Annotated in this window: 49 protein-coding genes, 1 tRNA gene, 2 rRNA genes and 2 pseudogenes (1 of these 54 cut by a window edge); 31 read left to right on the plus strand and 23 right to left on the minus strand. The window is 61.6% G+C overall.

Translation table 11 applies throughout. The annotated features are described in order from the left end of the window. The first annotated feature begins 469 nt into the window (after positions 1-469). From RTCK_RS09830 to RTCK_RS09865, 8 genes and pseudogenes are all read left to right on the plus strand, one after another. Positions 470-3,457, plus strand: a 23S ribosomal RNA gene (locus RTCK_RS09830). Positions 3,458-3,842: 385 nt separating this feature from the next. Continuing rightward, positions 3,843-3,957 (plus strand): 5S ribosomal RNA (rrf, locus tag RTCK_RS09835). A gap of 113 nt (positions 3,958-4,070) precedes the next feature. Beyond that, a tRNA-Met gene (locus RTCK_RS09840) sits at positions 4,071-4,147 on the plus strand. Positions 4,148-4,330: 183 nt separating this feature from the next. Beyond that, a pseudogene (locus tag RTCK_RS09845) lies at positions 4,331-5,362 on the plus strand (sugar ABC transporter ATP-binding protein); the annotation flags it as partial. 10 nt (positions 5,363-5,372) lie between these two features. Further along, positions 5,373-6,362, plus strand: a complete 990-nt coding sequence (locus RTCK_RS09850) for an ABC transporter permease (protein WP_142592683.1) — start codon at positions 5,373-5,375, stop codon at positions 6,360-6,362. Further along, positions 6,359-7,369, plus strand: coding sequence for an ABC transporter permease (locus RTCK_RS09855; RefSeq protein WP_142592684.1), 1,011 nt, complete (start codon positions 6,359-6,361; stop codon positions 7,367-7,369). The genes RTCK_RS09850 and RTCK_RS09855 overlap by 4 nt, the downstream gene beginning before the upstream one ends. After that, a complete protein-coding gene (gene rhaM, locus RTCK_RS09860) occupies positions 7,366-7,686 on the plus strand; it encodes an L-rhamnose mutarotase (RefSeq protein ID WP_142519469.1) in 321 nt (106 codons plus the stop codon). The genes RTCK_RS09855 and rhaM overlap by 4 nt, the downstream gene beginning before the upstream one ends. Beyond that, positions 7,683-9,239, plus strand: a complete 1,557-nt coding sequence (locus tag RTCK_RS09865; RefSeq protein ID WP_142592685.1) for an FGGY-family carbohydrate kinase — start codon at positions 7,683-7,685, stop codon at positions 9,237-9,239. Before rhaM ends, RTCK_RS09865 begins: the two co-directional genes overlap by 4 nt. A 46-nt stretch (positions 9,240-9,285) precedes the next feature. Here RTCK_RS09865 and RTCK_RS20880 read toward each other — a convergent pair. The 9 genes and pseudogenes from RTCK_RS20880 to RTCK_RS09905 all read right to left on the minus strand — a co-directional run. Beyond that, a pseudogene (locus RTCK_RS20880) lies at positions 9,286-10,530 on the minus strand (aldehyde dehydrogenase family protein); the annotation flags it as partial. Next, positions 10,527-11,246 carry an SDR family NAD(P)-dependent oxidoreductase gene (locus RTCK_RS09870; RefSeq protein ID WP_268963128.1) on the minus strand — a complete coding sequence of 240 codons (720 nt, stop codon included), beginning with the start codon at positions 11,244-11,246 and terminating at the stop codon, positions 10,527-10,529. The gene RTCK_RS09870 and the pseudogene RTCK_RS20880, both read right to left, overlap by 4 nt. Positions 11,247-11,391: 145 nt before the next feature. Continuing rightward, the gene (locus RTCK_RS09875; protein ID WP_142592688.1) at positions 11,392-12,384 is read right to left on the minus strand and encodes an FAD:protein FMN transferase; all 993 of its coding nucleotides are present in this window, start codon (positions 12,382-12,384) and stop codon (positions 11,392-11,394) included. Continuing rightward, the gene (locus RTCK_RS09880; protein WP_142592689.1) at positions 12,377-12,940 is read right to left on the minus strand and encodes a nitrous oxide reductase accessory protein NosL; all 564 of its coding nucleotides are present in this window, start codon (positions 12,938-12,940) and stop codon (positions 12,377-12,379) included. The genes RTCK_RS09875 and RTCK_RS09880 overlap by 8 nt, the downstream gene beginning before the upstream one ends. Further along, positions 12,937-13,764 (minus strand): ABC transporter permease, encoded by an 828-nt coding sequence (locus RTCK_RS09885; RefSeq protein ID WP_142519475.1) that lies wholly within the window; start codon positions 13,762-13,764, stop codon positions 12,937-12,939. The genes RTCK_RS09880 and RTCK_RS09885 overlap by 4 nt, the downstream gene beginning before the upstream one ends. Then, positions 13,761-14,672: an ABC transporter ATP-binding protein gene (locus RTCK_RS09890; RefSeq protein WP_142592690.1), complete on the minus strand. Its 912-nt coding sequence runs from the start codon at positions 14,670-14,672 to the stop codon at positions 13,761-13,763. The genes RTCK_RS09885 and RTCK_RS09890 overlap by 4 nt, the downstream gene beginning before the upstream one ends. Beyond that, entirely contained in the window at positions 14,669-16,048 is a 1,380-nt protein-coding gene (locus RTCK_RS09895) for a nitrous oxide reductase family maturation protein NosD (protein ID WP_142592691.1), read from the minus strand. The genes RTCK_RS09890 and RTCK_RS09895 overlap by 4 nt, the downstream gene beginning before the upstream one ends. After that, positions 16,045-17,964 (minus strand): TAT-dependent nitrous-oxide reductase, encoded by a 1,920-nt coding sequence (gene nosZ / locus RTCK_RS09900; protein ID WP_142519478.1) that lies wholly within the window; start codon positions 17,962-17,964, stop codon positions 16,045-16,047. Before nosZ ends, RTCK_RS09895 begins: the two co-directional genes overlap by 4 nt. A gap of 21 nt (positions 17,965-17,985) precedes the next feature. Then, positions 17,986-20,274, minus strand: coding sequence for a NosR/NirI family protein (locus tag RTCK_RS09905; RefSeq protein ID WP_142592692.1), 2,289 nt, complete (start codon positions 20,272-20,274; stop codon positions 17,986-17,988). Positions 20,275-20,420: 146 nt separating this feature from the next. Between RTCK_RS09905 and RTCK_RS09910 the strand changes: the two genes are divergently transcribed. The 4 genes from RTCK_RS09910 to RTCK_RS21210 all read left to right on the plus strand — a co-directional run bounded on the left by RTCK_RS09910 (position 20,421) and on the right by RTCK_RS21210 (position 23,401). Beyond that, a complete protein-coding gene (locus tag RTCK_RS09910; protein ID WP_142592693.1) occupies positions 20,421-21,269 on the plus strand; it encodes a ferritin-like domain-containing protein in 849 nt (282 codons plus the stop codon). 257 nt (positions 21,270-21,526) lie between these two features. Then, positions 21,527-22,504, plus strand: a complete 978-nt coding sequence (locus RTCK_RS09915; protein WP_142592694.1) for a calcium/sodium antiporter — start codon at positions 21,527-21,529, stop codon at positions 22,502-22,504. Positions 22,505-22,535: 31 nt separating this feature from the next. Further along, entirely contained in the window at positions 22,536-23,315 is a 780-nt protein-coding gene (locus tag RTCK_RS09920; protein ID WP_142592695.1) for a universal stress protein, read from the plus strand. Further along, on the plus strand, positions 23,285-23,401 hold the full coding sequence (locus tag RTCK_RS21210; protein WP_408004537.1) for a universal stress protein: 117 nt from the start codon (positions 23,285-23,287) through the stop codon (positions 23,399-23,401). Before RTCK_RS09920 ends, RTCK_RS21210 begins: the two co-directional genes overlap by 31 nt. On the opposite strand, the gene mnhG is transcribed toward RTCK_RS21210, so the two are convergent. The 6 genes from mnhG to RTCK_RS09955 are packed head-to-tail and all read right to left on the minus strand — an operon-like array spanning position 23,394 to position 29,412. Further along, on the minus strand, positions 23,394-23,774 hold the full coding sequence (mnhG, locus tag RTCK_RS09930) for a monovalent cation/H(+) antiporter subunit G (RefSeq protein WP_142519483.1): 381 nt from the start codon (positions 23,772-23,774) through the stop codon (positions 23,394-23,396). The two genes, RTCK_RS21210 and mnhG, sit on opposite strands and share 8 nt — an antisense overlap. After that, complete coding sequence (locus RTCK_RS09935) at positions 23,771-24,052, minus strand: K+/H+ antiporter subunit F (protein ID WP_142519484.1); 282 nt, start codon at positions 24,050-24,052, stop codon at positions 23,771-23,773. The genes mnhG and RTCK_RS09935 overlap by 4 nt, the downstream gene beginning before the upstream one ends. Next, positions 24,049-24,525 (minus strand): Na+/H+ antiporter subunit E, encoded by a 477-nt coding sequence (locus tag RTCK_RS09940; protein WP_142519485.1) that lies wholly within the window; start codon positions 24,523-24,525, stop codon positions 24,049-24,051. Before RTCK_RS09940 ends, RTCK_RS09935 begins: the two co-directional genes overlap by 4 nt. Positions 24,526-24,527: 2 nt before the next feature. After that, complete coding sequence (locus RTCK_RS09945; protein ID WP_185927982.1) at positions 24,528-26,156, minus strand: monovalent cation/H+ antiporter subunit D; 1,629 nt, start codon at positions 26,154-26,156, stop codon at positions 24,528-24,530. Then, positions 26,153-26,491, minus strand: coding sequence for a Na+/H+ antiporter subunit C (locus tag RTCK_RS09950; protein WP_142519486.1), 339 nt, complete (start codon positions 26,489-26,491; stop codon positions 26,153-26,155). The genes RTCK_RS09945 and RTCK_RS09950 overlap by 4 nt, the downstream gene beginning before the upstream one ends. Next, positions 26,491-29,412 (minus strand): monovalent cation/H+ antiporter subunit A, encoded by a 2,922-nt coding sequence (locus RTCK_RS09955; protein WP_328803960.1) that lies wholly within the window; start codon positions 29,410-29,412, stop codon positions 26,491-26,493. Before RTCK_RS09955 ends, RTCK_RS09950 begins: the two co-directional genes overlap by 1 nt. Positions 29,413-29,551: 139 nt before the next feature. Here RTCK_RS09955 and RTCK_RS09960 point away from each other — a divergent pair, with 139 nt between their 5' ends. The 5 genes from RTCK_RS09960 to RTCK_RS09980 all read left to right on the plus strand — a co-directional run bounded on the left by RTCK_RS09960 (position 29,552) and on the right by RTCK_RS09980 (position 33,951). After that, entirely contained in the window at positions 29,552-29,815 is a 264-nt protein-coding gene (locus tag RTCK_RS09960) for a helix-turn-helix transcriptional regulator (RefSeq protein ID WP_142519488.1), read from the plus strand. 313 nt (positions 29,816-30,128) lie between these two features. Next, the gene (gene gdhA, locus RTCK_RS09965; protein ID WP_142519489.1) at positions 30,129-31,490 is read left to right on the plus strand and encodes an NADP-specific glutamate dehydrogenase; all 1,362 of its coding nucleotides are present in this window, start codon (positions 30,129-30,131) and stop codon (positions 31,488-31,490) included. Between the two features lie 382 nt (positions 31,491-31,872). Then, positions 31,873-32,310 carry a nucleoside diphosphate kinase regulator gene (gene rnk, locus RTCK_RS09970; RefSeq protein ID WP_142519490.1) on the plus strand — a complete coding sequence of 146 codons (438 nt, stop codon included), beginning with the start codon at positions 31,873-31,875 and terminating at the stop codon, positions 32,308-32,310. 143 nt (positions 32,311-32,453) lie between these two features. Beyond that, a complete protein-coding gene (locus RTCK_RS09975; protein ID WP_142592697.1) occupies positions 32,454-32,975 on the plus strand; it encodes a GreA/GreB family elongation factor in 522 nt (173 codons plus the stop codon). 160 nt (positions 32,976-33,135) lie between these two features. Beyond that, complete coding sequence (locus RTCK_RS09980; RefSeq protein ID WP_142592698.1) at positions 33,136-33,951, plus strand: DMT family transporter; 816 nt, start codon at positions 33,136-33,138, stop codon at positions 33,949-33,951. A 121-nt stretch (positions 33,952-34,072) separates the two neighbouring features. Here the strand turns inward: RTCK_RS09980 and RTCK_RS09985 are convergent, their stop codons facing one another. Then, positions 34,073-34,963, minus strand: coding sequence for a helix-turn-helix domain-containing protein (locus tag RTCK_RS09985; RefSeq protein ID WP_142592699.1), 891 nt, complete (start codon positions 34,961-34,963; stop codon positions 34,073-34,075). A gap of 167 nt (positions 34,964-35,130) precedes the next feature. On the opposite strand from RTCK_RS09985, the gene RTCK_RS09990 reads away from it, so the two are divergent. From RTCK_RS09990 to RTCK_RS10025, 8 genes are all read left to right on the plus strand, one after another. Beyond that, positions 35,131-36,363 carry an amino acid ABC transporter substrate-binding protein gene (locus RTCK_RS09990; RefSeq protein ID WP_142592700.1) on the plus strand — a complete coding sequence of 411 codons (1,233 nt, stop codon included), beginning with the start codon at positions 35,131-35,133 and terminating at the stop codon, positions 36,361-36,363. A gap of 107 nt (positions 36,364-36,470) precedes the next feature. After that, positions 36,471-37,343: a branched-chain amino acid ABC transporter permease gene (locus RTCK_RS09995; RefSeq protein ID WP_142592701.1), complete on the plus strand. Its 873-nt coding sequence runs from the start codon at positions 36,471-36,473 to the stop codon at positions 37,341-37,343. Next, positions 37,340-38,293, plus strand: a complete 954-nt coding sequence (locus RTCK_RS10000) for a branched-chain amino acid ABC transporter permease (RefSeq protein WP_142519496.1) — start codon at positions 37,340-37,342, stop codon at positions 38,291-38,293. The genes RTCK_RS09995 and RTCK_RS10000 overlap by 4 nt, the downstream gene beginning before the upstream one ends. Further along, complete coding sequence (locus RTCK_RS10005; RefSeq protein ID WP_142592702.1) at positions 38,286-39,014, plus strand: ABC transporter ATP-binding protein; 729 nt, start codon at positions 38,286-38,288, stop codon at positions 39,012-39,014. Before RTCK_RS10000 ends, RTCK_RS10005 begins: the two co-directional genes overlap by 8 nt. Continuing rightward, positions 39,007-39,720: an ABC transporter ATP-binding protein gene (locus RTCK_RS10010; RefSeq protein WP_142592703.1), complete on the plus strand. Its 714-nt coding sequence runs from the start codon at positions 39,007-39,009 to the stop codon at positions 39,718-39,720. The genes RTCK_RS10005 and RTCK_RS10010 overlap by 8 nt, the downstream gene beginning before the upstream one ends. 33 nt (positions 39,721-39,753) lie before the next feature. Continuing rightward, positions 39,754-41,205: an aldehyde dehydrogenase gene (locus RTCK_RS10015; RefSeq protein ID WP_142592704.1), complete on the plus strand. Its 1,452-nt coding sequence runs from the start codon at positions 39,754-39,756 to the stop codon at positions 41,203-41,205. A gap of 78 nt (positions 41,206-41,283) precedes the next feature. Then, complete coding sequence (locus RTCK_RS10020) at positions 41,284-42,042, plus strand: SDR family NAD(P)-dependent oxidoreductase (protein WP_142592705.1); 759 nt, start codon at positions 41,284-41,286, stop codon at positions 42,040-42,042. Between the two features lie 29 nt (positions 42,043-42,071). Beyond that, complete coding sequence (locus tag RTCK_RS10025) at positions 42,072-42,605, plus strand: 2,4'-dihydroxyacetophenone dioxygenase family protein (RefSeq protein ID WP_142519501.1); 534 nt, start codon at positions 42,072-42,074, stop codon at positions 42,603-42,605. Between the two features lie 107 nt (positions 42,606-42,712). Here RTCK_RS10025 and RTCK_RS10030 read toward each other — a convergent pair whose 3' ends face one another. Continuing rightward, the gene (locus RTCK_RS10030) at positions 42,713-43,366 is read right to left on the minus strand and encodes a TerC family protein (protein WP_142519502.1); all 654 of its coding nucleotides are present in this window, start codon (positions 43,364-43,366) and stop codon (positions 42,713-42,715) included. Between the two features lie 385 nt (positions 43,367-43,751). On the opposite strand from RTCK_RS10030, the gene RTCK_RS10035 reads away from it, so the two are divergent. After that, positions 43,752-45,395 carry a GMC oxidoreductase gene (locus RTCK_RS10035; protein ID WP_142592706.1) on the plus strand — a complete coding sequence of 548 codons (1,644 nt, stop codon included), beginning with the start codon at positions 43,752-43,754 and terminating at the stop codon, positions 45,393-45,395. On the opposite strand, the gene RTCK_RS10040 is transcribed toward RTCK_RS10035, so the two are convergent. The 4 genes from RTCK_RS10040 to RTCK_RS10055 form a co-directional block, all read right to left on the minus strand. Beyond that, positions 45,376-46,389, minus strand: coding sequence for an acyltransferase family protein (locus RTCK_RS10040; RefSeq protein ID WP_142592707.1), 1,014 nt, complete (start codon positions 46,387-46,389; stop codon positions 45,376-45,378). The two genes, RTCK_RS10035 and RTCK_RS10040, sit on opposite strands and share 20 nt — an antisense overlap. A gap of 52 nt (positions 46,390-46,441) precedes the next feature. Continuing rightward, positions 46,442-47,704 (minus strand): O-antigen ligase family protein, encoded by a 1,263-nt coding sequence (locus RTCK_RS10045; protein WP_142592708.1) that lies wholly within the window; start codon positions 47,702-47,704, stop codon positions 46,442-46,444. A gap of 7 nt (positions 47,705-47,711) precedes the next feature. After that, a complete protein-coding gene (locus tag RTCK_RS10050) occupies positions 47,712-48,965 on the minus strand; it encodes a polysaccharide biosynthesis/export family protein (protein ID WP_142592709.1) in 1,254 nt (417 codons plus the stop codon). An 88-nt stretch (positions 48,966-49,053) separates the two neighbouring features. Continuing rightward, positions 49,054-49,734 carry a sugar transferase gene (locus tag RTCK_RS10055; RefSeq protein WP_142592710.1) on the minus strand — a complete coding sequence of 227 codons (681 nt, stop codon included), beginning with the start codon at positions 49,732-49,734 and terminating at the stop codon, positions 49,054-49,056. 694 nt (positions 49,735-50,428) lie between these two features. On the opposite strand from RTCK_RS10055, the gene RTCK_RS10060 reads away from it, so the two are divergent. Next, positions 50,429-50,716, plus strand: a complete 288-nt coding sequence (locus RTCK_RS10060; RefSeq protein ID WP_142592711.1) for an exopolysaccharide production repressor protein — start codon at positions 50,429-50,431, stop codon at positions 50,714-50,716. Positions 50,717-50,783: 67 nt separating this feature from the next. Next, positions 50,784-51,785, plus strand: coding sequence for a glycosyltransferase family 2 protein (locus RTCK_RS10065; protein ID WP_142592712.1), 1,002 nt, complete (start codon positions 50,784-50,786; stop codon positions 51,783-51,785). Here the strand turns inward: RTCK_RS10065 and RTCK_RS10070 are convergent. Next, positions 51,776-52,714, minus strand: a complete 939-nt coding sequence (locus RTCK_RS10070; protein ID WP_142592713.1) for a polysaccharide pyruvyl transferase family protein — start codon at positions 52,712-52,714, stop codon at positions 51,776-51,778. The two genes, RTCK_RS10065 and RTCK_RS10070, sit on opposite strands and share 10 nt — an antisense overlap. 30 nt (positions 52,715-52,744) lie before the next feature. Then, positions 52,745-53,713, minus strand: a complete 969-nt coding sequence (locus RTCK_RS10075) for a glycosyltransferase family A protein (RefSeq protein WP_142519511.1) — start codon at positions 53,711-53,713, stop codon at positions 52,745-52,747. Positions 53,714-53,829: 116 nt separating this feature from the next. On the opposite strand from RTCK_RS10075, the gene RTCK_RS10080 reads away from it, so the two are divergent. From RTCK_RS10080 to exoK, 3 genes are all read left to right on the plus strand, one after another. Beyond that, complete coding sequence (locus RTCK_RS10080) at positions 53,830-55,308, plus strand: oligosaccharide flippase family protein (RefSeq protein ID WP_142592714.1); 1,479 nt, start codon at positions 53,830-53,832, stop codon at positions 55,306-55,308. 342 nt (positions 55,309-55,650) lie between these two features. Next, complete coding sequence (locus RTCK_RS10085; protein ID WP_408004523.1) at positions 55,651-56,802, plus strand: acyltransferase family protein; 1,152 nt, start codon at positions 55,651-55,653, stop codon at positions 56,800-56,802. 3 nt (positions 56,803-56,805) lie between these two features. Beyond that, positions 56,806-56,918: the 5' end (the start) of an endo-1,3-1,4-beta-glycanase ExoK gene (exoK, locus tag RTCK_RS10090; RefSeq protein WP_142592715.1), read on the plus strand. The gene runs 682 nt beyond the window's last position; 113 of the gene's 795 nt are visible here — the first part of the coding sequence; its start codon is at positions 56,806-56,808; the stop codon falls past the right edge of the window.

The raw sequence follows: 56,918 nt of genomic DNA on the forward strand, positions 1-56,918 counted from the left end.
GAGCACGAATTGTCTTCTGAAGAAATAAAGGTTTGCGCGGACCGTTTGGTCTTGTGCCTGTTTTGCAAATATCGTGAAGAGAAGATTGATCTGGAGGCTTCCAGGTGTGGGTTTTGCCCATGTCCGAGGCCGGTTCCGATGATGTCGTTGATGGCCTAGCCGGCCGGATACGAAGGAGGGGCCGGATGAGGTAGGAAGCTTGTCACTCTGGTCAAGTCGTTGTTGGCATCCTCGTGGTGTCTCTGGCGATTTGATTGATGGCCGTTGCCTGACCGCGCGGTCCCGGATTTGATCTCGAGAAGCTGGTCTTAAGATCCGGCACAAGCGAGCTGCTCGGCGTAGCTCCAATAAAGTGACCGGATCGAACACGTCGATGGCATTGTTGAGTTGGCTGGGTTGTAAAGGTAGCCCGGTCTGTTGCCCGTTCTGACGAACGGTCGACTAGATGATGAGCATTGGCAATGAGAACGATTAAGTGTCGTAAGGGCATTTGGTGGATGCCTTGGCATGCACAGGCGAAGAAGGACGTGATACGCTGCGATAAGCCGTGGGGAGCTGCGAATGAGCTTTGATCCATGGATCTCCGAATGGGGCAACCCACCTTAGACATCTAGAAAATCATTTTTGTTCTCGCTCACGGATGAGCGGGCCTTTGGCCCGATCCTCCGCGAGGGCGCCGCACGAGCGGCGACGGACTATCGTCCTGTACGGGTGCCTTTCTCCAGGTTGAGTTTGGCAGCAATACAGACCGATAGATCGTCGGCAATCATTTGCCGCGCCGTCCGCAGCGCAGCATCCGGAGGATGCGTCAGCGTGAGGACAGAACGAAAATGGTTTCTAGATGTCGCGATAAGGTATCTTATCCTGAATACATAGGGATAAGAAGCGAACGCAGGGAACTGAAACATCTAAGTACCTGCAGGAAAGGACATCAACCGAGACTCCGCAAGTAGTGGCGAGCGAACGCGGACCAGGCCAGTGGCAATCAGGAATAAAGCCGAACGAGTTGGAAAGCTCGACCGCAGTGGGTGACAGTCCCGTAGGCGTAGAACACTGATTGTCCTTGAGTAGGGCGGGACACGTGAAATCCTGTCTGAACATGGGGAGACCACTCTCCAAGCCTAAGTACTCGTGCATGACCGATAGCGAACAAGTACCGTGAGGGAAAGGTGAAAAGCACCCCGACAAGGGGAGTGAAATAGAACCTGAAACCGGATGCCTACAAACAGTCGGAGCCTGAAAGGGTGACGGCGTACCTTTTGTATAATGGGTCAACGACTTAGTGTAACATGCAAGCTTAAGCCGGTAGGTGTAGGCGCAGCGAAAGCGAGTCTGAACAGGGCGTTCAGTATGTTGCATTAGACCCGAAACCGAGTGATCTAGCCATGAGCAGGCTGAAGGTTGGGTAACACCAACTGGAGGGCCGAACCCGCATCTGTTGCAATAGATTGGGATGACTTGTGGCTAGGGGTGAAAGGCCAATCAAACTCGGAAATAGCTGGTTCTCCGCGAAATCTATTTAGGTAGAGCGTCGACCGAATACCCCCGGGGGTAGAGCACTGGATGGGCTATGGGGACTCACCGTCTTACTGATCCTAACCAAACTCCGAATACCGGGGAGTACTAGTCGGCAGACACACGGCGGGTGCTAACGTCCGTCGTGAAGAGGGCAACAACCCTGACCTCCAGCTAAGGTCCCCAAGTCATGGCTAAGTGGGAAAGGATGTGAGGATCCCAAAACAACCAGGATGTTGGCTTAGAAGCAGCCATCATTTAAAGAAAGCGTAACAGCTCACTGGTCTAAATAAGGGTCTTTGCGCCGAAAATGTAACGGGGCTAAAGCCATGCACCGAAGCTGAGGATTTGCAGTTTACTGCAAGTGGTAGCGGAGCGTTCCGTAAGCCTGTGAAGGAGGACCCGTGAGGGCCTCTGGAGGTATCGGAAGTGCGAATGTTGACATGAGTAACGACAAAGAGGGTGAGAGACCCTCTCGCCGAAAGACCAAGGGTTCCTGCTTAAAGTTAATCTGAGCAGGGTTAGCCGGCCCCTAAGACGAGGCAGACATGCGTAGTCGATGGGAACCACGTTAATATTCGTGGGCCTGGTGGTAGTGACGGATCTCGTGTGTTGTTCAACCTTATTGGATTGGATGGGCGGCGAAGAGGTTCCAGGAAATAGCTCCATCATTATAGACCGTACCCGAAACCGACACAGGTGGTCAGGTAGAGTATACCAAGGCGCTTGAGAGAACTATGTTGAAGGAACTCGGCAAATTGCACGCGTAACTTCGGAAGAAGCGTGACCCCTTTTTGGGCAACCAGGAAGGGGTGGCACAGACCAGGGGGTAGCGACTGTTTATCAAAAACACAGGGCTCTGCGAAGTCGAAAGACGACGTATAGGGTCTGACGCCTGCCCGGTGCTGGAAGGTTAAGAGGAGAGGTGCAAGCTTTGAATCGAAGCCCCAGTAAACGGCGGCCGTAACTATAACGGTCCTAAGGTAGCGAAATTCCTTGTCGGGTAAGTTCCGACCTGCACGAATGGCGTAACGACTTCCCCGCTGTCTCCAACATAGACTCAGTGAAATTGAATTCCCCGTGAAGATGCGGGGTTCCTGCGGTCAGACGGAAAGACCCCGTGCACCTTTACTATAGCTTTACACTGGCATTCGTGTCGGCATGTGTAGGATAGGTGGTAGGCTTTGAAGCCGGGACGCCAGTCTCGGTGGAGCCATCCTTGAAATACCACCCTTATCGTCATGGATGTCTAACCGCGGTCCGTCATCCGGATCCGGGACCGTGTATGGTGGGTAGTTTGACTGGGGCGGTCGCCTCCGAAAGAGTAACGGAGGCGCGCGATGGTGGGCTCAGACCGGTCGGAAATCGGTCGTCGAGTGCAATGGCATAAGCCCGCCTGACTGCGAGACTGACAAGTCGAGCAGAGACGAAAGTCGGTCATAGTGATCCGGTGGTCCCGCGTGGAAGGGCCATCGCTCAACGGATAAAAGGTACGCCGGGGATAACAGGCTGATGACCCCCAAGAGTCCATATCGACGGGGTTGTTTGGCACCTCGATGTCGGCTCATCGCATCCTGGGGCTGGAGCAGGTCCCAAGGGTTTGGCTGTTCGCCAATTAAAGCGGTACGTGAGCTGGGTTCAGAACGTCGTGAGACAGTTCGGTCCCTATCTGCCGTGGGTGTAGGAATATTGACAGGATCTGTCCCTAGTACGAGAGGACCGGGATGGACATATCTCTGGTGGACCTGTTGTCCTGCCAAGGGCATAGCAGGGTAGCTATATATGGAAGGGATAACCGCTGAAGGCATCTAAGCGGGAAACCCACCTGAAAACGAGTATTCCCTATCAGGGCCGTGGAAGACGACCACGTTGATAGGAGGCGTGTGGACGTGCAGCAATGCATGAAGCTTAGCCTTACTAATCGCCCGATCGACTTGATCGTTCTCATTGAAAATGCTCATCAAGCAAAGCTTGATGATGCATCGACCTTTTGTCCTCACGCTGTCGCATCCTGCGGATGCTACGCTGCGGACAGCGCGCCGGACGCCCGGCGGCTCGGCTCTGCCGGCTGCTGGTGGCTCGCAAAAAGGTTCAAAGACGTGTTCAAAAAGACCATTGCCAACTGTTGGCTCCTTGCTCGACTTTAAGCAGGCAGCCATACAGGCCAAAGGCCGTCGCCAATCGTTTGGCGGGCCGTCCGCAGGGCAGCAGCCGGCAGGCTGCGAACAGCCCGTTAGGACAAAACAACCGGCGATGTTCCGAAAAATCCAGCTTCTCAACTTGTTCCGACAGTCGCCTGTCGGAACATCAACATTGCCCTTAGCCGACCTGGTGGTCATGGCGGGGCGGCCGCACCCGTTCCCATTCCGAACACGGCCGTGAAACGCCCCAGCGCCAATGGTACTTCGTCTCAAGACGCGGGAGAGTAGGTCGCTGCCAGGTCTGCTAAAGGCAATCAAAACAATCTTCTCAAACTCACGAAAACAAATACCCAGTCCAGGACGAAACGTCCGTCAAAAGCATAACCCGGGCAAGAAAGCCCGTATCCTTGGTGACGCGGGGTGGAGCAGCCCGGTAGCTCGTCAGGCTCATAACCTGAAGGCCGCAGGTTCAAATCCTGCCCCCGCAACCAAATCCCTCTCCCCTGCATCATGTCGCTGGCGCGAAGACTTCATCTTCGCTGGCGAGGTAGCTCGTCGTCCTGCGGACCATAACCTGAAGGCAGGTTCAAATCCTGCCCCCGCAACCAACAAAACTGATAAATCTCCCCACTCTCCATACTTCCTAGAAAGCTCCTCCACATACGCGTCGAGGAGCTTTTGCGCTCTCCGTGGAAGCCCGTATCGTCATCATGGACGAGCCCACCGCCGCCTTGTCCCGCAAGGAGATCGACGACCTCTTTCGGATTGTCGAACGGTTGAAGCGGCAGGGCAAGGCGGTCCTGTTCATCAGCCACAAGTTCGATGAACTCTACGAGATCGCGGAGAATTTCGTCGTCTTCCGCGACGGCAAGGCGGTGGGGCATGGCCGCCTGAGGGAGACGCCGCAGGCCGAGATCGTCCGGCTGATGGTCGGACGCGACATCAAGGACGTCTTCCCCAAGGCCAAGGTGGATATCGGCCCCCTCGTTCTTTCCGTCGAGGGCTACTGCCACCCGACGGAGTTCCGCGACATCTCGTTCGAGCTCCGAAGGGGGGAAATCCTCGGCGTCTATGGCCTGATCGGCGCCGGGCGGTCGGAACTCTGCCAGTCGCTGTTCGGGGTTACACACCCTTCTGCCGGTCGCCTCGTTCTGGAGGGCCAGCCGGTTTCCTTCCGCTCGCCGAAGGACGCCATTGCGGCCGGCATCGTCTACGTGCCGGAGGAGCGGGGGCGGCATGGATTGGCTCTTCCGATGCCGATCTTCCAGAACATGTCGCTGCCTTCACTTCGGAAAACCTCCCGCGCCGGCTTCCTGCAGGCGGCGAACGAACTGGCGCTTGCCCGAACCTATGCCGAGCGGCTGGACCTGCGGGCCGCGGCACTTTCCGTTCCCGTTGGTACCCTGTCGGGCGGCAACCAGCAGAAGGTCGTCATCGGAAAATGGCTGGCGACGCAGCCCAAGGTCATCATTCTGGACGAACCGACCAAGGGGATCGACATCGGTTCCAAGGCGGCGGTCCACGGCTTCATCAGCGAACTCGCCTCCCAGGGCCTCTCCATCATCATGGTCTCGTCCGAACTTCCCGAAGTCCTCGGCATGTCGGACCGGATCATGGTGATGCACGAGGGGCTGCAGGCGGGAATCTTCGACCGGAACGAGGCGACCGCGGAGATCCTGGTTCGCGCCGCGACCGGAAACGCCTGAGGATCATTGGATGAGACAGCTCCTCAAAAATCGCGAACTCCTGCTCTCGGGCATCATCATCCTGATGATCGCCGGTTTCTCGACCCGCGCCGCAGGCTTTGCGGCACCGGCCAATCTCGCCAACATCTTCAACGATACGTCCATTCTCATCATCCTGGCGCTCGCCCAGATGACCGTGATCCTCACCAAGGCGATCGATCTTTCGGTCGCGGCCAATCTCGCCTTCACCGGTATGGCGGTGGCGATGACGAACGCCGCCTATCCCGATCTGCCGCTGGGCGTGCTTGTCGTAATGGCGATCGCGATCGGCGCCTTTCTCGGCAGCATCAACGGCTTCCTTGTCTGGATCCTGCAGATTCCGCCGATCGTGGTGACGCTCGGGGCACTGACGATCTATCGCGGCATGGCCTTCGTGCTGTCGGGCGGCGGCTGGGTGAACGCTCACCAGATGACGCCGACCTTCCTGAACGTTCCGCGGACGCCCCTGCTTGGCCTGCCTGTCCTTTCCTGGGTGGCAATCGCCGTCGTGCTGATGATGTGGTTCGTGCTGACCCGCACACCCTTCGGTCGCTCCGCTTTTGCCTCCGGCGGCAATCCGACGGCGGCGGTCTATGCGGGAATCGACATCGGAAGGACCCGCTTTCTCGCCTTCGTGCTCTCCGGGGCGCTTGCGGGACTATGCAGCTACCTCTGGGTCTCCCGTTATGCGGTCGCCTATGTCGATATCGCCAATGGCTTCGAGCTCGACAGCGTCGCGGCCTGTGTCATCGGCGGCATCTCGATTGCCGGCGGCATCGGTTCGGTGGCCGGCGCGGTGCTCGGCGCCCTATTCCTCGGCGTGATCAAGAACGCACTGCCGGTCATCGGCATTTCGCCCTTCGCGCAGATGGCGATTTCCGGGGTGGTCATCGTCCTTGCCGTGGTCTTCAACGCTCGCGCAGAGCGCAAGAAAGGCCGCATCATCCTGCGCAACCGCGCAGCCATGGAGGCGAACGCATGAGAAACTCCGAGGAGACGGTGCAGCGACGCACCATTCCGGACCGGCTGGGAACATCCTTCTCCCGAATCCTCACCAGTTGGGAGGTGCTGCTGCTGGGCGTGGCGGCCGCTATCTTCCTCGCCAACTCCTTTGCCTCCCCTTACTTCCTGAATGCCTGGAACCTCTCCGACGCCACGTTCAATTTCACGGAAAAGGCGATGATTGCCTTCGCCATGGCGATGCTGATCATTGCCGGTGAAATCGATCTGTCGGTCGCAGCCATCATAGCGCTCGCCTCAACGGCCATGGGGGCGGCGGCCGCCGCCGGCCTGGATACGGCAGGACTGGTAGCGATCGGTATCGGGACGGGGCTTGCCTGCGGTGCCTTCAACGGACTGCTCGTCGCCATGCTGCGCCTGCCGTCCATCGTCGTCACCATCGGCACCATGAGCCTGTTCCGCGGGATTTCCTACATCGTCCTGGGAGACAAGGCCTATGGCGGGTATCCGGAAAGCTTTGCCTATTTTGGACAGGGCTATATCTTCTGGGTCTTCTCCTTCGAATTCGGACTTTTTCTGCTGTTCGCCGCGGTCTTTGCCGTGCTCCTGCATGCCACGAATTTCGGGCGGCAGGTCTTCGTGATCGGCAACAACGAGTTTGCTGCCCGGTTCTCGGGCGTGCCTGTGGAGCGGGTGAAGTTCATTCTCTTTCTTCTCACCGGCCTGATGAGCGGTATTGCCGCCGTATGCCTCACCTCGCGACTCGGTTCGACACGGCCCTCGATCGCGCAGGGCTGGGAACTGGAGATCGTCACCATGGTGGTCCTCGGGGGCGGGTCGATCCTCGGCGGTGCCGGAACGATCGCAGGCGTCGTGATCGCGGCCTTCGTGATGGGGCTTGTGACGTTCGGCCTCGGGCTCCTGAACGTGCCCGGTATCGTGATGTCGATCTTTGTCGGCCTGCTTCTCATCGTGACGATCGCCCTGCCCATCCTGGCACGCCGGATCCGGCAGGCGGCGCGCTCATGACCACCGAGAGATATGCGTTCAAGATGAAGCTCAATCCCGGCATGGAGGCCGAATACCGGCGCCGGCACGACGAGATCTGGCCGGAACTGACGGCCCTGCTGCACCAGGCAGGTGTCAGTGACTATTCCATCCACCTCGATCGGGACACCGGCATTCTGTTCGGTGTCCTGACGAGGACATCCGATCACCAAATGGCCGAACTGCCGCAGCATCCGGTGATGAAGCGCTGGTGGGCTCACATGGCTGATATCATGGAGACGAATCCGGACAATTCTCCTGTTTCCAAAGACCTCGTCACGGTCTTCCACCTGCCATGAACGAGGTGCGCCGGGTTGCCGTCCTGGATATCGGCAAGACCAATGCCAAGGTCCTGGTGCTGGATTGCGCTACCGGTGCGGAGATAGCGGAACGGCGGCTGGCCAACCGGACCTTGTCCGGACCTCCATATCCGCACTATGACGTTGAGGCGCTGTGGCGCTTTGTTCTTGAAGCTCTGAAAGCCTTTGCAGCCGATCCGGGCTATGATGCCATCACCATCACGGCCCATGGCGCTGCCGCCGCTCTGCTGGACGAAGCCGGCGAACTGGCCCTGCCGGTGCTGGATTACGAGCATGCTTATCCCGCGTCGATCGTGCAGGCCTATGCTCTCCTGCGACCTCGGTTCGAGGAGACCTTGTCGCCTGCGCTGCCGGGCGGTCTGAACCTCGGGGCACAGTTGCATTATCAGAAGGCGGCGTTTCCTGCCGAATTCGGACGCGTGCGCACCGTCCTTACCTATCCTCAGTATTGGGCCTTCCTGCTGACTGGCGTTCCCGCCACCGAGGTTACCTCTCTCGGCTGCCACACGGATCTTTGGCGGCCGACGGAAGGAGAGTTTTCAAGCCTGGTCGATCGGCTGGGCGTGCGGGACCTGCTGGCGCCGGTGCGCTCCGCCTTCGATCGGCTGGGGCCTGTGCGGCCCGCTCTGGCGCAGGAGATTGGCCTCGGCCGCACGGTCGAGGTATTTTGCGGCATTCACGATTCCAATGCTTCCCTTCTGCCGCATCTCAGCGGGCCAGATCAGCCTTTCGCCGTCGTTTCGACCGGAACATGGGTAGTCAGCTTCGCCGTCGGTGGTGAGTTCAAGCATCTCGATCCGAGGCGGGATACGCTGGCGAACGTGGACGCCTATGGCCGCGCCGTACCCTCTTCCCGGTTCATGGGAGGCCGTGAATACGAGATGCTGGCGGCGGAACTGGGGCCCTGCGACGCGGATGCGGCTCTCGCGGCGATACCAACGATCCTGCGTAGAGGACTGATGCTCCGGCCGAGCATCGTGGAGGGCTCGGGGCCTTTTCCCAGTTGCAAGACGCAGTGGAGCGGAGATGCCGGTGCAAGCAAGGATGAACGCTGGGCAGCGGCCTGCCTCTATCTCGCAATGATGACGGATGTCTGTCTCGGGTTGATCGGAGCCCAAGGTCCGGTTCTTGTCGAAGGCCCGTTTGCCTCCAATCGTGCCTATCTGCAGGCCTTGCAGGGCGTGCTCGGCCGGTCGGTATTGGCCCTGCGAGGCTCAACGGGGACAAGCCAGGGTGCCGGATGCCTGGCAGGAGTTCGCCTGGAATCCGAAGCCCGTGCGGTGGCGCCCGATATGTCTCTGGAGGGCATCGGTTCTTACCGCGAATGCTGGCTGCGGCATCTTGAAGGCGCAGGAGTAACGCTGCCCGGCTTCCGCCGGGACGGTTGCCGCCGCTCGCGGGCAGGGCCTATCGCGAGACAAACCGCAGCATCGTCTCTATCAGCCATTGCCGAGGCGCCCACGGCGCATGCAGCAGGCCCGTTGCCGCCAGCCGACGCTGGAGCATCACGGGGCGCTTCTTGGAGAAGGTGACGAAGCCGTCGAAGCCGTGATAGTGGCCCATGCCGCTGGCTCCGACGCCCCCGAAGGGCAGGTGGTGCTGCCCCAGATGGTAGAGGCAATCGTTGATGGTCACGCCGCCGGAACGCGTAGAGTTCAACACATGGCTTTGCCGATGACGATCATCATCGAAATAATAGAGCGCGAGCGGCTGCGGCCGCTCGTTGACGTAGCCGATCGCATCGTCGAGCGTCTGATATGTCCTCACTGGCAGAAGCGGGCCGAAAATCTCCTCCTGCATGATCGTCATCGCGTCCGTCACGCCGAAGATCAGTGTCGGCGGCACCAACCTTGCATGGGTCGTCCCTTCAGCCAGTTCCACGATCCGCGCTCCCTTGTCGCGAGCATCGGCGATGAGGGCTTGCAGCCGCGCGTAATGCCTGTCGTTGATGATGTGCGTATAGTCCGGGTTCTCGGGCAGTCCGGGATATAGTGCGTCGACCGTGCGACGGGCCTGCGCCTCGAACTCGGCCTCCGATCCGGCGGGCAGCAGCACATAATCAGGAGCCACGCAGGTCTGGCCGGCATTGCACAGCTTGGCCGTCATGATCCGGCTGACGGCCCGGGCCAGGGGATAGCTGTCATGGACGATTGCCGGTGATTTCCCGCCCAATTCGAGCGTTACCGGGGTAAGGTTTTCCGCCGCCGCCCGCATGACCTCGTGGCCGATCCGGGTTGATCCGGTGAAGAACAGGTGATCCAGGGGCAGAGTGGAGAAGGCGCGGCCGACATCCGCATCACCGGTGACGCACCGCACATGCTCCGCTGAGAAAGCTTCCCGCACGATGTGGCCGATAATTGCTGCCGTACGGGGCGCCAGTTCCGATGGCTTGATCATGACGTGGTTGCCGGCGGCGATGGCATCGATGGCGGGGCCCATGGTGAGGAGGATGGGATAGTTCCAGGCGCCGATCACGCCGACCACGCCCAAGGGCTGGTATTGATAGAAGGCGCGGCTCGGCAACAGGAACCAGGTGCTGCGCACGCGCCGACGTCGCATCCAGCGGCGCAGGTGCCGCCGGGCATGGCGAATCTGGTCGTGCAGCAGAAAGAGTTCCAGCAGCAAGGTCTCGGCATGCGGACGGCGGCCGAAATCTTCGTCCACCGCTTTGGCCAGCGCCTCCTGGTGCACCCGCAACGCCGCTGCCAGACGTTTCAGGGCATCCGATCGAGCCAGATAATCGGGCGCGCCCGTGGCGAACGCCGTTTTCATAGCGGCCAGTTCGGCCTGCAGTTCCAATGCCGCGGCGGGTCCGGAATTCATCGGCGGCCCCGGAAGTCGTCCATCGAGCGATAGATCCCGAACCAGTTGCCGACGACCCGGTCGAACCAGCGCGCTGGAAGTATGCCGCGCATCAGCGGCACAAAATTCACCAGCCACGGCAGGCGGAGGTATATCCAATCCTTTTCGATCGCGGCGAGGATCTGCTCGACCACCTTGTCAGGCTTGAGGATCGGGAGAACCCGTGATCGCACGCCTTCGAACATGCCGGTGTCGATGTAGTAGGGCATGATCGTGGTGACCTTCACCCCGGTATTGGCCTCCTCCATTTCTAGACGCAGAGAATCCGACCATCCGGCCATGGCCCATTTGCTGGCACAGTAGACGGACATCTTCGGATTGGAGACCAGGGCCGCGGCGGAAGCGATATTGACGATGTGACCGCCGCCGCGTGCGATCATTCCAGGGAGCAGCCGATGGGCCACATCCATGGGCGCCAGGGCGTTCAATCCCATGGACCCGGCAATGTCCTGGAAATTGTGGTCGGTAGATCGTTTCCCGACGACAATGCCGGCATTGTTGATCAGCAGATCCACTTCGATCCCGCGGGCCTCCATGTCATCGACCGCGGCCCGATACGGTCCGGGCCCGCCAGATCCACCGGAATTCTGGTTATCTCTTCCCGCGAATATTACACATGGTGCGTCCCCGCGGTGAGCCCGCAAGCTGTCACTTGGAAGGCGAGCTTTTGCTCTCATTTGTGAGCGTTGCGCGGTTTCCGACCCTTGTCAATGGGGACTATGCCCGGCGGCGATGCGGAGGGCGTGGTTCATGGTCCAGCGTGCAGCGTTCGTCAGATGCGGGAGCATCAGGCTTGCACGCGGCTCCCTGGGGCGGAGCCGTTCATCCGAAACGAAGATGCTGCCCCGAGACCGTCACCAGATCCACCGATAGACCGGGCTGCCGTGCGACCGCCGTTCTGATTTCCTCCGGACTCATCAGGGTCATGGCGGTCGAATAGGCGTCGGCGCGGGTCGCTTCGGTTGCGATCACCGTCAAGCGCCGGTATCGCGGCTCGACCCTTCCGTGCATGGGGTGGAGGATATGGCCGAAGCGACCGGCAGCATCGAAACGGAAGCCCATCAGGCTGGAGGTCGCAACCGCCTTGTCGACGATCGGGATGACCGTATCGATGTCGTCGCTTTGGGTTTCCGCCAGCCCGATACTCCAGGGGGACCCATCGGCCCGGTTGCCGATCGCCCGGGTCTCGCCCATGTCGACGAGGCTGCTTGTAACGCCGGCGTCCCGGAGCAGGGCAACGATCCGGTCGGTTATGTACCCTTGGGCGATTCCGTTCAACGTCAAGGCCATGCCGGATCTTGCGAAGGCGATCCGGTCGCGGTTGGCGTGCACGTTCCGAAGCCCAACCAGCCTTGCCGCCTTTTCGGCCTCCGCTTCCGGGGGGCCGGACGGATCAGCCCCGGGTTCCCCGAAGTGGCGGGCATAAAGCGACCACAGGGGCTGCACGCTCGGATCGAACAGGCCGCCGGTTGCTTCCCACACGGTCCGGCTGGCGTCCAGCACGGCCACGAGTTCTGCCGGGGGCATGGCCAGCGCACCGAGGCGGTTGAGCTCGTTCAAGGCCGAGTCCTCGCGGTAGAGGCTGAAGATGGTCTCCAGGCGTGCCACCTCTGCCACCATGCGGGTGATGAGCTTCTCCGCCTGCCGGCGGTCGGGATGATGAAGGACAAGGCTTGCCGGGGCACCCAGGGCCTGGCCCTTCCACACCACAGGTGAAGGGGCCGCCGCGGCAGCTCTACTCCACGGCAGCAGCGTGAGGCCGCCTGCGGCAGCGAGAATGCAGATTGCCCGTCGGCGGGAAAGCGTCTCAGCCATGAGCGTCTCCTTGCCTGGCTGCATCGCTTCCGGCCGGCGCACCTTCCGGAGCGGGCGTGCTCTGCCCCAGGATGTAGTCCTGCGGAACCTCGTCGAAGCGGACAATCCGGCCACCATGCCGCTCCTGGAACGTGCGGGCATCCGCCTCCTGCGAGAACGGCACGGCTTCCGCGGCTCCCATGCCGCTGAGCTCCGAGCTGTCAATCACGAAATAAGCCTGGCGGGCATCCACCCAGTTGGTGGCGCCAGGATTGTACCAACTCTGGGCCTTGCCCATGTCCGAAACATAGATTGCGGCAACGTCGCGTGGCTCTTCCGGCAGCATCGTGAAGGCAAGGGTATCGCGGGCCGACGAGAACCAGATCGCTTCCGGGATGTGTTGCAGGATCACCTGACCCTTGGGGCCAGGATGCTCGAGGACGTTCATGCCGCAGTAACGCCCCATCGCGTCCTCGGTCAGGGAAAAGGGCGGGGGCGGGGATGTTGCCTCCTCCTTGCTGCAGGAGAGCAACGAGAGTGAAGCCATAAGAACGATAGCCGGGACCGACAGCCTCATGCTTCCCTCCTCCAAAAGATCAGGTTCGCCAGGCCGAGCGGTACGGCAGTCCAGATCAGGAGTGCCGCCGTCAGCACCGGAGTCGAGAGACGGCTGTGGTCTGCTATACCGCCCAGGCCGGACAGGGCGCCGGCGCTTCCGGAGCCCAGGTTGAGCAGCCGGTAGACATCTGTCGGGTTGCCGATCAGCAGAAGGTCGAGAAGCAGCGGCGGAACCGCATGGCCCTGCGCTGCGACAAGGCCTCCGAGCAGGGCCATGTCGTAGATGAGCACGAAGAACAGCCAGATGCCGATGGCGATTCCTCCCGCCGTGCTGCGTTCGCTCGCAAGCGTGCTCATGAGATAGCCGATGGCCAGAAAGATCGCGCCGAGCAGGATCGAGTATCCGACCATGGACGCGAATGCGATCCAGCTCTCCGGCCCCACCTCGGCGCCGGTCGACGTCAACGCCACGGCCGCGGCGCCGTAGCCGCAGAGCGTGGCGAAGGCAAGGATTGCCAGATGCCCCAGGAACTTTCCGAAAATCACCTCGCTGCGGCCGATCGGGTAGCTGAGCAGCAACAGCATGGTTCCCCGCTCCGACTCGCCGACGACGGCGTCGTGCGACAGCAGGAGGGCGATCAGGGGAAGCAGGAAGATGGTCAGGCTGGAAAGGCTGACGATGATGACGTCCAGCCGGTTGACGCCGACATTGCCAGTCGGCGCGCTGCCGAGAAAGGAGAGGGTGAGGGCAAGGGCTGCGAGCAGAAGCGTCGTCGCGAGAACCCACCTGTTGCGCAGGCCCTCCTGGATCTCCTTGCCGGCGATGATGAGAATATTGGTCATGGCGTCTCCTGTCCGCTCAGGAAGTGCGCATAAAGATCATCGAGCGTTGGCTCCGCCACGGTGAGGGTTGCCAGTTGCTCCGGATGGGCGGTGATGTCGTGCAGCAAGCGGATCTTTTCTTCAGGGGACACATCTGCCTCCAGCAGTTGGCCCGTCCGTTTCCAGTGGCTGCCGCCATTCGCCCATGCAGGAGCAGGACCGCCATCGGCAAGACGGGCGCTGATACGGGTCGGAAGCCGCGCGATGCGACGCAACTCGTCCAAGGTCCCGTCGGCGATCTTGATGCCGCGGTTCACGATAATCACCCGATCCGCCCGTCCTTCGAGTTCGGTCAGTGCATGGGACGATAGCATGACCGTCGCTCCCTGCTCGCGCAAGCCGGCGATCAGATCATAGAAGCTGCGGCGAAGCGCCGGGTCGAGGCCGCTGGTGGGCTCGTCGAGAAGCAGCACGCGGGGCTCTCCCAGCAGGGCCTGTGCCAGGCCGAGCCGCTGCCGCATGCCCTTCGAATAGGTCCGGACCGGCCTGTCGACAGCTTCCTGCGCGAGGCCGACGCGCTCGAACAACCTATCTGCGGAGGCGAGGTCGACCCGCTTCAGCCTGGCGTAGAATGAGAGTGTCTCCCGGCCCGTCAAAGCCAGGTGAAAGGAGACGCTTTCGGGCAGGTAGCCCAGCCTCTGCCGGACGGCGAAATCTCCGCGGGCCGGATCCTCGCCGAGCACCCGCACATGGCCCTCCGTCGGCCGGATCAGGCCCAGCATCAGCTTGATCAGCGTCGTCTTGCCGGCACCGTTGTGGCCGACCAGGGCGACCGTTTCCCCCGTATTGAGGCCAAAAGCGACGTCCTTGACCGCATGCAGCTTGCTGTATCGCTTGGAAACGCCGGCTATTTCGACTGTTATCGTCATTGCAGAACTTTCTCGACCGGCGCAGGAGCCATGAGCGGGTGGCTGTCCACCACTCCCCCCGGCAGGAGGGCCGGGAATTGCGACTGGGCCCAGCGGATGACCTGAACGGCGGGGCTGGTCGTCAGCACCTTGGCCTGCGGCGAGGTCCAGAGGACGCGGTCGATCAGGTCGTTCGGGCGGTAGGGATTATCGCCGATGCCGTCGCCGTTCAGGTCGAAGGCGGGGTTGTCGCTCCAGTAATTGCCGCGGCCGTCGTTCGACCAGTCGACATAGCGCGTGCCGACATATTTCACCTGATTGCGATTGGCGATGAAGGCATTGCCGCTCATGACATTGCCTTCGGATCCGGCGGTGAAATGAATCCCGATGGAGCAGCCTTCGAAACTGTTGCCGGTGAAGCGGTTGTTGTTGGCATTGTAGATAAAGACGCATTTCTCCGGACCGAGCCGCTCCGTTGCATCGGCAGCGGCGGTGGTATCGTCGGATTGGGGCATGCCGTGCTCGCTGGACTGAACGCCGGCGGAAAGCCAGCGGTCGACCGGCTGCATCCGTCCGACAACCCTGTTCCCGGAGATCGTCGATCCGTTTGCCGTGTTGAGAAGCAAGCCGTGATCGCGGTCTCCATCGGAGACGTTGCCGGTGATCTTCAGGCGGCTCGAATACATGATGGCGTAGCCGACCGAATTTCCGGTCGAGATGTTGTCGCTGATCTCGCTGTCGTTCGTGTACATGTAGTGGATGGCGAAGCGAAGATCGCGGAAGCGGTTGCCGCTGAAGACATTCCTCTTGCTGGCATTGGTGGCGATACCGTCGCGGCCGAAGCGGATGTCGTTGCCGAGTACCTTGGCTCCGGGAGCGTTCCAGATCGTCACGCCGCTGCCGGCCTCGCTCATCCGCCCTTCCTTCAGTCCGACGACCCTGTTTGCCCGCGCAACGGAATCCACTGCTCCATAGAGGTAGATCCCGGACAGGTTGTCGACCACCGTGTTGTTTTCGATGACGGCCCCGGTTGCCGACTGGGCGACGAAGATACCGGAGTCGCGTGCGGCGAGGTCGCGGCCCGATCCGGTGACTTCCAGGCCCCGCACCACAACGCCCGGCGCATCGACGGTGATGACACTGCCGGTTCCGTTACCGCGGACGAGCGCACCCTGCTTGCCCTGGAGCGTGAGCGGCTTGCCGACTACGATCGGCCCCTCGTACTGCCCCGGCTCGAGAACCAGCACGTCGCCCGGTCGGGCCAGGTCTATCGCCTGCTGCAGCGACTGCCCGCCGGTCGCCGCCACGGAGAGTTCGGCGGCTGCCGCAATAGCCGGAAGGGCGGCCAAGGCGGCCGCCATCCCTGTTGTCGTCGTCATGAGACGGAAAGGCATCATGCCGCCTTCGGCTCCACGAACATGCGGCCCTTCATCTCCATGTGCATCGCATGGCAGAACCACGAGCAATAGTACCACCATACGCCGGGCTTGGTTGCCTTGAACGTCACGGAGGCAGTCGCCTGCGGACCTATCTCCATGTTGATGCCGTAGTTGATGATGGCAAACCCGTGGGTGAGGTCTTCCACTTCGTCGATGTTGGTGACGTAGACGGTTACTTCGTCCCCTTCCTTGACGGTGAACTCCTCAAGACCGAAGGCGGGGGCGGCCGACGTCATGTAGACGCGGACCTTGTCGCCGTCGCGGATGACCTCGCTGTCCATCATCAGGTCGATGCCATCGGCTTCGGCCTGCTTCACCGCATCGGCGAAGAAGGGATCGTCGCGCTTCCAGACATGCACCGGGTTGATCTTGGAGGCATGCACGATGGTCGCATCATGCGGTTCGGCGAACGACGGGCCGTCATGCACGATCACCATCTCGTCACCGGAGATGTCGATGAGCTGGTCGTTTTCCGGCTTCAGCGGGCCGACGTTGAGGTAGCGATCCTTCGAGAACTTGTTCAGCGATACCAGCCACTTGCCGTCCGCCTCCTTGGTCTGTCCCATGGAGGTGTGGTTGTGGCCTGGCTGGTAGTGTACGTCGAGCTTCTGGCGGATCGGATCGACCTTCTCGCCGGCATAGGCGCGCTTGGCGTCCTCGATGTTCCACTTGCACACCTGGCTGTCGATGAACAGGGTCGTATAGGCATTGCCCTTGCCGTCATAGGCTGTGTGCAACGGGCCCAGGCCCAGTTCGGGTTCGGCGACGACGCAGTCGCGCGGCTGGATCTTGTCCTCGAACAGATCGTCGAACTTGCGCACGTCGAAGACCGTGACGGTCGGCGACAGCTTCCCGTTGGCAACGACATGGATGCCGTCCGGAGCGGTGTTGATGCCGTGGGGGCTGTTGGAGATCGGGATGTATCGCGTATAGGGCGATCCATGGCGACCGTCGATGACAGGCACGCCGCCCATCTCCTTGAAGTCGCCCTTGGCGACGGCTTCTTCGATCCGCTTCAGGTCGAAGACGACGACCCAGTCCTGCTCGCTTGCCATCATCTCCGCCAGGTTCACGCCTTCCTCGGAGTTGTAGCAGGTCGCGAAGGCGTACTTCCCTTGGTAGTCGCAGTCGACGTTGTCGAGATTGCCGTCGACCATCACCTGCCATGCGACCTTCATCGTCTCGCCGTCAACGGCAGTGAAGATCGCGTGGTACTGCTTGTGATCGTTGAGGATCTTGCCATCGTTCGGGATCGGCACGCGGTCTTCACCGTTCGCGAAGACATAGCCGGTCTTCGGATATTTCTGCACGCGCAGGCCGTGGACCGTGTGCTGGTTCGGCAGTTGGATGATCTTGTCGCATTTCATCACGTCCAGCCGGATACGGCATACGCGGGTGTTCGCCTTGTCGTTGGCGTAGAGGTAGCGGCCGTCATAGGTGCCGTCCGTGAAGGACGGGTGCGGGTGGTGCAGGTCACCGTTCAGATAGATGCCGCCCTGATCCTTCAGGAATTCGACGTTTTCCGGAAGCAGACCTTCGGTCAGGATCTTCCGGCTCTCGTTCGTCTGGCCCCAGCCTGTTGCGCTGCAGCGGTTGAACACGGGGATGCGCATCAGTTCCCGCATGGACGGAAGACCGACTATCCGGACCTCGCCGGTCTGCCCGCTCGAGAAGAATGTGTAGTATTCGTCCAACTCCCCGGGCTTGACCTCATAGCTGTGGTCGCTGGCGCCCTGGGCGGCTGCCGGGGTGGCTGATCCGGCCGCAAGGCTGAGACCGCCGCCGACTCCTGCCGTTCCCGCGGCGGCGGCAAAAGCTGCCGATCCAAGCATCTGGCGCCGGCTCAGGCGCATTTTCGTCTCTTCGTTTGACATAACTTCCCTCTCCTTGGGTGGTTACTCGGATTGCGTCGCAGGCGACCTTTCGATCGGTGCGCCCTTGTGTGTGACAACCGTCTTGGCTGGCACTTCGCCTCGGGACGCCGGCGTCGAGAGCGCCATGAACTTCTCTCGTTTCAGCCGCACCTGGATCATGTGCGGACAGCGCTGGTCGTCGTGGTAGAGCTCCTGGCAATGCATGCAGTAGATGCACTCATTGACGTTTATCTGCCCCTCCGGATGGATCGACTGGACGGGACATTCCTTGGCGCAGCGCTGGCACGGCGAACCGCATTCCGGCCAGCGCTTCAGCCATTCGAACATGCGGATGCGGCCGGGAATGGCGAGTGCGGCCCCCAGGGGGCAGACGTAGCGGCAATAGAACCGCTCGATGAAGAGGCCGGCAGCCAGCATGGTGAGAGCGAAGATCACAAAAGGCCATTCGCGCGCGAACTTCAGGACGATGGCGGTCTTGAACGGCTCGACCTCGGAAAACATCTCCGCAAGTGCCAGCGAGTAAAGTGACAGACCGAACAGGCCGAGGAAGATGATGTACTTGAGAGGCCAGAGACGCTCGTGCAGGCCCCAAGGCAGGCGCACCTGCGGCACCTTCAGCCACTGCGCCACGGTATTGGTAAGCTCCTGCAGCGCGCCGAAGGGGCAGAGCCAGCCGCAAAACGGACCGCGTCCCCAGAAGAGAAGGCCGGCAGCCACTGCCGCCCAGAGGATAAAGATCAGCGGCGCCGACAGGAAAAATTCCCAGTTGAAGCCGGTAATGAGCGAGTTCACGAAGGTTAGCACGTTCACGACCGACAACTGGGCATTCGCATACCAGCCGAGCCAGACGAGCGTGAAGAGGAGGAAGCCGCGACGGACCCAGGCGAACAGCGTCGGGCGCTTCACGAGCCAGTCCTGGAAGAAGAATATGCCGGTCAGCACCAGCAGCGCTGCCGCGGTGATGCCGATGTTGATGCGATTCATGTCCCACATGCGCATCCACAACGGCTGGCCGTCGGCGATCTGCTGGTCGGTCAGCAGGTCGCTGGTCGGAGAGGGCACCTCCGCCTGCGGCGCGGGCGCGGCAGGCGGAGGTGCCGCTGGCGGCGTCTCGATCGTCACGTACCTGTCCGGCAGCGTGTAACCCAGGTTGTAGTTGAGCACCGACTTGTTGCGGCCCTCGGCGTTCCGCTGCACCAGCATCTGCAGTTCGAAGGGCTGCGTCATGTCGAAAGCGAAATCGGTCGGCACTGTAAAGAGAGCAATTTCGCGCAGACGCGGTGCGCCCTCTGCGGCGAGGACCGGGATGCGGGTATGGTCGCGATCGCGGAAACGCAGTCCCTGGCCGTTCTGCAGCAGTTCGATCCGGTCGAAGATGCCCCCCCTGACATATCCCGATCCCTTGAAGGAATAGGCGCCGTCGCCCGCGACGAGAATGGCCGACTGGCCCGGCTTCAGGCGCTCGGCGAGCCGTTCATAGGCAGCATCGCCAAGGAGCGAACGTCCGATGGCCGGCACGCTTGCGGGAGCGAGATAGAGGTCGATGAAGTTGTCTGCAGGATTTTTCGTTTCCGGCTTGTCGGCTGCGATCGTCTGGCCGGCCTGCCGGAATGCGTCCGACACTTCCCCCACAGTCAGGCGCAGGCTGCGGACGGAACCGTCGCCCAGCAGCGTCTGCCAGTCACGGATCTCCACCTCGGATGGATTGATCTTGCGAATTTCTGCCTGTGCCGCGGTGCCGGGCGCCAGATCTATGCTCAACCTATTGCTGCGGATCAACTGGACTGCCGCGCGCGAAACGCTGTCGCCCATGACGAGGACGGTCACGGTAGCACCGCTGACGATGTCGACCTGAGGCGGACGTTCCGCACCCGAGGCCACGCGCCCCATGTCCTTGCCGATCAGCGCGTTCATCGACGCAACGACCTTCTCCTCGGGAATGCCGATGAGGACGATGGGCTCCTTGTGATCGACCAGCTTGAAGCCGCGGATCACGCCGTTCGGATCGATGCCGACGACGATGTGAATTGGCTTCCCGGAATAGCCGATCGAACTGGTGAAATCGGAATTCAGATAGGCATAGCCGAGGATATCGTCACCGCGCATGACCGGAACGATCGGCGGATCACCACTCGGTTCGCCAAAGCGATCCGCCCCATTGAACAGTTCGCCCGGCTGGACCTTGTCCAGAAAACTTGCCAACTGCCCCGCCGCCTGCGCGGGGAGGGCGTACGCCACGGCGAGGAACAGCATTACTGCAAAAGCCAGCAATGTTCTAATTCCGTTGGATGCCATAGCACCGTTCGTCATGCTTGAGATACCTGTACCTATGCCGGCTCGGCATCGAGGTTTAGAGAAGATGTCGGAGGCCCTCTTTGATGTGACGCAAAGTTTGGCATCCAGATTGGCGCACTGTGGCAGGTATCCGCTTTCAGACGTCAGGAGGGGCATCGGTAATGGAAGACAGGAAGAAGGGACCGGATCCCTGGCTGATCGCCAATCTTGAGGAATTGCTGGCCATCGCGCGTTCGATGGAGCAGGAGGCGATCCGCGGCTATATGGCCCTCAGCGACCGGATGCGACGCGAGAACCGTGCGGATCTTGCAGAAGTATTCGATGCGCTGCGCCTCGAAGAGCAGGGGCACCTGAAGAATGTGGACGACTGGGTCGACAGCAGGAAGCTCCAGCACATCCAGGATGTGGAGATGGCGGAGCCGCTGTTCGACGACGAGGGGGCGGCAGTGGTTGCGCCCGAACTCCTCGACTCCTATCGTGCCTTCTCGATGGCAGTCCGAAATGAGGAGCGTGCCTTCGTCTTCTGGACCTATGTTGCCGCCCATGCTCCAAACGACGAGGTTCGCCAGGCGGCGGAGCGGATGGCAAGGGAGGAATTGGGGCATGTCGCGACCCTGCGGCGCGAGCGCCGCCGCGCCTTCCACGACTTGCGTCGTACTGCGGGAACTCGCCTTCCCGTCGATATTGCTGCGCTCGAACTGCAGCTTGCCGATCAGTTGTCTAAACGGGCGAGCGAGCTTTCCGGCCAACAGGCGGTTCGCTTCGGACAGTTGGCCGAGGAGGCGAGGAGGCGAAGCGCCTCCGTCTCGGAGAAGCAGTTCGATCGGCATAGATTGCCGGATCAGACCTCGGAAGCAATCGAGGGACGGCTCGTGCCGCTATGCGAGTTTCTGCTCGACTGTTATCTCGCCATCGCCGAGCGGCAGCGTGACGACAGCGCGCAACAGCAGGCACAGAGTGCTGCCGGGGCTGTCCTTGCCTGTCTTCATGCGGTCAGGGGTGACAGCTAGCGGTTCGCGGCGGGTGTGGCAAAGGAAGGCTTTCGGATGCGCCGAGCTTGGGGCTCAGCATTTCCATATTCCAAGTTTCCGCTACGGGCTGAATTGAGGTACCCCGGAGAAATCTTGTCCGATACAACGTGCGCGGGGGAGCCAAGAGCCCGAGCCGGATCATGGGAGAACGTCGACATGACGCGAAGCCGAGCGTTCTTGCCGGCTGCTACGACCGCGAGTGCGCTTGAACATCGGGTGGAGCCCCGGACCGCCTTATGCTGATTGCAGTCCTGGAATGCATCGGTGGCTTGATCCTCCTCATCGTAGGAGCCGAATTCATCGTAAGCAGCGGCACGCGTTTCGCCGCCCGGTTCAACATATCACCGGTAGTGATCGGCGCGACGATCGTTGCCGTCGGTACCAGCACGCCCGAGCTTGCGGTCGGCATCGATGCCGTATTGAGCGGCAGTGGCGACCTGGCTGTCGGCAATATCGCCGGTACCAATGTCGTCAACATCCTGCTGATCCTCGGACTGAGCGCGCTCGCCGCGCCTCTTGCGATACGCACCGAAACCCTGTGGCTGGATTTGCCGATGATCGCCGTGGCCTCATTGATGCTTCTCTACATGGCATGGGACGGAGTTCTGACCAGAAGCGACGGAATCATCCTTGTGCTGTGTTCGGTTGCCTACACGGCAGCAATCGTTCACTCGGCGAGGCGGGAAAGCCGTGCCATCAAGATGAGGATCGCAGAGGAACTTGAAGTGATCTCGAACCCCTCGTCAGAGGGGTACTCTTGGCAGCGAGATCTTCTGGTGCTCATGGCGGGCATTACCGTAGTCGTCCTCGGCGCCGATTGGCTTGTCGAGGGCGCCATCGACCTCGCGCGGCACTGGGGAGTGTCCGACGAGTTCATCGGATTGACGATCATTGCCATCGGCACCTCGTCGCCGGAGCTGGTGACGACCCTGATCTCCACCCTGCGCAAGGAGCGGGATATCGCCATCGCCAACCTCCTCGGTAGCAGCGCCTATAACATATTCATCATTCTTGGGCTGACGTTGGCGGTTCCCGGCATACCCATCAAAGTGGCGGAGATGCTCGTTAAGGTGGACATTCCCGTAATGACGATGGTTGGTCTGCTCTGCGTTCCGGTGTTGTATAGCGGCCGTCAGGTATCGCGATGGGAAGGCGGCAGTTTCGTCGCCCTCTATGCGGCATACCTGAGTTACCTGATTGCAACACGGGCGTGAGCCTGCGGAGACCACAGGCGTAGGACGGATCATGACGAAGAAGATAGTCGTTGGTACCGATTTCTCGAGCCGTTCCGACAGGGCGATCCGGCGTGCGACTATCCTGGCGAAGTCGCTGTCTGCTTCACTCACGCTCGTGCATGCGGTGAAGGACGATCAGGCGCCCCGTCTGGTCGAAGCAGAACGGGCGGCGGCCGAAAGCCTTTTGGCAGAGCAGGTGCTGGCTATCCGGCAGATTGACGGCGTAGCCTGCCAGTCACTCGTCGTCCTCGGCGATGCCTCGACCGCCTTCCTGCAGGCTTGCAAGGATCTGGAGCCCGATCTCGCCGTGATCGGTCCCCACCGCCGGCACCTCTTCAGGGATGTTTTCGTCGGCACCACGGCTGAACGAGCCATCCGCGTTAGTCGTCAACCCGTGTTGATGGCCAATGGCACGCCGGCTGGTGAGTACCGGCATGTGCTGCTGGCCGTCGATCTGTCGCAGACGTCGGCGGCAGCGCTCAATGCAGTCGAGCACCTGGGGTTGGACCGCAAGACGGCTCTCTCCGTCGTATACGTATTCGATGCACCGGTGGCCTCCACGATGCTTTTCTCCGGGATAGGCAAGGCCGATGTTGCCGACTATGTGCGCGACCAGGAGCAGAGAGCATCGCAGGAACTGAGCGAATTCCTTCAAGGGCACGGAATATTGCCGGCCACCACATTTGTTCGCCGAGCTGACGGGCCGATGCGCCGATCATCCTCCAGTTGGCCCACGAACTGGGGGCCGATCTCGTGGCGGTGGGCACGCATGGCCGGACCGGACTCATGAAGATGTTGCTCGGCAGTGTCGCGGAGCAGGTGCTGCGTGATGCCGACGTGGACGTTCTGGCGGTACCGTCACCGCCGATTAGTTGACGGTCGTGTCGTCTCCCGGTGTGACGCCGTCCCGCCGCGGTATGTCCGGGTGGTTCTCGACGCGGTCGCGATGCAAGGCGGCGCGGGCCAGCAGCATGAAGGTCACCGGTGTGGTAACCGTGATGAATATGCCGATCAGGAGTTCGTGAGCCACCAGCCGCCCGCCCGAGATGCTGAAGAAGAGGATGGAGGCTGTCATGATGCCTCCGGTTCCCCAACTCGTGGAGAGCGTCGGCGCATGGATGCGTTCGTAGAAGGTGGGGAGCCTCAGAAAGCCGACCGCACCGAGCAGCGCGAGGAAAGCTCCCGCCAACAGGAAGAAGGCGATCAGGATCGCTGCCCAAACCGGAATGTCTGCGGCAGAATAGGTCATTCGATCACCTCACCCCGCATCAGGAACTTCGCCAGGGATACCGTTGATACGAAGCCGAGCACTCCGATCACCAGCGAGGCCTCGAAATAGACGGTCTTGCCGGTGCCGATGCCGAAGGTGGCCAGCAACAGCATCGCGTTTACGTAGATCGCGTCGAGCCCGATGATCCGGTCCTGCGCCCTGGGACCGTAGAACATCCGGATCGAGGCGATAGCCATCGCAATCACCAGCATGATCTGCGCCAGGCTGATGGCGGTGAAAATGATGATTGCGCTCATGAGAAGATCTCCAGCAACAGCTTTTCATAGCGGTTCTTGATGAGGTTGGCCCACGCTTCGTCGTCAACCAGATCAAGAACGTGGATCAGGACTGAGCTGCGACGCGAGTCGTACTCGAGCCAGGCGGAGCCCGGTGTACTCGTTATAATGACTGCGAGGATGGCCAAGGCGGTGGGGTCCCGCAGTTGGAGCTGGAGAATGATGAACGATGACCGGTGGCCGGGGGCTCGTCCGCGGAGGATGATCCAGGCGACCGCGAGGTTGGAACGGATGATATCCAGCATCACGATCCCGAACAGCTTCGGGAGAAGATACCATTTGCGCAGCCTTGGCTTGTCGGGCCGCAGGGCGGCCATGCCCCAGGATGCGAATACGGCCACGGTCCCTCCGAGAAGGAGGTGCCCGAATGTGAAGCCGTTGAGGAGAAGCCACATCACTAGAAGCGCGATGGTCAGGAGAGGGTAGGGAAACATGATCAGTCGCCCTCCTGGGTCGGCCGGCTGTCGCGCCACGAGGGTACCGGCACCACCTGTCGAACCGCACCGCTGTAGAGGCTCGGTTTCTCGATGGTCCTAATGGTCGCCTCCATGTAGGCCAACGCAGGTCCCGCCTTCACCGCCAGCGCCGCGGTTACGGCCAGGATCAGCATTACGGGAACGATCTCCATCACCAGCACGCGAGGCACCGTGCCCTCGATCGAGCTCCAGAAGGTCCGGATGCCGGCGCGGGTGAGGGCGATCAGCGTGGCCAGTCCGCCGAGGATGACCAGGGTGACGAGGACCAGAGCGGGCCCGCTGGGGGGGACGCCGATCGAACCGGTCCCGATCAGCGCCGAGAGCATGGCGAACTTCGCGACGAAGCCGGAAAGGGGCGGAAGGCCGGAGAGCAGGATCGTGCAGGCTGCAAAGCAGATGCCGAGCATGGCGAGGGTAGCCGGCATGGTGACACCCTCAACCTCTTCCGGAATGTCGTCATCGGCGTCGCCATAGGCTTCCATGGTGACTGCGAGCACGGTCGCACCGGCATCCTGACTTCGCTCGACCAGTTCGACCAGCATGAAGAAGGCGCCCAGGGTCAGGGTCGAACTGAGGAGATAGAGAAGTGCGGCGGAGGTTGCGGCTGCATCCCCGAGCCCGATAACGGCAAGGAGCGTTCCGGACGAGACGAGGACCGAATAGGCGCCGATCCGCCCCAAGGCCTGGGAGGCCAGGACACCGATCGTCCCGAAGACTAGGGTTGCCATGCCGCCGTAAAGCAGGACCTCGCTGCCGAAGCCGGCGGAGGGGCCTTCGGAAAACAACAGCAGGGTCAGCCGCAGGATGATGTAGACCCCGACCTTGCTCATGAGCGTGAAGATGGCCGCGACCGGGGCCGCCGCGACGCTGTAGGCGCTCGGAAGCCAGAAGCACAGCGGCCACATGCCCGCCTTGGTCAGGAAGGCGACACCGAGAACGGCTGCTCCCGCTTCCATCAGCATGCGCCGATCCGGCTCAATGGCGGGAATGCGCTCGGCAAGGTCGGCCATGTTGAGGGTGCCGGCGGTTCCGTAGATCAGGCTGACGCCGATCAGGAAAAGGAGCGCTGCGGCCAGATTGACGACGATGTAGTGCATCCCCGCCTTCACCCGGAGCGGGCCGGAGCCATGCAGAACGAGGCCGTAGGATGAGGCCAGCATCACCTCGAAGAAGACGAAGAGGTTGAAGAGGTCGCCGGTCAGGAAGGCGCCGTTCAGCCCCATCAGGAGGAACTGGTAGAGGCTGTGGAAATGCGCCCCTGCCGAATGCCATCGCGCCAGGGAGAATGTCAGGATCGGCACGGCCAAGACCGCCGTCAGCGCCACCATGAAGGCCGAAAGGCGATCGGCCACGAGAACGATCCCAAAGGGGGCCTCCCAGTTTCCCAGAAGATAGACGCCGTCGAAACTGCCTTGGCCGGCAATCATGCCGACATGCATCAGGGAGATGGCCGCCAATGCGATCGTGCTGGCGAGGCTGACCATCGCCTTCACGACGCGTTGACGGTCGGCGATGAACAACAAGACAGTCCCCGCAAGGAGAGGCAGCAGGATCGGCAGAATGATGAGATGCTGCGACCAGGCGATCATCGCGGATCGCTCCGTCCGTCCACATGGTCGCTTCCTGTAAGGCCGCGTGAGGCCAGCAGGACGACGAGAAACAGTGCAGTGGTGGCGAAGCCGATGACGATCGCCGTCAACACCAGCGCCTGTGGTACCGGATCCGTGAGCGTCGCGACCGACACGCCCTCGCCGAGCAGAGGCGGCTCGTCCGATTTCACGCCACCTACGCCGAAGATGAACAGGTTGACGGCATAGGAAAGGAGCGAGAGGCCGACGATGACCTGGTAGGTTCGCGGACGAAGGATCAGCCATACGCCGCAGGCCGTCATTACGCCGATCGCGATCGAAAGGACCAGTTCCATCAGGCAGCCTCCTCCCTTGTTTCCTCAAGGGCCCTGAGGCGGTTGATGCGGATCGACTGGTGGGCCAGAGCCACGAGGATGAGAACGGTCGAACCGACTACGAGCAAGAAGACGCCAAGGTCGAAGATCATGGCGGTCGCGGCGGGCACCTTGCCGATCAGTGGTAGATCGAGATAGCGCGAGTGCGAGGTCAGGAAGGGGTAGCCGAGGAACCAGGCGCCAACCCCGGTTGCCGCGGCGATCAGAAGACCCGCTCCCATCCAACGTAACGGGAGGATGCGGATGCGTTCCTCGGCCCAGCGGGTTCCACCTGCCAGGTATTGCAGCAGGAAGGCGATCGACATGGTCAGTCCGGCAGAGAAGCCTCCACCCGGAAGATCGTGCCCTCGGATGAAGATGTAGATCGCAAGCGTGATGATGAACGGAAACATCCACTGCATGATGACGGAGGGAACGGCCAGATAGTCGCGCACCGTGTCGCCCACCTCCCGATCCGGCTGTTGGTCATCGAAGACGAATTGCGCCTGTTGTTGATCGGGCGGCGCCATGCTGTCCGCCGCCGGGCGGAAACGGCGCAGCAGCGCGTAGACGGTCAGCGCGACGATCCCGAGAACGGTGATTTCTCCGAGCGTGTCAAAACCGCGGAAATCAACCAGAATGACGTTGACGACATTGCGGCCGCCCCCTTGCGAATAGGCGTTCTGGAGGAAGAAGTTCGCGATCGCATCCGGAACGCTCATCGTCATGACGGCATAGGCGATGAAGGACATTCCGATGCCGCAAGTGACGGCTAGAAGGAGATCCCGGAAGCGCCGGAAGCGCGCCCGGAACGTCATTTCGTCTTTCAGTTCCTCTGTCCGCTTCGGCAGCCATCGCAGCCCGAGAAGGATGAGGACGGTGGTCACGATCTCGACCAGCAACTGCGTCACCGCCAGGTCCGGTGCCGACAGCCAGACGAAGGTGGTGCAGACGACGAGCCCGACGCCGCTGAGCATCACGAGCGCCGCGAGTCGATGATATTTGGCAAGATAGGCTGTTCCGATGGCAAGACCGCTGCCGATCGCCCACAAGCCGATGAAGGGGATGTCGATGCCGGAAGGCGCGATCATGCGGGACTGGAAGCCGGAAAGGTAGAGCGGCAGCAGCGCTGCCATGAACCCGATGAAGGCGACCCATCGCAGTTGTGGTTGCAGGTTGCGGGTGCCGAGCCTTCCCTCCAGACTTCGTGCCCAGCGCCAGGAGACGGTGACGAGCACACGCTCGAAAATGCGCTGTCCCCGAAGGTGGCGGAACCACGGTGGGCCATCGTCGCAACGCGAGAAATAGTGCCTGAACACGACATAGATGGCGGAGCCGAGCACCAGTGCCAGCATGCTCATCAGCAGGGGCAGGTTCAGGCCGTGCCAGATCGACAGGCTGTAGTGCGGCGTCGATTGCCCGAGCACGCTGAACGCCGCCTCCTTCAGAAACGGTCCGATCGTGAGGTTGGGCACGATGCCGACGACCAGGCAGGCGACCACCAGGAATTCGATGGGAAAGCGCATCCATCTCGGCGGTTCGTGCGGCTGCTGGTTCGGCAGATCGTGCGGCGGTGGGCCAAAAAAGACCGAATGTATGAAGCGCAGCGAATAGGCGACGCTGAATGCGCTTGCCGCAACCGCCAGATACGGAAGCGCGGTATCCAGCCGGGAATTCGCGTGGGTCTCAACGGCTTCTGCGAAGAACATTTCCTTCGAAAGGAAGCCGTTCAGGAGCGGGACGCCGGCCATTGCTGCGCTGGCGACCATAGCCAGCCGGCCGGTGATCGGCAGGTAGCGCAGAAGTCCGCTGAGGCGGCGCATGTCGCGCGTGCCCGTCTCATGATCGATGATACCCGCCGCCATGAACAACGACGCCTTGAAGGTTGCGTGGTTGACCATGTGGAAAATCGCCGCGACCGTTGCGATTGGGCTGCCGAGGCTGAGAAGTGTGGTGATCAGTCCCAGATGGCTGATGGTGGAATAGGCGAGGAGGCCTTTCAGGTCCTGCTGAAACATCGCAAAATAGGCGCCGAGGACCAGCGTCGTGATACCGGCGAGCCCGACCAGCATGAACCACTCGTAGGTGCCGGAAAGGGCGGGTGACAGCCGCACCAGCAGAAACACGCCCGCCTTCACCATCGTCGCCGAATGGAGGTAGGCGGAAACGGGCGTCGGAGCCGCCATCGCATTGGGCAGCCAGAAGTGGAAAGGGAACTGCGCGCTTTTGGTCAGTGCACCGAGCAGGATGAGTACGAGGCTCGTCAGGTAGAGCGGGTGACCCTTGATCTGGTCGCCGGCCGCAAGAATGGCATCGAGATCGTAGCTTCCGACGATGTTGCCCAGGATCAGCAGTCCGGCGAGCAGGCAGAAACCGCCGGCAGCCGTGACCGTGAGAGCCATACGTGCACCGTCGCGGGCGGCGGAACTCTGATGCCAGTAGCTGATCAGCAGGAAAGACGAGAGGCTGGTAAGCTCCCAGAAGATCGAAAGCACGATGACGTTGCCGGAAATGACGATGCCCAGCATCGAGCCCATGAAGGCCAGCAGGAAGGAAAAGAACCGCGGGACAGGATCGTCTTCCGTCATGTAGTAGCGCGCATAGAGGACCACCAGGAAGCCGATGGTCCCGACGAGCATGGAGAAGATCCATGCCAGGCCGTCCATCCTCAGCGTAAGATTGACGCCGAGTTGCGGCAGCCACTCCATCTCGAAACGGACAACGCCGCCGTCCATGATCAATGGATAAAGAGTGGCGGTGGCAATGGTTACCGTGGCGGCCACGAGGCCCGCGACGGTGGCGGGGAGGAGCCTCGAATTCGTCTGCAGCAACAGGGCGATCGCGAAGCTGCCGATGAACGGCAGGCTCATGATCAGCAAGAGGAATGTAGGCGTGCCCGTTATCCCAAGCGATGATTCTCCAATTTTCGATGCCGAGGCAGCCTGGAAGGCCGATTCCTGACGAGTGCAGCGATGATCGCAGTCTCTCAGCTATCCTAACAGCCCGATTGGCATTTCGCCAGTGGTGGGTTATATAGAACATATGGGGCAGGCTACAAATGAATCTTGTCTGACGCCGGCACTATGCCGTGCCGCACGCGCTCTCCTCGATTGGACGCAGGAGGAACTGGCGGCCCGTTCGCTGGTGTCCCGCAGCACGATCCGGGACTTTGAAGGCAACCGGCACGGGCTTCATCGTTCGACGGCCGCCCAGCTTGTCCGGGCTCTCGAGGAGGGCGGCGTGGTCTTCGGTCCCATTGAAGGCCATGGGACGGGTGTGTGCAGCACCGTCCCGAGCCATTGCTGATCCCACCCGCTGCTTGGTGCATCGCCCAAGGGTAGCTGCGCGGGCCTATCCCGGCGCGTCGTTTCGTCGCATTGGTGGGGGAGGCGATGGCGCCCTTGTGGACGTCGCTCGCGGATTCCAACAATGGCTGCGGCGCTCTGTCAGCGGAACCGAGGAAGGGTTCGATCCTTCAAGGCATCTTTTTCGGCTCCGACGGCTGAGGGCCCTCGTGCTGCCGCTGCCGTTGCGGCCTTGCAAAAATCCCTTCGACTTTTCCATTCCTTGCGTTAATGGATCGCGCGATTGCACAAATCGTGCGCACTGAGGTCAAGAAATGGTCAATGTTGATGAGAAGCTCGAACCAATCCTGCAGGAGGTGCTGCGGCGCAATGCAGGAGAGCTTGAGTTTCACCAGGCAGTTCGGGAAGTGTTGGAAAGCCTCGGGCGGGTTATCGCCAAACACCCCCGCTATCTCGAGAATGCACTGATCGAACGGATCTGCGAGCCAGAGCGGCAGATCATCTTCAGGGTGCCGTGGGTCGATGACGAAGGCCGGGTTCAGATCAATCGCGGCTTCCGGGTGCAGTTCAACTCGGCGCTCGGTCCTTACAAGGGAGGAATCCGTTTCCATCCCTCGGTCAATGTCGGGATCATCAAGTTCCTCGGCTTCGAGCAGACCTTCAAGAACGCTTTGACCGGTCTGCCGATCGGTGGCGGGAAAGGCGGTTCGGACTTCAATCCCCGAGGCCGCTCCGACGGCGAGATCATGCGCTTCTGCCAGTCCTTCATGATCGAGCTGCACCGCCACATAGGCGAATATATCGACGTCCCTGCAGGCGACATCGGGGTCGGCGGGCGCGAGATCGGCTATATGTTCGGCCAGTACAAGCGGCTGACAAACCGGTACGAGGCAGGCGTCCTCACGGGCAAGGCACTCTTCTACGGCGGCTCACGGGCTCGCACGGAAGCCACGGGCTACGGCAACACCTATTTCGTGCAGTCCATGCTGGCGACCAAGGGAGAGAGCTTCGACGGCAAGAAGGTCGTCGTTTCCGGCTCCGGTAACGTGGCCATCTATACGGTTGAGAAGGTGCAGTCCTTTGGCGGCAAGGTGATAGCGATCTCCGACAGCTCCGGTTACGTCGTCGATGAAAATGGCATCGATCTGAAGCTTCTGAAGGAAGTAAAGGAAGTTCGGCGGGCCCGGATCGCCGACTACCTGAAGCTCAAGGGCGAAGGCAAGGGAGCCTATTTCGTAAAGGCCGACAACGGGACGATCTGGGACGTGCCATGTGATGTCGCCATGCCTTCGGCGACCCAGAATGAACTCACCGGCGCCGATGCGAAGACGCTGGTGGCGAACGGCGTCATGGCCGTCGGTGAAGGTGCAAACATGCCTTCGACGCCCGAGGCAATCCGGATATTTCAGGAAGCCGGGGTCCTGTTCGCTCCCGGCAAGGCCGCCAATGCCGGCGGAGTTGCGACCTCGGCACTCGAAATGCAGCAGAACGCCTCGCGAGACAGCTGGACCTTCGAACAGACCGAAGCACGTCTGGCCACGATCATGCGCAATATTCACGACACCTGCGCCGGCACGGCGGATGAATATGGCGCTCCGGGCGACTATGTATTGGGTGCCAACATCGCAGGCTTCGTGAAAGTGGCGCAGGCAATGGATGCGCTTGGCATCATTTGAAGAGCAATCCGGCTTTCCGCGGAAAAGACTATTAGTTCCGCGGATGGGCTTTCAGAGCGAGGGCCGTAAGCTGGCGCAACCGACGGCGATGCCGCCCGTGCTGGCGCTGCCACTCCATGGCTTGCTTGACTTCCGCCGTGATCAAGCCCATGTTCGTCTTATGTTGAACGAGCTGACCATTGCTGTTTTCAAGCGGGTGTGCCCCATCGCAGGCACCTGACCCCCGGCTCGGTCGCGTCGCGCCCCGGCCGTGGGGTATCGGCGGTTAAAGCCGCATCCGGTCCTGGCACCGAGAAGCAGGCGACATTCTTCAAAAATTCCCTTTGATCTTCCGCAGGCACCCGAGGTGCGGCTGCGGCCAACTCAGCAAGGAGACCCAGAGATGGCTCCCGAAACCAAAACACACCGCAAGCCTGCCATCATCATGACCCGCTCCGACCACGAGCGCCTCTGGCGCCTGGCCGAAAGCTACGCCGCCCGAAATCCGGAGGTTGCCGACGAGCTTCTGGCGGAGCTCGATCGGGCGCGGATCGTGCCGGATGCGAAGATTGCTGCCGATGTCGTCCGGATGGGATCCAGCCTGCGGTTCACCAGTGACCTGGGGGAAGACCGGCAGGTCACGCTCGTCTTCCCGGGCGAAGCGGATATCGCCGCCGGAAAGGTTTCGATCCTCACGCCGATCGGAGCGGCTCTCATCGGTCTGTCCGCGGGCCAGTCTATCAACTGGACCGCGCGGGATGGGCGTCTGCATCGCCTGACCGTGGAAACGGTTGAGGCTCCGGCAGAGATTGCCGCAGCAGACATGCGGACCGCGTCATGACCGGCACCAAGCCGTTCTCGCGCCTCTCGCTGTTCGGAGGTTGCCTTATCGCAGGATATTAGCCCCTGCCCTGCTTCGTGCGGGCAGGGGTCTCCCGTTCATTTCCGATGTGCGTGCTCCCAAGGGAGCTATGGAGAACTGCGATGTCAAAGGACAACCCGATCCTCACCACCAAGGACTTCACCATCCTCGAAGCCATGCGGGACAACCGCTTGGGAACGGAGGACCCGCTTACCCCCATCCTCCGGCGCAAGCTCGGTTCCGCGCTCGTCGTGTTCGCAGAAGATCTGCCTGAAACCGTGGCGAGCCTGAACAGTCGCGTGACCTTCACGGTCAATGGCGGCGAACGTCAGACGCGGGCTCTCGTGCTCGAGGGCGTCGCCTCCGTGGTGGGGATGTCCCTCTCCATCACCACATTGCGGGGAATGGCGCTGCTGGGACTTGCGGAAGGGGACGAATGCGTGTTCTCCAATCGCGACGGGCTAGAGGAGCGGATTCTGCTGGAAAAGGTGCATTACCAGCCACAGGCCAGCCAGCGGCGGGGCACGGCCTCGGCTGAACGCAAGCCTCTCCTGACGCTCGTACGCGGTGGCAGGGACGAGTCGCCGCGTTCTTTCCGGATCATGTCCGGCGGCCATGACGATCCCGGCCCTTCGGCCGCCTGATCGGGACCATGCGGCACGGGCAAATTGCCCGGCCGCAAAACGCCCCTGGGCGTTGCATGCGAATGGCCTGCGGGCGGGGAGTTAGAGGAACACGATGTCAAACGAAACTTTGTCTGTTCAAGCAGAGCCTCGTTCGCAGTTTGGTCAGGGTTTGGTCTGGATGGCGCTAAGCATGGCCTCCTTCATCGGAATGTCCGTCGGCTCCCGAGAGCTTGCCGCTACCCTTTCCATCCAGCAGGTACTCTTCTTCCGGGCCCTTGTCGGGCTCTTCGTGATCCTTGCGCTTGGCAGGGCTCTTCTGCCGGAGCTTCGGGGGCTGAAGCTGATCCGTCTGCACCTCGTTCGAAACGTGGTGCATTTTGTTGCGCAGTATCTTTGGACGATCGGCGTCGTGCTGCTTCCGCTCGCATCGGTCTTCGCGCTTGAATTCACCATGCCGATCTGGGTCGCCTTCTTTGCCTGGATATTCCTCAAGGAGAGGCTGACGACTCCGCGAATCCTGGCGACCATCGGCGGCTTTATCGGCGTGCTCGTGATCGTCCGGCCGGGCGTCGGCATGGTCGATCCGGCCGCCGGCCTCGTGCTTATCGCAGCAGCCGGCTACGGCCTGTCGCTGATCTTCGTGAAGCAGTTGACAAGGCAGTGCTCGCCGGGCGCGATCGTAGTGTGGATGATCCTCATACAACTGCCGCTCGGTTTTTTTGCCGCTTTGACGGACTGGCGTGAGGTGCATGTGACCGATGTGCCCTGGATGCTGGTGGCGGGACTGGGCGCGCTGGCCGCCCACTACTGCCAAGCGCAGGCACTCAAGCGGCTGGATGCCTCGGTCGTCATGCCGATCGATTTTCTGCGCGTGCCGCTTGCCGCCGTCGTCGGCTACTACTCCTATGCGGAGGCCATTGATCTGTGGGTCTTCCTCGGCGGCGGCATCATCCTCTTCTCCAACTACCGCGCGGTGATGGCGGAGCGCCGATAGGCCTGTGCGATGAAGCGGATCAACGGCCGCCCGAGCGACAGGCGAGCCTTCGGTGGGGAGAGCAGGTCTAGGAAGATAGCGTATGGTCAGAGGCCCGACCCTATGCGGGCTGCCATTCCTGTTACGGCCATGCCGCGTAGCTCGTATCCCGGGATGCCCGCCTCAGGGCAGTATCCTCGCGGTAGGATTTGGGTGAGCGGCCGGTGGTGCGTTTGAAGAAACGGCTGAAATAGGCGGGATCCCTGAAACCGAGGGCGGCAGCGATCTCTGTTATCTGCATCGTGCTCTTGTCCAGAAGCATTCCCGCCTCGACCACGAGCCGGCCATGAATCAGTTCCATCGGCGTACGCCCGGTGCTCCTGCGGACCGCCGTGTTGAGCCGGTCTGCCGTGATCCCGAGTGCGGCGGCATACCGAGGAATGGTCCAGTGTTCCCTCGCATGGAGCTCGACCAGATGGACGAAGCCACGGACGATCATTCGTGGCGATGGTTGGGCTTGTTCGGCCACCGGCTCGGAAAGCCGCCAAAGGGCGAGAAGCAGAAGCGCCAGATGATGACGCACCGCTTCCTGTGCGCCCGGCAGGTCGGTGCGCAATTCCTGTCCGATCGAGGAGATCATCGACAGCAGGCGTCTTGCATCCGGAACCGACAGGCGGGTGCCGAAGATAGGGCGCGCTATCGCCTCTCGCACCTGAGAAAAGACCGCTCCTGCGGGCATTGCAGATCCGAGCACGACGTCGGGAACGGCCAAAGCGCCGCCTTCGACGCCGGCGTCGAAGATGATGGCTCCTTTCTCGCCTGCCGGTGTCCAGACGAGAGCAGGCCCGGCGAGTTCCACTTGCCGCTCTCCGAACTTCAGAAAGCCCCCACCCGACTGAATGACGAAGATGCGGCTTCGGCGACCGCGAAATGTCCATTCTGTCCGGGAAAGACCACCGTGAAAAAGCTGTGCCTCCACCGGTCCGGGCGGTGGAGCAGCAGGAACGGGGATTGCAGATGATGACGATGTCATCGCTCTTCCTCTTGGGGCTCCGTCAAAAGTACCAGTATCTCCTGTAAAAGTCTATTTGACAGAAGATAAGACCTGATAAGCTGCTCCCGTCTGATCAGAGGCCGGCTAAAGAGCCAACCTCTAGAAGGCAGTCATGGCCCGGAGGAGCGGGCCCAAGGGAGGACACCATGAAAAACTTGCTACGCAGGCAGATCCTGCGCACGATGGCCCTTGCCGTTTCTACGCTTGCCTTCGGTTTCGGCGGCGTTGCCTCGGCCCAGGAGCGTACTTCCGTCAAGATTGGCTATGCCGTCTCCAAGACGGGCCCCAATGCCGGTGGCGCCGGCATCACGACCATTCCCAATTATGAGCTGTGGGTGAAGGACGTGAACGATGCCGGCGGGCTTGAAATGCCCGACGGCAAGAAGCTGCCGATCGAGGTCGTCGAGTACGATGATCGCTCGTCCTCCGAAGAGGTCGTGCGGGCTGTCGAGCGGCTGGCGGCCCAGGATGAGGTGGACTTCATCCTGCCGCCGTGGAGCACGGGCTTCAATCTGGCTGTCGCACCCCTTTTCGACCGGTACGGCTACCCGCAGCTTGCGGTTTCGTCGGTGACGGACAAGGCGCCGGACTTCGTCAAGCGCTGGAAGAAGAGTTTCTGGATGCTCGGCGGCGGCCATGACTATGCAGAGGCGCTGGCGAAGGTCATTGCCGATGCGAGCAAGGCGGGCACCATCAACAACAAGGTATCCATGATTTCCGTCGCCGACGGTTTCGGCATCGATCTGGTGACCGCGGCCCGCCCCGCCTTCGAAGAAGCCGGGATCGAGGTGGTCTACGACAAGACCTATCCGGCCGGCACGACGGATTTCTCGCCTATTCTGAACGAAGTCATGTCCAATGGCGCTGATACTTTCGTCGCCTTCTCCTATCCGCCGGAAACCTTTGCGCTGACGCAGCAGGCGCAGGTTGCCGACTTCAATCCGAAGATCCTGTATCTCGGCGTCGGCACGGGCTTCCCCATTTTCGCGAAGAACAACGGCGCCAACGCCGAAGGCATTATGAGCCTCGGCGGAGTGGACCCCAGGAACGAGGCGAACAACGCCTATCGCAAGCGGCACGAAGAGGTGACGGGCAAGGCGCCGGATTATTGGGGCAGCGTCATTACCTATGCGAGCCTGCAGATGCTGCAGGAGGCCATCAAGCGCAAGGGCCTCGACCGCGATGCCGTCTCGGAAGAGCTGTCCACGGGCACGTTCAAGACTGTGTTGAGCGACGAAACGAAGTTCGAAGACAACCAGCTTCGTCAGCTGTGGTGGACGGGTCAGTGGCAGAACGGCGTGTTCGTCGGCATTGCCCCCGAAGACCGGCCCGGTGCGAGCAAGGCGACCCTGCCGCGTCAAGCCTGGAAAAAGAACTAAGCCCTGGCTCTGTTCGACTGTACCTCTCCCCGAACGAGGGGAGAGGATATCCCCGGCGAGCGGCCGAAGAACCGGCTGCCTGAAATTCAAGTGAAGGAGAAAGGCCGATGCTCGTCACGGCCCTGTTGTCCGGGCTGGTGCTCGGCGGGACCTATGCGCTCGTCGCGATGGGGCTGACGCTCCAGTACGGCATCGCGCGCATCATGAACCTTGCCTATGGCGAGATGATCATCTCCGCCGCGTTTCTCGCCTACGTCATCTACACGGGATACGGCATCAACCCGGTGCTCGGCCTGCTGATCACCATTCCTGCGGGTTTCGCGTTCGGATACGTGATCTACGGCGTCATGATGAAGCCCCTGGTAGCCCGCGCACGTGACAAGGCGAGCCTGGAGATCGACTCCATCCTCGCGACGTTCGGCCTGCTTTTCGTCATTCAGGGCGTGCTGCTCGTCACCTTCGGGGCGAACTTCACGAGCTACAACTATCTCAATGTCGCCGTCGAGCTGTTCGGGACGAACGTGGCCGCCAACCGGCTGCTGGCGCTGGTGCTGGCCCTTACCGTCGGTGGAGCGCTTTACCTTCTCCTGACGCGGACCCTGTGGGGCACGGCATTGCGGGCGGTCGCGGTGTCGCCGGCTTCCGCACCGCTTGTCGGGATCGACGTCAACAAGGCGGCACGCTACGCCTTCGCCATCGGCGGAGGGCTCGCGGCTGCGGGCGGCGTCGTGATCTCGATGTACCAGACGTTCACGGCGACCTCCGGCGTGGTTTTCACGATGAAAGCGCTGATCGTCGTCATCATGGGCGGAGTAGGAAACGTCGTCGGCGCGCTGTCGGCGGGCCTCATCCTGGGTGTGGTGGAAACGTTTGTGGCCACCTATGTCGATCCGGGCCTGACGCTGGCGGCGACCTACGGCATCTTCCTGGCCGTTCTGCTTTGGCGCCCCTCCGGACTGTTCGGAAGGAGGGCAGGATGAACGGCAAGACCATTCTCGCCATCGCCGGCTTCATCGCGACCATAGCAGCGCTCGCCTTCGTTCCCTTCGTTGTCGGCCCCTATGGCGTAACGCTGATGATCGGGATGCTCGGCTACGTCGTCCTGGCAACCGCCTGGGCTTTGTTTTCCGGACCGACCCGCTATGTCTCGCTGGCGACCGTCGCATTCTTCGGCGTCGGCGCCTATACCGTCGCCGTCTTCAGCGAGAGTATTCCCTATCCTCTGCTGCTGCTCGTCGCCGCCGGCATCGGGCTGGGTGTCGCGCTTGTCGTAGGCATTGCGACATTGCGGCTGGCGGGCGTCTATTTCGTCATCTTTACCTTCGGACTGGCCGAACTGATCCGACAACTCGTGACGTGGTATGAAGTCAACGTGACCGGGACGTTGGGCCGCTACATATTCCTGCCGATCACCCCGGAAGGAATTTATTGGCAGTTGCTCGCCTTGGCGGCCATAACCTTTGCGATTGCCTGGTGGATCGGGCGCAGCCGCATCGGTCTGGCGCTGCGGGTCATCGGCGACGACGAAGTCGTGGCCGTCCACTGCGGCATCAACATCACAGGCGTAAAACTGGCCCTCTTCGGCCTTTCCTGCACCATCATCACGCTCGTCGGAGCCATCCAGGCTCCCCGTTGGACATATGTCGAGCCATCGATCGCCTTCAATCCGACCATCTCGTTTCTGACATTGATCATGGCACTGCTGGGAGGCGCCCACCGCCTCACCGGGCCGCTTCTGGGTGCCGTGCCGCTGTTTCTGATGTTCGAATGGCTTTCTGCGAACTTCCCGAACCACTATTCGATCTTCCTCGGCCTCATCTTCATCGCCATCGTCTTCGTGCTGCCGCGCGGCGTCCTCGCCTTCATCGAGGAGAGGTGGACGCTCTGGCGGCGCAACGAACCGGTTTCGGGGAGGACCGCCGATGAGTGAACTTCTGACGATTACCGGCCTCACCAAGCGCTTCGGAGGGTTGACGGCGGTCAATGCGGTCTCCTTCAGCATCGTGCGGGGAGAAGTGATCGGCCTGCTGGGCCCGAACGGTTCCGGCAAGACGACGGTGCTCAACATGATCTCGGGTCACCTTTCGCCGACCGGCGGCACGATCGCCTTGGGGGAGGAGACCATCTCCGGTCTGGCACCCAACCGCATCGCGCTGAAGGGCGTGGCGCGAACGTTTCAGCTGGTTCGCGGCCTGCCGTCTCTCACGGTGCGTGAAAACGTGGTGGCATCCCTTGCCTTCGGACGCCGCAAGCTGTGGGGCGAAGAAGCGGACCGGGAGGCGTTGCGGCGGCTGGAGGAAGTCGGCCTCGCCGGCCGTGCCGAACACAGCGCCCAGGATCTCACCTATATCGACCAGAAGCGGATGGAGCTTGCGCGTGCCCTCGCGGCCGATCCGGAACTGCTGCTTCTCGACGAATGGCTGGCCGGCCTCAACCCCACCGAACTCCGCACCGGGATCGACCTCATTCTCTCGCTGAAGGAACGCGGGATCACGATCCTGCTGGTCGAGCATGTGATGGATGCGATCCGTGCAGTCTGCAACCGCTGCGTCGTAATGAATGCCGGCCGCAAGATCGCCGATGCGCCGACCGCGCAGGCGCTCGCCGATCCGCATGTCGTGACCGCCTATCTGGGAGACGCCCATGCTTGAGGTTTCGGATCTGTCGCTTCACTACGGCCATCACGCGGCGCTCGATCACGTACGTATTCGCGTAGGCAGGGGAGAAACCGTCGTCATCCTCGGTGCCAACGGAGCCGGCAAGTCCTCGCTGTTGAAAGCGATTGCGGGTATCAGGGCTCCTGACCGGGGAGCCTCCATCATGTTCGATGGCCGATCTCTCACCGATCTGCCGGCTCATCAGGTGCTGGAGACAGGGATTGCTCTTGTGCCGGAGGGCAGGGGTGTCTTCGGCGATCTGACCGTTGAGGAAAACCTGGCACTGGGAGCCTATGCTATGCGGGCACGGGCCCATGCGGCAGAGAGCCGCGCCTTCGTCTATGAGCTCTTCCCCAAGCTTCGGGAGCGCAGCAGCCAGTACGTGAATACCATGTCGGGCGGAGAACAGCAGATGGTGGCGATCGGCCGCGCGCTGATGTCCAGGCCGGAACTGCTGATGCTGGACGAGCCGAGCCTCGGTCTCGCGCCCGTGGTCGTCGGCGAGCTCTTCAGGAGCCTTGGACGCATCAGGGAGCGGGGTCTTGCCCTTCTGATCGTCGAGCAGAACGTGAGGATGAGCCTTTCGATCGCCGATCGGGGCTATCTCGCCGAAGCCGGAAGGATTACCGGTGAGGGCACGGCGGAAAGCCTGATGAACGACAAGGCCGTCCAGCAGGCTTTCCTCGGCGGGGCGGCCTGAGCAGACAAGAATGAGAGCAGAGTGGAGAAACCTATGAGCATCCTGGGTCTGAAGATCGACAACGTAGAGATGGACGCGACGGATGGGCGCCGCTTCGAGCGAATGAACCCGATTTCTGGCGAAGTGGCTTCCACCGTCGCTGCGGCCTCTGTCGAGGACGCGCGTCGCGCCGCCAATGCCGCGGCCAAGGCATTCCCTGCCTGGGCCGCTACGAGCCCCGGCCAGCGCCGCAAGCTTCTCAATGCCGCCGCCGACCGCCTGCAGGAGAAGGCTCAGGAATTCGTCGCCGCCATGGCGGCGGAAACCGGCGCCACTGCCGGATGGGCCATGTTCAACGTCGGGCTGGCTGCCGACATGCTGCGGGAAGCCGCCGCGATGACGACGCAGATCACGGGGGAGGTCATTCCTTCCAACCGGCCCGGCAGCCTGGCGATGGCCGTTCGCCAGCCGACCGGCGTCGTCTTGTCTATGGCGCCGTGGAACGCGCCGGTCATCCTCGGTGTCCGGTCCATCGCCATGCCGCTCGCCTGCGGCAACACGGTCGTCATGAAGACGTCGGAAATCTGCCCGCACACGCATCGCCTGATCGTCGATGCGCTTCATGAGGCCGGACTGCCGGAAGGAGTCTTGAACGCGATCTCCAACGCACCGGAAGATGCCGGAGTGATCGTCGAAGCCCTGATCGCCCATCCGGCGGTGCGCCGGATCAATTTCACCGGCTCGACCCGCGTTGGCCGGATCATTGCCGAAACCGCCGCCCGGCATCTGAAGCCAGCCCTGCTCGAGCTCGGCGGCAAGGCGCCGTTCGTGGTCCTGGACGATGCGGATATCGATGAGGCCGTCGCAGCAGCAGCGTTCGGGGCCTATATGAACCAGGGGCAGATATGCATGTCGACGGAGCGGCTCGTGGTCGATGACAAGATCGCGGACGAATTCGTGGAAGCAATGGCGGCGAAGGTGCGCACGCTGAAGGCGGGCGACCCCCGCCGCAGCGATTCTCCCCTCGGTTCTCTGGTCGATCTGCGGGCAGCGCAGCGGGTCGAGGCGCTGGTCAAGGACGCGGTTTCCAAGGGGGCCGTCCTTGCTGCCGGCGGCGGTGTCGACGGGACCCTGATGGATGCGACGCTCCTGGACCGGGTGACGCCTGCCATGCGCATCTACGGCGAGGAGAGCTTCGGGCCTGTCGCATCGGTGGTGCGCGTGGGCTCGATCGACGAAGCGGTACGGATCGCCAACGACACGGAATATGGATTGTCTGCGGCCGTGTTCGGCCGTGACATCAACCGCGCGATGAGCGTTGCCCGCCGGATCGAGTCGGGCATCTGCCACGTCAACGGGCCAACCGTGCATGATGAGGCGCAGATGCCGTTCGGCGGCGTCAAGGAATCCGGTTACGGCCGCTTTGGGGGCAAGGCGGGCATCGCCGAATTCACGGAACTGCGGTGGATCACCGTTCAGGACGGCCATATCCACTATCCGATCTGATATTTCCTACGAAAGCCCGTTGCCGCTGTCCGTCGCTTCGCCGCCGGACGGCGGCCCCGAGATATATCAGGAGGATGGATGCCAGCGCTGGAAGGCAAGACCTGTATCATCACCGGCGGTGCAGGCAGTCTGGGACTTGCGACGGCGCGGCTGTTTCTCGAGCAAGGTGCACGTGTCGTGCTAGTCGATATATCCGAGGTTTCGCTCGAAGAAGCAGCGGCGGACCTGCCGTCGGATCGGATCGAACTGATCGCCGCCGATGTAGCCTGCTCGACTGATGCCGAGCGTTACGTTGAGCAAACCGTGGAACGGTTCGGCCCTGTCGATATACTATTTTCGAATGCAGGAAATTTCGGGACCGTTGCGCCGATCGCAGACTATCCCCTCGACGTGTTCGAGCAGGTTCTGGCGGTGCATATCCGCGGCGCCTTCCTCGCGGCCAAGAGCGCCGTACCCAAAATGCGTGACGGCGGTTCCATTGTCATCACCTCGTCGGTTGCCGGCATGCGCGGCGATGCGGGCGTCTATGGCTATATCACCGCCAAGCATGCGCAGGTGGGGCTGATGCGTTGCCTGGCAAAGGAGCTCGCGCCACGGAACATCCGGGTCAACACCATCCATCCCGGTCCGATCGAAAACGGCTTCCAACTCGCCGTCGAACAGGGTCTGGGCGAGGCGATCGGCGCCGACGGTACGCAGTTCTTCAACGAGATGATTCCGCTCCGGCGCCACGGAACCGCTGAGGAGGTGGCCCGATCCGTACTCTATCTCGCCTCCGATCAGTCGAGCTTCGTGACCGGCACGACGCTGATGGTCGACGGCGGGATGAGCATCTAGCCAATCCGCATCCAACGAGGAGAACCGCAATGCCTGAACTTGCAACCACCGAATTCTGGAAGGACCTGCAGCCGATCACCAAGGTGTTCCAGCCGGACGCGCTGCCGGAGGTCTACCTGCAGAATGCTCCGACCGAGGACGAGAGATACTATGTGCCGTTCACGGAGACGGTGTCTTCGCGGCCGCTCTGGATTTCGCCGACCCAGAACAAGTGGTGCGATATCCTGATGGCGAAGAAAGCCGGACTCGTGAACCGCCACTATCATCCTCACGAAGTCTTTGCCTACACGATCTCCGGCAAGTGGGGATATCTGGAGCATGAGTGGACGGCCACCGCCGGCGACTTCGTCTACGAGACGCCCGGTGAGGGGCATACGCTGGTCGCTTACGAGCACGAGCAGCCGATGAAGGTGTTCTTCCAGGTAAAGGGACCGCTGATCTGGCTGGACGAGCAGGGCGAGCCGAACGGGTTCTTCGACGTGCACAACTACATCGCGCTGTGTCGCGACCATTATGAAAAGGTGGGCCTTGGCCGCGACTATGTCGAGAAGCTGTTCCGCTGAATAAACTGCTCCGGCCTCGGCGTCCAAGAATGGCGCTTACGCCCTATCCCTCTGAAATGCAGGTAGGAGACCGTTCGGGCGCGTCGTGGACGCGCCCGGAACGAAGATCATAGGCCGATAAAGGGCGAGACTTCCTGGTAGCCGCGCCAGATCATTTCCAGGGCGACGTACAGGATGACGGCAAGGCCGACATAGGCAATCCAGTGATAGCGGTGCAGGAGGCGGGCTATGAAGGTTGCCGCGAGACCCATCAGCGCGATCGACAGCGCCAGGCCGAAGATCAGGACGGTCGGGTGCTCACGGGCGGCCCCGGCCACTGCCAGAACGTTGTCGAGCGACATGGAGACGTCGGCGACCACGATTTGCCACGCGGCCTGACCGAAGGTCTTCCGGGGCACCGTCCCCGCGACTGTCCCGTCCGCGTTGAGATCCTGATCCTGGAGTGCTTCCGCCGCGTCGGTTTCCTCGGCGTGAGACGTCCGCAGCTCGCGCCACATTTTCCAGCAGACCCACAGAAGCAGGATACCACCGGCGAGAAGCAGACCGACGATCTGCAGCAACTGGGTTGTCGCAGCAGCGAAAACGATCCTGAGCACGGTTGCCGCGATGATGCCGATCAGGATGGCCTTGTTACGCTGCTCCTTCGGCAGACCCGCTGCGGCCAGGCCGATGACGATGGCATTGTCGCCGGCCAGTACGAGGTCGATCATGATGACCTGCAGGAAGGCGGTCAAAGCCTCCTGCGTTAGTAGTTCACCCATTTTGCACCCTATCCTTTTGAGTGGATGCCCCGGCGACGGCGTCAAGACAAATCTTCCCCCTGCAGATCGAGGGAGAGCCAATCCTGTACGGCGTTATCTGATCACTGCCGGGCACCTTCGTGGAATCTTTCCAGTCCGACATCGCAGCCGACTGGCTGCCAGAGGGGCCCGGCCTGGTGACGCCACACCTATCTTCATCAATGTTGAAACTCAAGCCCTTCTCCATCCGCAGGGGCTGGAGATAACCTGTAGCGGCAGGCACGAAAGAAAAGGCCTCTCAGGCGGTCTGTACGCTTGCGGTCGTCGGATGCTTCATTCAAGGCTGAAACTGATAGGTTCCGACATATATGCGCCCTGACCGATAGTTTGCCGAGATCTGAGATAGATGATCGTATCCGAGGCCCTAGTACCGCTCCCCAGTGCCGATGTCTGCATAGTCGGGGCGGGTCCAGTGGGGCTCTCCCTGGCCTTCAAGCTGGAGGCGCTCGGCAGAACCGTTCTTCTTCTGGAAGCCGGGCCGACGGATGGAAGGGATGCGCCCGATCCCGCTGCCACCGGCTTCGTCAATCGCAATCATGCCTCGCCCGGCGATGCGAGCCACCGCGGCCTGGGCGGAACGTCCGCGCTGTGGGGCGGACGCTGCGTTCCCTACGACGATCTGGACTTCCAGCCACGGAATCACGTCACCTCACCCGGCTGGCCAATCCCCCATTCCGAGATGAGCAAGTACTACGGCGAGGCAGCCGTGTTTCTCCAGTGCAGTTCCCCCACCTTCGCCCGCAACGTCCCGGAGGAGGGCGAAGACATCATCACGGATGCCGTGGAGTGGTGGAGCAAGAGCCCTGCGCTGGGACGTGTCTACGAGGACAGGCTCAGGCGGTCTGACCTCATAACCGTGGTCACCAAGGCGGTCGTCCACGACATCAATCTCGGTCCGGGAGGACGAGACGTGGAAAGCTTGCACGTCAAGCATGCCGGCCGCTCCAGGACGCTGCGGGCAAAGCAGTTCGTACTTGCCGCGGGCGGCCTGGAGACAGCGCGGATGCTTCTCTCGCTGCAGAAGCAGCATCCGCAGAAGCTCGGCGGTCCGGAAGGACCTCTCGGACGCTACTATCAGGGTCACCTGACAGGTTACATCGCGGTTGCTCACTTGAACGACAAGGCTCTCCTGCAGACCCTGTCCTTCCGTTCCGACGAGCAGGGGGGGCGGCACCGGCGCCGACTGCAGGTTTCACCGCAGCGCCAGATGCAGGACCGGCTTCTGAACGCCGTTTTTTGGCTCGATCCGATGTCCATATCCGACCCTTCCCATGGCTCCGGGACGCTTTCCCTGCTCTATCTGCTGCTTGTCGCCTCCGGTACCTACCGTTTTCTCTCCCGGGGCCTGGCGCCGCGATCGCACGGTGAAAGCTCTGGTGAAATGCGTAGGCATCTGCGCAACATAGGCGTTGGGGGAACGTCGTTCAGCGCGTTCTTCCGCTCGCTTTACCGGCTCTACCGATCGGCCGATTCCGCGCTGGAGAACCCCGCTGGCCGCTATCTTCTACGATATCATGCCGAGCAGATGCCCAACCCCGAAAGTCGGGTCACGATCCCCGGTGGCGCGGACGAAGACATGCTTTCGGTGGACTACCGCGTAACCGAGGAGGACGTGGCCTCCGTGCTGCGCTCCCATGAGATACTCGATGCCTGGCTGCGTCACAGGAATGCGGGATGGCTGGAATATCTTCATCCTGAGCCGGCAATGCGCAAGAAGGCGGTGTTAAACCAGGCCGTCGACGGCTATCACCAGATCGGGCATATCCGGATGTCGCGGGATCCCGGAGATGGCGTGGTCGACCAGCATTGCCGGGTTCATGATCTGGAAAACCTTCATGCCGCGGGCGCCGGCGTGTTTTCTACCGGCGGGCACGCCAACCCCACCCTGCCGGCGGTCGCCCTGGCGCTGCGCCTGGGAGAGCGGTTGGCGTCGGTCCTGACGTCCGAAGGGCGGGAAGCGGGCTTGCCCGCTAAGGAACTGCCCGCCTGACCTGTTTGCGCCACAAGATCGAAAGCCGCCCCTTCACGAGACTCTGAAGGGGTTTCTCAACACACTCATAGGCCACCACTCCGATGAGGATGCCTGCGATGACCCCGACAGCAGCGATCGCCAAGGCCGGCATGCCGGCCACGGCGCCCGCCTTGACGGCGACGGAGATAGCCAGTGTGTGCCAGAGATAGATGGAATAGGAGGCGTCGCCGAGATAGTTCGCGACCGGCATCCGCGGCAACCGGCCTCCGCTCTCGATGGAGAGGACGCCCGCCACCAATGCCGCCGCCAGCGGCCCGCAGGTCAGGGCATCGAATTCCAACTTGAGGAAATGAATGGCGGCGAAGCCCGCGATGGACATTCCGACGAGCGCTGATCCGACGGTCGGCGGGGGCACGTAGCCCCTCGTCCACAACTTAGAAAAAAGAGCACCTGCGGCGAATTCCAGAACGAGAGGCTCGGCATAGAAGCGTGTCTGCGGATTTCCGGTAGGCTGCAGAGTACCGGCCATCACGGCTGTCCCCAGCACCGCCAGAAGGGCCGGCAGCCGAAGGCGGGGTCTCAGGAAAAGAGAAGCCGCGAACAGCAGGTAGAAGAACATTTCGTAGTTCAGCGTCCATCCCTGCACCAGGACGGGCCATAGGTAACCTCCGTTCGGCGACGGTACAGGAACGAACAGAAATGATCCGACGACATGCCAGAACTCCAACTGAAGGTTCGGGAACAACCCGATGAGGGCGCCGAAGATCATTATGCCGGTAACGATCCAGTAGCTGGGAGCGATGCGCAGCAGCCTGTCCCGCATGAAGGCGGCCGGCCTCATGGTGCGCCGCTCGCTGATCGCCATCATGATGAAGCCGCTGACGACGAAGAAGACATCCACACCAGCCGCGCCTATGGCGAAGTGCAGGCCGTTCCGTTCCGCGGCGTGGAATATGACCACTGCCACCGCAGCGAAGGCCCGGAGGTACTGTATTCCGTAAAGGGTCCTCATCGTCCTTCACTCCGTCGGGCTGCACTCCTCCGTCTCCTGGTCATCGCCAGCATCAGTTCGGGCTGAGCGCGTAACGCCGGCGAGGCTGGGAGTGAACCAGCGACTGCCTGTGCGTCAGCGTCAGCTTCCCGGCGGCGAAATAGAGCAGGAAGGAGCCTATGTGGTAGGGATGCATGATGTCGATTTCGACGAAGGAGCGGATGACAAGCAGGAACGAGAGGGCTGCAAGCACGAGAGACTGCGGGCTGGAAGCCGTACGCATGAAACGTGCCACATGGCCCGAAAACGGACGGAAAAGCAGGACAGCCAGGAGCAGGGCACCGGCAGTTCCTGTCTCGACCATGGCTTCGATGAAGGTGTTGTGGAAATGGAAGCCGCTGCGGGAGGTGATGAAGAAATCCTGCCACAGGCGTTCCGCCTCGGCAAAGCCGGGCACCCAATATCCGTAGTAGCCGACGCCGATCCAGGGAGAGTGCGCGGCGGCGATGACGCCCTGCTGCCAGAGATAGGTGCGTCCGGTAAGGGTGGAGTCCTTGCCGAAGACGCCAAGCAGCGCGTCCAGCGCGCCGAACTGCAGGGCAACGGCTCCTCCGCCGACAGCCAGTACGATGCCGGCAGCGAACAGGAAGACGCGGGCGCGCGGAGCCAGGAACAAAGTGGCCTGCATCACGAGCGACGCGGCCAGTACGCCGAGCGTGGTGATGATCGAAGTCGCCGATTGCGAAGCCAGCAGCGCATAGAAGGACAGGAGGCCTGTTGCGGCGCATGCGAGCAGCCAGCCGAGCCGGGTGCGAAAGACGATGGCCGTCGCATAGGAGAAAAGCACCGCGAGGGAGGCATAGAAACCAAGTTGGTTCTTCGACGAAAAGGCCCCGACGAAGCTGTAGGTCCCGTCGAGCGCATCGTAGTGATAGCTGCCGAACAGCATGGAGTAGAGCAGGACGAATGCGCAGCCGACGACCGCGCCCCGCGAGAGCGTTGCCGTGCTCAGCACCCGCATGGCGATCAACGCGCATGCCACGTGGGTGAGATATTGCACCGCTGCGCGCAGCGATATGGCCGGTGCCTGTGACCAGAAGGCGGACAGGAAGCAGAAAAGCGCGAAAGCGAAGATCCAGCCATACCGGAAATAGTTTCCCAGCACCCGCCGGTAGTCGACCAGGATCAGAGGCAGCCAGACACCGTAATAGGCCAGGATCGACACCTGCCCGAACCGTGAGGAGTAGGCGAAGACGAAGAAGGACAGCGCAATCGCGACGACGCCGTAGAGCTGGTTGTGTTCGGGATCGATCAGGAGGGTTTTCGCGACCCGCATCAAAGCCTCATTGCAGCAGCAGTTCCGACGTGACCTTGACCACATCGCCGGGCCGCAAGGGCGTGGTTTCGTCCGCAGAAATCTCCTTTGTGCCGTCACCTTCGTCGCGAACGATCACGTATTTGATCGATGCGGCCTTGCCGCTGGCATCGAACCGAAGGGCTTCCGCGGACTGCGCCAATGCCTCGGACATCAATTCCCGGCTGGTGGTCAGTTGCAGCTCCAGTTTCTCCAGCTCGGCTTCCGTATCCTGGAGTTCCTTGCTGCGTTGCGCCTCCCAGTCGTTCCTCAGGTTGATCTCGTCCTGAAGGGCCTTGCTGATATCCTGCTTGGCCCTGAGGGCGGCCGTGTCGATGTCGAGCAGGGTGGATTCCACATCGGCGGTGCGCTCCTCGATCGACAGACGACGCTGGCTTGTCGCCAGCCCCTGTTCGCTCAGGCGGCTGATGCGTTCCCGATCCTTCTGGGCGAGTTCCAACTGTTCCTTCTGGGTGGCCGCCTTCTGGTTGAGCGATTGGACTTCGCTTTCCAGGAGCGCACGAAGATCGGCAAGCGCCTTGAGCTGGAGTTCATACCGCTGGCGGCGGGACTTCATCAGCGCGGTCTCGCTGGCGATCAACTCGGCGGAGTTGGGGATATTCTCGAGTTCCTGCGGGATCTTGATCGTATCGGCTCCCTCTACCTCGGCGAGAAGCCTCGCGCGGCGGGCAATCAAACGGCTGCGTTCGCTGCCGTAAACCGCGGCATCGCCTCGCGCGTTGATGAAGTCGCGCGCGAAGCGCTGCCCCGCCTCCGCCCGGCGGAGCCCTCCAGCCAAGCTCACCGCCTTCAGGACCGTCAGATTGGGCGCATAGGGGAACTCGCCGGGTGTGTTCACATCGCCCGTGAGAAAGATTGGCCGGAACTGGGCGATCTCGACCGAAGCGGACGGCTCCGTCCGCAGGGCGAACTTGCTCTGCAGCTCACGGGCGATCTCGGTTGCGACCTCTGCCGTCGTTTTGCCCGATACCTCCATCTGGCCGATGAAGGGGAGGGAAATGGATCCGTCCGGACCGACTGCGTAGTCGCCGGCGACGACGTCCCAACTGCGGACGGTTCCGTCGGCCGGTTGCCATTCCGCGACCCGCACCTTCAGCCTGTCCATGACGCCGAGACGATAGCCGGCATCCTGCGCCATGGCGGAGGCTCCGCCCCACAGGAGCGTTGTCAGCAGGGCCAGAATGAACGGCATATGCCCTGTTTTGAAGGCAGGGTGTCGCATGATGGGTTTCCTTAACTTTTCATGGAAGGTCGCGGACAAAGGCCGCAGCTCTCGTTCCACGCGCGTCCGATACTGGTCGGCGGCAGAATCAATAGCTGCCGCGCGACAGGCAGACTGCCGGAATGGTCTTCGCGATGATGATGAGGTCCTGGATCAGGGACCAGTTCTGCACGTAATGGGTATCGAAGGCGATCCGCGTTTCGTAGGACACATCGTTGCGTCCGCTGATCTGCCACAGTCCGGTGAGACCGGGCCGGGTGCGAAGGTAGTAGACGGCGTGGCTGTCGTAGATGCCGAGCTCCTCGTCGACCACGGGACGAGGCCCTACCACGCTCATGTCTCCCCGCAGGATGTTGATCAGTTGCGGCAGTTCGTCGAGGCTGAGCTTGCGCAGCACCGTGCCCACCGCGGTCACCCGCGGATCAGAGCGAAGCTTGCGTGTCGCCCGCCACTCCTCGGCGGCCTGCGGGTTCGCCTGCAGGTGCTTTCTCAGGACCTCCTCGCCGTTCACCACCATGGTGCGGAACTTCAGGCAATGGAAATAGCGGCCATTGTGGCCCACCCGCCGGTGCCCATAGAAGACACTGCCGCCATCGGAAAACTTCACGAGAGCCATGATCATCAGGAAGATCGGGCTGAAGACTATCAGGGCCAATGCGGCGGCGCTGATGTCGAAGCCACGCTTGGCGAGCCCGCCCAGCGGAAATGCGAGCGGGACCTCTTCGGTTGTCATGAACGGCGATCCAGCCGAACGTGTCGCTGACTTCATAGAGATAGCTCCATTTATGTTGCGATGTCGGTGCCTGTGCGGCGCGTCGTGCGTGGCAATGGGATAATAAGTCTGTGTTCGGAATTTGATGCCAGGGATTTTTTGTCGATGCGGCAGGATGAGGCGGCCGGGAAGGAAAAAATTATCTTATTAGAAGTTTTTAAATTAATCGATTTCATTCCTGAAATTTGAGTATTTCTTGATTTTTTACTTCAATGTTTCCCATGTTTGTCTTCGGATTTTAGACATTGATTACAGTTGTATTTGAATGTCTCAAATTCAGATTTCGGGCAATGCAGTGTCATTGCATCGAGGCCTCTGGAATCATTTCTTGGCTATGGGACCTAGGTCCCATGTTTTTTGCAGTGCAATACGTTGTTGCAGTGCGGCAGAAGAGCCCTGAGGATGGCCAAACGCGTAACAAAAATTGATCGATGATAATTTGGAGGAGCATGGTTCTGGCCGAAAACCGGGCGGCTCAATCGGCGATTTTTGGCGACACTATGTTCTATATCGGAGACAAGTCCCTGCCTCGGCGACGAAAGCCCCGCCAGGTTACGGTTATTTCACGAAGCCTGTTGTAGAATCACGCCCAGACAACTTGAACGTTCGTGTCTAGCTCAATATGCTTCGATCGATTGGAGAGGAGCCAAGGGACCGACATCTGGAAAGGACGTATCCGGGAGGACGGATCATGTATGCACCCAAGGTCTTCGTGAGCATGATGTGCGTGCTGCTCGTCTTCGCAGCCGCCTCCTACCTGATGACCGGTTCTCTCGTGATCGCCCTTGTCCAGACCTTGGCCTGTGCCATCATCCTGCAAATCGGCTATTTCATCGGCGTCCTTTATCTTGTCCGCCGGGAGAAGGCGTCGCGCGAGAGCGCTTCCGATCCTGCACAGCATCTGCGGGGCCGGGCCACGCGGAACGCAGACGTGCCCGCCGATGCCGCCGCAACCAATCTCAAGATCACCGACGGCTGAATTTCCCGGTTCCATATCCTGGACATCTTCCTAGCTATATCTTCGGCACCAGGGATGACTGCTGAAGATGAGGATCGACCAGATGGACGCGATCTGCGTAATCATAGCCGCCAAGAACGCTGCGACGACAATCGCAACTGCCGTCCGGTCCGCACTGCGGGAGCCCGCCGTCGCCGAGGTCATCGTCGTCGACGACGGATCGACGGACGAGACCGCAGATGTGGCCCGCTGTGCGGATGACGGGAGCGGGCGCCTCAACGTAATTTCCTTCTCCGAGAACCGGGGTCCGGCGGCGGCTCGCAACTACGCCATAAAGCTGTCGTCCTCGCCGCTCATCGCGATCCTGGATGCGGACGACTTCTTCATCGAAGGCAGGTTCGATCCGATGCTGCAGCAACAGGATTGGGATTTTATAGCCGACAACATCGTCTTCACGACCGACGCCAGCGGCGCGGTCGAGCCGCAGCCGTTCCTGCCCAGGGCACGGCGATTGTCCGCCCTGCACTTCATCGAAGGCAATATTTCGCAGCCCGGCGTGCGCCGGGGGGAGATTGGCTTCTTGAAGCCCGTGATGCGACGCAGTTTCCTGGAAGCGCATGATCTCCGGTACGACGAGTCCCTGCGGTTGGGCGAGGATTACGATTTCTACCTTCGAGCGCTTCTGAGGGGTGCGCGCTACACGATCATAGAGCACTGCGGCTATGCGGCGGTCGTGCGAGCCGATTCCCTGAGCGGCCAGCATCGGACCGAGGATCTGCGCCGGCTGTGGAAGGCGGACAGCGCCATCCGGGCCCAGACCTTGCCGCCCGAGATAGACGCGGCATTGGCAAGGCACGAGAAGCATATCCGTGACCGCTACGAACTCCGGGCATTTCTCGATAGGAAGGCCAAGGCCGGCAAGGCCGCGGCCATACGTCATCTGCTGGCGTCGCCCGGGGCAATACCGGCCGTCCTTAACGGTGTCCTTCGCGACAAGATCGGCGCGATCCGCAAGAGAGCAGAACCCGAGACACCATCGAGCGCCGCGATTCGATACCTCATGCCCGGGGTTCCGGTTCCTCAGAAATAGTCGCGGCGGATTGCCTCCAAGGTCCCGTGAAAGCGCTCCCGAAGAGCCTCCAGCGCCCCTTCGGGGCTGAGTTGGGGCTCGGCCCGGCTTGCCTGCCACAGAGCCAGCACGGAGGGCGCCGCCAGGAACTGCTTGGCGACCCCGCGCAAACCGCGCTGCGTCTTCTTCTGCCGGGAAAGCAATTCGCCCTGCGCCTCCGTTCCTTCTCCGATCCTGTCCTCCTTGCGGAACTGGACACCCCAGAAGCGGGAGCTTTTTGCCACGGCTTCCGCGCGGGTGGAAACCGGAACGAAACGCGGCCGATAGCTGACGCCGACGCTCGTCGCCCAGTCGGTCCACTTGAAATCATTGATCGACCGCGACGTGCTCACAGCGATCCAGGGAACGCGGAATGCATCGGCGAGGATCGCGCCATGCATGGATTCTGCGACGATCAGTTCTGACTGCGCAATCGCCTTGATAACCGATTTCGCTTCGCCGCGGGGATCGAGATAACTAAGGCCTGCCGGTTCGCATACCGCTTGCCACATGCCGAATTCGGCCGATTCCCAATGGGGGATGAAGGTCTTCCTGTGAAGCTTCGGCAGGTTCTGGAACTCCGGCATTTCGGCAATCATGACGGCCGGGTCCACGATAGCCTTCTCGGCTGGAAGACCGAGCCGCTCGGCGGTCTTCGGACCGCGAACGCAGCGGACGTCCCATTCGCGTGCGTCGCGGATGTCGGGAGCCGCCCCATATCCGTAACCGCTTCCCACTACGAGCTTGCGGATGCCGACCGGCAACAGGGTTGGATTGAGTACGGTACCCACGCCCACCAGCAGCGTCTCATCGTGAACCTCACGGAAACCCGGCAGCAGGAAATCCCAGAGCCAGAGATTGAGATCGTCGCCGAAATTGCCGTGATGCGATTCCCAGTAGTACGGCTTCATGTCGTTCTCCAGAATGATGCCGGATGGCGGCTATTGCCTGGCGTTTGCGAGCTTGCGGGTCCCCAGTTCGATCGCCGTCCTGAGCAAGGCCGGATCCCGTCTGATCCAGCGGACCAGCAGTCCTAGTTCCGGTGCCTTCCCGCGGCGAAGGCGGCCTGCCTGGCTCCACAACGCCTGCCGCCGCGCTGTGTTTTTATAGGAGGTGATGGATTCGATATCCCCGGGACGTCTCGAGAAACGCTCCTCCAGCGTGTCGAGGGCCACCCATGTATTGAACTGCTGGCGCAGGAATTGCGGGGACTGGTTGTCGATGCTGTGGAAAATGTTCAGTCCCATGCCGCGCATCGCGCCGGGGGCATCACAAAGCAGGGGGCGCCGGGCGGCGAGAATGCAGTCGCAGAAAAAGAGCACGTCTTCCGCCGCAAGTCGCAGGGAGGGTTCGAACCGGATCGTCTCGAAGATGTTGCGGGCAATGACCATGCAAGTGAGGTGGAGGAAGCTCCAGTTCTTCAGCATCACGCTCGCAAGATCCGGCATTTCCAGAACCAGCGGCTCCTCCTGAAGCGCTGTACCCCCTTCCGCTGCCATGAGTTCTGCCATCCCGAAATGGTAGTAGAACTCCTTGCTGGCCTGCATCGAAGCCCAGTAGCAGTCCCCGCCAAAGCGCGTCAGCACGTCGTGGGCATTCCGAAGGTGATCCGGCAGCCACTGGTCATCGGAATCCAGGAAGGCCACATAGCGCGTGGAGGAGGGGACGTTGTCGAGGCCGGTATTGCGGGCGCCGCCGGGGCCGAGATTGGTTTGCCGGATGACCGCGATCCGTGACTTCTGGTCATCGTCGAGCGATGAAAGCTCCTCCTCGGCCGACAGAGGAGACTGGTCGTCGACCACCAGGATATCGAAATCCTGCCAGGTCTGATCGAATACGGACTGCAGCGCCCGGCGAAGAATGCCGGGCTCCTTTTGGAAGAATGGGATCACCACGGTGAATGTCGCCATCATTTCGCCCCTGCTCTTAAAACAATGATGGAAGCCATCGGCTTTTCGTCAGGCTGTGAATGCGGCAATCCAATGCCGCGGTTCTTGCAGTCCCCTCCAGAAACAGGAACTCATCTATGGCTCCAATCCACGGTGTGAAGACTGTCACGGCGAACGTCGGCTGGAGCGTCTTGGCAAAGACCGCCACATTCGGGCTGAAGTTTGTCACCGTGCCGATTTTGGCGCGGCTGCTCAGTCCGAGCGAATTCGGTTCCGTCGCCGTGGCGCTGACGATCGTGCAGTTCCTGACGATGATCGGGGGCGCCGGACTGACCTCGGCACTGATTGTCGAGCCGGGAGAAGATTCCGAGACGGTCCACAGCGTCTTCTGGGTCAACCTCGCCATGGCACTGCTGATGTCCGCAGGCATCTACGTCTGGGCCGCACCGCTGGCTGCCCTCCTGGGCGCCCCGGACAGCGCCGGACTGCTGCGGGTCATGGCTTTCCTGATCCCCATCCAGCTTTCGGGGGACCTCGCCTATTGTCTTCTGGCCAAGCGGATGAACTTCAGCAAGGACGCGATGTGGAGCACCGTGTCCGAAACGCTTGCCGCAGTGGCCGCGGTCGCGCTCGCCTATCTCGGATTTGGGGTGTGGGCGCTCGTCGTGCAGCTTTTCGCCGCTGCCCTGATCCGCCTGTTCGGCCTCCATCTGTCGTCGGGATACCTGCCTCGCCCGGTAGTGAAGCCGCGAAAGCTGCGGCCGCTCTTTGCCTTCAGTTCGGGAGTGATGGGTTCGGAGATCGCCAACTTCGTGACCTTCCAGTCGCCGATGATCGTGATTGCCCGCTTGCTGGGTCTCGCGGATGCGGGCGCCTATTCGGTCGCCAACCGTTTCGCAAGCATTCCGAATCAGGTGGTCCTGTCGGCGGTCATGGGTGTCCTGTTTCCCGCTTTCAGCCTGATGGGGGATGACCGGAAACGCCGTTCGGACGCGCTGATGCTCAGCACGCAGGTGACGACCGTGCTGCTGGCCCCGGCCATGTTCGGCCTGTGGGCGGTAGCGGAGCCGGCAATGCTGGTGATTTTCGGCAGGGACTGGGCATGGGCATGGCCGGTTCTGGGCCTCCTTGCGCTGTCCAAGGCGATCGTCACGCCGTGCAGCACGTTCATCCCCTATCTCAAGGGCACCGGGCATGGCCGGGTTCTCCTATGGTCTGCCGGTTTGCGGGCGATCGCCACGACGGCAGCCATAGCTGCGGGGTCCATATGGGGCGGTCTGCCGGCTGCGCTCGCCGGCCTCTGCATGGTAAACGCGGTGACGCTGGTCGGCTATTCCTGGGCCGTGTTCAGGGTCGACAACATCCCCTTCATGCAGGGTCTGCTGACCAGCAGCAGGTCGATGCTGACGGCCCTGGTGATGGCGCTCTGCGTGCGAACCCTGCTCGCTCTCCTGGAGGGCCGCCTCGCAAATCCCTACGCGGAACTGCTGGTGGGAGCTTTCGCCGGGGGCCTGATATACGCTGTGCTTCTTTTCCTGACTGAGCGTGCCCTTTTGAGGAAACTGGTCGAGTTGGTGAGAGCCCGCAACGCCGCGGCGATTGAAGAGCCGGCCTGAACACGCGCCTTCCTTCGGACACATTTGACCGCCGATCCCGCTTGTCGGTCCGATCGAACGGACCAGATGGAGGCTCGCCGGGATCTTTTCAGGCCAGCCGGCAAGGACGCAGGCCCCGCAGCCGAAGGCACGCTTGACCCTATATTTCCTCGGTTCTGATCCTGCCGGGCGGATGCTGCATTGCGACAAAACTGCCCTATGGGACCAAGGTCCGGGGTGCTTTTTTGCTGCGCCGCCACATTTTGTTCCCATCCGGACGGGATGTTTCTCCGGCGCGGGCTCACGTCTGCTCTGATTGAAACGGTGGCGAGGGGAGGCGCCGCCCAAACAAGGGTGACTCGTTTGGCGGTCGATCAGAACATATCCTCCCGCATCAACCTGATGCGCATCTTGCTGATTGCGGGCATCGTCTTCGTGCACGTGCCCTACGATCAGCAGACGAGCCCGTTCAATGGGGCCAACGGACTGTTCGACTGGCTCAGGGTTTTCCTGGGCGACAGTTTCTTCCGGATCGGCGTGCCTTGCCTCAGCGCGATTTCGGGCTACCTCTTGTTCCAGCGCGGCTTGACGGGGTTCGACTACCGGAAAGTCGTCTCTTCGAAGCTCAGAACGGTGCTGGCGCCTTTCCTTCTGTGGAACCTCGGCCTCTTCGCCCTGGTGCTCCTTGTCCAGCGGTTCGGTATCGGCATCGGTTACTTTCCGGATCTTTGGCAGGCTCCCACCAGGGAAGTCCTCAGCTTGGGCTTTGCGCTGGAAGGGTTCCCGGTCAACCTGCCGCTCTACTTCCTGCGCGACCTGCTGGTCTGCATCCTGCTGTCGCCGATCCTGGCGCTGCTGGTTCAGCGCTCACCGAAGCTGACATGCGGCCTGCTGTTCGCGATCGCCGTCATTCCCGACGTGACGATCGGCATCGTTCTCAAGAAGTCGATCCTCTTCAGCTTCACGTTCGGTGCCTGCCTCGCTCTCCACCGGATCGATGCCAAGGCCCTTGATCGGCATGCAGTAGCCGGGCTCGGTCTCACTCTTGCCGCTGCTGCGGTTCTTTCGATCGGCCTCTACCGATACGGTCCGGATTTCCCCTTCTGGCTCGACCTTGCCCGCAACACGCTTTCGATCGTGGGCGCGGTCGGCTTCTGGCTGCTGTCCGCCCTGCTGATCCGCACCAGGGCGGGCCAGAAGCTCGCTGCAACCGGAAGCCTCAGCTTCTGGATCTTCTGCGGCCATTATCCCGTGCTCGTGGTGCTGTGGATGATCTGGAACCGCGCGGGCGGAGATCCCGCTCTTTATCCGTATTTTTATATCGGAGCCGTTCTCGTGACATTTACGGTTCTCGCCATCTCGAACCGCGTCGCCGCCAGTCGCACGCCTGGCCTCTACCGGATGCTGACCGGTAGCCGTGGAACAAAACCCAGCATCCAGCCGGCAGGTGTTCCTGCCGCGTCGCAAGCCGCCCCGGTGCCGCAGGGCGCCGTGATCGGCCAACAGCGGAGGTAATCCATGCACAAGCACAGGAACAATATCGGGATCAGGCTGGCGCTCCCTGCGTTTGCCCTCCTCGTTGCGTCACCCTCGGGCGCCGGTGCACAGGAAGGCGCCAAGGGAACATCCTT

Source organism: Pseudorhizobium endolithicum, from assembly GCF_902153245.2.
GTDB lineage: Bacteria > Pseudomonadota > Alphaproteobacteria > Rhizobiales > Rhizobiaceae > Neorhizobium > Neorhizobium endolithicum.

Excerpts from the sequence above, each read along its gene's own strand:
- RTCK_RS10035 (WP_142592706.1), top strand. The coding sequence starts at position 43,752 with ATGATCGTATCCGAGGCCCTAGTACCGCTCCCCAGTGCCGATGTCTGC.
- RTCK_RS10020 (WP_142592705.1), top strand. The coding sequence starts at position 41,284 with ATGCCAGCGCTGGAAGGCAAGACCTGTATCATCACCGGCGGTGCAGGC.
- RTCK_RS09950 (WP_142519486.1), bottom strand. The coding sequence starts at position 26,491 with ATGGAACTGGTCCTTTCGATCGCGATCGGCGTAATGACGGCCTGCGGC.
- RTCK_RS09940 (WP_142519485.1), bottom strand. The coding sequence starts at position 24,525 with ATGTTTCCCTACCCTCTCCTGACCATCGCGCTTCTAGTGATGTGGCTT.
- RTCK_RS10080 (WP_142592714.1), top strand. The coding sequence starts at position 53,830 with ATGGCTCCAATCCACGGTGTGAAGACTGTCACGGCGAACGTCGGCTGG.
- nosZ (WP_142519478.1), bottom strand. The coding sequence starts at position 17,964 with ATGTCAAACGAAGAGACGAAAATGCGCCTGAGCCGGCGCCAGATGCTT.
- RTCK_RS10000 (WP_142519496.1), top strand. The coding sequence starts at position 37,340 with ATGAACGGCAAGACCATTCTCGCCATCGCCGGCTTCATCGCGACCATA.
- RTCK_RS10055 (WP_142592710.1), bottom strand. The coding sequence starts at position 49,734 with ATGAAGTCAGCGACACGTTCGGCTGGATCGCCGTTCATGACAACCGAA.
- RTCK_RS10050 (WP_142592709.1), bottom strand. The coding sequence starts at position 48,965 with ATGCGACACCCTGCCTTCAAAACAGGGCATATGCCGTTCATTCTGGCC.
- RTCK_RS09855 (WP_142592684.1), top strand. The coding sequence starts at position 6,359 with ATGAGAAACTCCGAGGAGACGGTGCAGCGACGCACCATTCCGGACCGG.
- RTCK_RS09915 (WP_142592694.1), top strand. The coding sequence starts at position 21,527 with ATGCTGATTGCAGTCCTGGAATGCATCGGTGGCTTGATCCTCCTCATC.
- RTCK_RS09960 (WP_142519488.1), top strand. The coding sequence starts at position 29,552 with ATGGGGCAGGCTACAAATGAATCTTGTCTGACGCCGGCACTATGCCGT.
- RTCK_RS10070 (WP_142592713.1), bottom strand. The coding sequence starts at position 52,714 with ATGAAGCCGTACTACTGGGAATCGCATCACGGCAATTTCGGCGACGAT.
- RTCK_RS09985 (WP_142592699.1), bottom strand. The coding sequence starts at position 34,963 with ATGACATCGTCATCATCTGCAATCCCCGTTCCTGCTGCTCCACCGCCC.
- RTCK_RS10015 (WP_142592704.1), top strand. The coding sequence starts at position 39,754 with ATGAGCATCCTGGGTCTGAAGATCGACAACGTAGAGATGGACGCGACG.
- rhaM (WP_142519469.1), top strand. The coding sequence starts at position 7,366 with ATGACCACCGAGAGATATGCGTTCAAGATGAAGCTCAATCCCGGCATG.
- rnk (WP_142519490.1), top strand. The coding sequence starts at position 31,873 with ATGGCTCCCGAAACCAAAACACACCGCAAGCCTGCCATCATCATGACC.
- RTCK_RS09870 (WP_268963128.1), bottom strand. The coding sequence starts at position 11,246 with ATGAGAGCAAAAGCTCGCCTTCCAAGTGACAGCTTGCGGGCTCACCGC.
- RTCK_RS09935 (WP_142519484.1), bottom strand. The coding sequence starts at position 24,052 with ATGAGCGCAATCATCATTTTCACCGCCATCAGCCTGGCGCAGATCATG.
- RTCK_RS10010 (WP_142592703.1), top strand. The coding sequence starts at position 39,007 with ATGCTTGAGGTTTCGGATCTGTCGCTTCACTACGGCCATCACGCGGCG.
- RTCK_RS10060 (WP_142592711.1), top strand. The coding sequence starts at position 50,429 with ATGTATGCACCCAAGGTCTTCGTGAGCATGATGTGCGTGCTGCTCGTC.
- RTCK_RS09995 (WP_142592701.1), top strand. The coding sequence starts at position 36,471 with ATGCTCGTCACGGCCCTGTTGTCCGGGCTGGTGCTCGGCGGGACCTAT.
- RTCK_RS09895 (WP_142592691.1), bottom strand. The coding sequence starts at position 16,048 with ATGATGCCTTTCCGTCTCATGACGACGACAACAGGGATGGCGGCCGCC.
- RTCK_RS09975 (WP_142592697.1), top strand. The coding sequence starts at position 32,454 with ATGTCAAAGGACAACCCGATCCTCACCACCAAGGACTTCACCATCCTC.
- RTCK_RS09890 (WP_142592690.1), bottom strand. The coding sequence starts at position 14,672 with ATGACGATAACAGTCGAAATAGCCGGCGTTTCCAAGCGATACAGCAAG.
- RTCK_RS09910 (WP_142592693.1), top strand. The coding sequence starts at position 20,421 with ATGGAAGACAGGAAGAAGGGACCGGATCCCTGGCTGATCGCCAATCTT.
- RTCK_RS09850 (WP_142592683.1), top strand. The coding sequence starts at position 5,373 with ATGAGACAGCTCCTCAAAAATCGCGAACTCCTGCTCTCGGGCATCATC.
- RTCK_RS10030 (WP_142519502.1), bottom strand. The coding sequence starts at position 43,366 with ATGGGTGAACTACTAACGCAGGAGGCTTTGACCGCCTTCCTGCAGGTC.
- RTCK_RS09880 (WP_142592689.1), bottom strand. The coding sequence starts at position 12,940 with ATGAGGCTGTCGGTCCCGGCTATCGTTCTTATGGCTTCACTCTCGTTG.
- RTCK_RS10065 (WP_142592712.1), top strand. The coding sequence starts at position 50,784 with ATGAGGATCGACCAGATGGACGCGATCTGCGTAATCATAGCCGCCAAG.
- RTCK_RS09945 (WP_185927982.1), bottom strand. The coding sequence starts at position 26,156 with ATGATCGCCTGGTCGCAGCATCTCATCATTCTGCCGATCCTGCTGCCT.
- RTCK_RS10025 (WP_142519501.1), top strand. The coding sequence starts at position 42,072 with ATGCCTGAACTTGCAACCACCGAATTCTGGAAGGACCTGCAGCCGATC.
- RTCK_RS09865 (WP_142592685.1), top strand. The coding sequence starts at position 7,683 with ATGAACGAGGTGCGCCGGGTTGCCGTCCTGGATATCGGCAAGACCAAT.
- RTCK_RS10075 (WP_142519511.1), bottom strand. The coding sequence starts at position 53,713 with ATGGCGACATTCACCGTGGTGATCCCATTCTTCCAAAAGGAGCCCGGC.
- RTCK_RS09885 (WP_142519475.1), bottom strand. The coding sequence starts at position 13,764 with ATGACCAATATTCTCATCATCGCCGGCAAGGAGATCCAGGAGGGCCTG.
- gdhA (WP_142519489.1), top strand. The coding sequence starts at position 30,129 with ATGGTCAATGTTGATGAGAAGCTCGAACCAATCCTGCAGGAGGTGCTG.
- mnhG (WP_142519483.1), bottom strand. The coding sequence starts at position 23,774 with ATGACCTATTCTGCCGCAGACATTCCGGTTTGGGCAGCGATCCTGATC.
- RTCK_RS10040 (WP_142592707.1), bottom strand. The coding sequence starts at position 46,389 with ATGAGGACCCTTTACGGAATACAGTACCTCCGGGCCTTCGCTGCGGTG.
- RTCK_RS09920 (WP_142592695.1), top strand. The coding sequence starts at position 22,536 with ATGACGAAGAAGATAGTCGTTGGTACCGATTTCTCGAGCCGTTCCGAC.
- RTCK_RS09990 (WP_142592700.1), top strand. The coding sequence starts at position 35,131 with ATGAAAAACTTGCTACGCAGGCAGATCCTGCGCACGATGGCCCTTGCC.
- RTCK_RS10005 (WP_142592702.1), top strand. The coding sequence starts at position 38,286 with ATGAGTGAACTTCTGACGATTACCGGCCTCACCAAGCGCTTCGGAGGG.
- RTCK_RS09875 (WP_142592688.1), bottom strand. The coding sequence starts at position 12,384 with ATGGCTGAGACGCTTTCCCGCCGACGGGCAATCTGCATTCTCGCTGCC.
- RTCK_RS09980 (WP_142592698.1), top strand. The coding sequence starts at position 33,136 with ATGGCGCTAAGCATGGCCTCCTTCATCGGAATGTCCGTCGGCTCCCGA.
- RTCK_RS10045 (WP_142592708.1), bottom strand. The coding sequence starts at position 47,704 with ATGCGGGTCGCGAAAACCCTCCTGATCGATCCCGAACACAACCAGCTC.
- RTCK_RS09905 (WP_142592692.1), bottom strand. The coding sequence starts at position 20,274 with ATGACGAACGGTGCTATGGCATCCAACGGAATTAGAACATTGCTGGCT.